The sequence below is a fragment of the Psychrobacillus sp. NPDC093180 genome, from assembly GCF_044754065.1.
Lineage (GTDB): Bacteria > Bacillota > Bacilli > Bacillales_A > Planococcaceae > Psychrobacillus.
This window is the reverse complement of sequence record NZ_JBIVOJ010000006.1, coordinates 230,686-277,055: the sequence shown is the minus strand read 5'-3', so window position 1 is coordinate 277,055 and position 46,370 is coordinate 230,686. Positions and strand designations below refer to the sequence as shown.

Here is a 46,370-nt window from a genome sequence, read left to right as displayed (position 1 = left end):
TAGATGGAACGCGGAATGCTTGGAAACTGGCACGTTCCGTGCGGAGTAGGGGAAAAGCTGGAGATAACTTCAAATGCTTACCTATTACTAACGGTCAGTCTAATGAGATAACTAAAGGAGTGTTTTTTTCGTGGAAAATCAATATACAATTATTTACGATATAGATCATCACAGGGATGCTAGAATTAAAACAAATGGAGACGGTCAAGAACTCGAATTCACATTTATGGTTCCAGCCGTTTCAGTTCCTCATTTCTTTGAGTTGCTATTACAACTATGGACTGGAAAAGTGAACAAAGCTGAAATAAACGGTTACGGTTTTGCAGTGACATATTATTTAACGGTGGAAGAGAAAAACCTATGTGTTGAAACTCTCATTCCTAGCGATGATGGTTGTAAACCTATTTTTAGCAATTACAAATTTGACTTTGAGAGATTTGCTAAAGCATTAGCTAAAGCATTTTCTGAATATCTCCACGAACAAAAGAACAAAGGATTATATCCTCTTAATCCTCTTGAAGTTGATGAATACTGTCATCACTTATCGAATGAAGTAATTGAAAACTATGAAAAATTCTCGACCATCATCAACGAGAGTGAATTGAATATGATTAGACCAGTAGAGGAGAGAAAAGGTAATACTTTGTTAGATGATGTACTTGCGATTTACCTTTTAAAATCCGAAAAGGAAGGTATAGAATTTCTCCTAAAAAACGATTACAAAAAAGTAAATGGTTTAGGTTATCACGTTGTATCATTCCACGGAGAAGGTCTAGAAGAAACAGTGTTACAAACTGTATTTGACGATTCAGACGATGCCGTAAATTGTATGGAGTTACTGGTGCAAAGCTTAGATAATGGTCACGGTAGAGATATATTAGGTATTTAAAAGAATGGTAATTTTCACTTAAACTAACAGGTACTTTAGCAAAGAGGAAATCAAATTAAAATGAGCTTGAAGAAGATCTTCCAGCTCATTTTTTTATCTTAAATCAACCTCTAACTTTAACATAGCCTTATTAAATAATGCTTTGAATTGGAATGGGGTTTCAGAAACATCTCACATGATATTGACAATTAATTAAAATAGGCCTTGTTAAAGAAAAGAGTAGCATTGGGCTACTCTTTTATGTATAAACTATTATTTTTGGCTTAAGGCAATTTTTAAACCTATAAGTGTAAACAAAGACCCTTGAATAATGTTGATCTTTTTAGATAATGACCTATTCTTGCGTAAGAAGACACCAACTTTTCCAGCAAACATACTAATTAAAGTAAAGATTATTAAAGTTTGAATCAGAAATAGAATACCATAGACAAGCATTTGTATCGAAACGTTTCCATTTTCATAATTAATAAATTGTGGGAAGAATGCCAGGAAAAATAAAGAAACTTTTGGATTTAAAAGATTCATTATTATTCCTTTCTGGTATAAAGATTTGTAGTCTAAAGAGTCCTCGATGTTGAGATTTAAACCTGAATCTTTTTCTGTAAATGACTTATATGCTAAGAATAACAAATATGCTGCACCTGCATATTTTACTATTGAAAATGCTAATGCTGATTGATATATGATTGCTGAAATTCCGAGCGTTGCAGTAATAATATGGACCAATAATCCTGTGCAGAGCCCAAGCGTAGTAAAAATTCCTGCTTTTTTACCTTTTGCTATACTCTGTGCCAAAGTGAACAAATTATCTGGTCCTGGCATAACGGTAAGAACTATAGCTGCCCCCAAAAAAGAGATTACAGATAAAAATTCCACATCTATCCCTCCAATCATTATTTGTGGTTAATTTTAACACAAAGTATAAAAATACAAGCATCTACCTCAATTTAAATGCGACATATATTCAAATGCGGTTGTTCCATAGATGCTTTTAAAGTGTTTGTTTAAATGAGTTAAATCAACAAAACCACAGGCAGCAACCGCTGAATAAATATCTCTATTTTGCTCTATCAACTTCTTAGCACGTTCTATCTTGCAGTTAAGAAAATATTGGTATGGCGTAATTCCAGTATGGGCCTTGAAAGACCTAATAAACTGGAACTTCGATACATGAAGCTCTTTACATATTTCATCGAGTTTCAGTACTTTATCCAAGTTGGTATGAAGCATGTCCTTCGCATTTTTAATGAAAGAATCTTCTCTCTTATAGTCGGTAGAAAAATCAGTTTGAATTAGGTTATCGGTTAGTGATAAGAATAATTCATTACACATAGCCTCATCTTTTCCCCTTAATATGGCCTGGGAAAGATTTAATATATTTTGTTTAATTTGATTGTCATACACAATGGGTGTTGAAAAACGTGTGATGTCCTTTTTTTGGGTGGCTTCTAAAATCATTTCGGGTTCAATATATAGCATCACATAATCAATACCTGACTCATCATATGCCATTCCATCATGTGTTTGCTCTGGATTAAAAAGCATAACCCCGTTTGGAGAGGATGATTGCAAACTACCATTCAAGTGATACTGTTGAATACCCCGTAATGTTACCCCTATTGCATACTCTTTGTGAGCGTGTTTTTTGTATGTAAAATCAGTCATACTAGCAGATAACGCGGTAATACCAGCCGATTTTTTATAGATAAATTTGTCCATTTTATTCACCCCTTAAAACGTTCCCCTATATCCAGATCATGATGGTAGCATAAACCAAACTTAATGCCATTATCACATTCACTATCTTTTTATGTTTTTGTAAAAACTGCCTGAAGAGTGCACCGAAAAGAACCCAAGTCGTAAATGCTAAAAATCCAATAATCATTATAACTATAACATTTATTGTCACTGCTTGCGTGTCGCTATAGTAAGGTAAAACAAAACTAGGAATGACAGTCAGTGTAAATAGAACAACCTTCGGATTTAAAAATTGCATAAGAAAGCCTGAGATAAAAGTGCCTGTTTTTTTATCACTGGGATCTGAAGAATCCATTTTGTAAATTTGGTAAGCGAGATATAACATATAAATGGTTCCTATCATCTGCATACCTATTAAAATTTTAGGTATAAACGTTACAAGCACTGTATTCAACATAGCAGAAATACCAAGTAATAGACCAAAAGCAATCGTTGCTCCATATGTATATTCCATTGCCTTTTTGAACCCGTAATTATGCACGGTGGATAATATGACGATATTAGTAGGACCAGGTGTAAAGGTAACGATAAAACAGTATAGTAAAAAAGATGTAATGTTCATGAGGACACTCCTTTCAAGTCTTCTTATGAATGTTACATCTTTCTATTTAAAGGTATATAGTACGTTATTGCAGAATCATTAGAAGAATCCATTTGCATCCTGGTATTGGCAAGCATTCGATACTTATACAGTTTGGTTTTCAATAAAGGCACAGGTGGGATGATCTCATTTGTGTTTTTTTGTCGTTGACTCTAGGTTAAATCAACTCAAATAAAGACTTCGAATTGCGGATGCAATGTTTTAAATTACGAATTATTTTATCCATAGTTACAAGCAGAATAGTCCGTTGAATTTACAAAGATATTAAACAATCTATGAAAAGGTTAAAATTTTTCTTGTTAAATCGTAATTGTTACGATATAATTCAAAACGTAATAATTACGATTTATAAAATACGATAAGAAAAGAGACGGTTATTATGAACTATATTAAAAGAAATAAGAGGCACAGCTCAGCTGTTAATAAGAGCTCATCTGCATTTAAAGGAAATCAAATACTTAAAATAGCTATCTTCTTGATATGTGTCTACTTGTTGAGTGCCTGTACAGAATCCTCTAATGGGACAAAAGAAGAAAATGTAACAGACAAGCATATCCATTTTCTTTATAATTTTTCGACTAATTCTTTAGATCCTCATGTTGATTCGAGTTATATTCCGTTAAGAGCTGGCATCACCGAAACACTGGTGCGTTTGGATGAAGAAAATCTAACTGTCGCACCATGGCTTGCTGAAAGCTGGGAAGGAGAAGATGGTCAGCATTGGACGATTAAGCTCCGTGAAGATGTTACATTTCATAACGGTAAAAAAATGGATGCTGTAGCGGTAAAAGCTTCTCTTGACCGAGCGTTGAAAGAAAGTGTAGCCATACAAAACGCTTTAAAAATAGACAAAGTGGAAGCAGATGGATACATATTACATATTTCAACAAAGGAACCTTTTCCAGAGTTTATTTCTGAACTAGTGAATCCAAATGTTTCAATTATTGACGTGACAGAAGAGGACATTGTCAATAAACCAGTCGGTACAGGTCCTTTTGTATTGAAGTCATTCTCCCCAGGAAGCAAATTAGAGCTTGGACGTTTTGATGATTATTGGGATGGAGCTACAAACCTCGATTCAGTGACATTTTCCTTTAATGAGGATGCCAATGCAAGGTCGCTTGCACTAAAGTCTGGACAGGTTGATATTGTATATCGTCCAGAGGTAGAGAGTCTGGAATCTTTAAAAGCACTTGATGGAATAGAAGTCGAATCCACTGCGACATTCCGTGTACATCAAATGACTATGAATATGGAACGTGAAAGTTTACAGGATATTCACGTTCGACATGCAGTTGATGCATTGATTGATCGCCAAAAAATTGTGGATAATATTCTGTTAGGTTACGCTGAGCCGGCTGTTAGTCCATTTTTACCATCATTGCCTTTTGCCCCAACTTATGAGAAGAGTGAAACTGGAGCGGATATAGCGATTAAGTACCTAGAGGAAGCAGGGTATTCCCTCAAAGATGGGAAAATGCAGAAAGATGGAGAACAGCTTAAATTTACCCTTTTAACTTACAGTGCTCGAGCAGATTTGCCTTTAATAGCTCAAGTCTTTCAATCGGATGCTAAGCAAATCGGAGTTGATGTAGAAATTCGTCAAATCGATATTCCAGAAGAATACATGGCATCTAACCGGGATTGGGATTTGGCGACGTATAGCAATCTAACAGCTCCACGAGGGGATGCAGGCTATTATTTAAATGCAACATACCATCCTACAGGTGCGCTTAACTTTAGTGGTTCTCATGAGCCTGAACTAACTGCAATTATTGATAAGCTCAATCAAACTGTCCATCAAGAAGAGCGAGCTGTACTTGCAGAGCAGGCGGCTACTTACGTTCATGACAACGTGATCAATTCATTTGTCTTGCATCCATCTACTATTGTTGCTTATAACGAAAACAAAGTTGAAAATTGGGTCACAACAAGAAGCGAATATTACATGATTACTAATCAGTTGGATGTGAAGTAGATGCTGCGGATTCTCGCGCGAAAATTTTTAGAAATATTTATTTTTATGTTGTTTATTACATTTATCAGTTTTTTAGTTGTTCGTCTTGCACCTGGAGATCCTGTGTTAACCATCTTAAATGTTGACGAACTTTCTGTTAGTCAGGAGCAAGTGGATGCATTAAGAGAAGAGATGGGATTTAATAAGCCATTGCTCGTCCAGTATGGGCTTTGGCTCTTAAAATTTATCAAGCTAGATTTCGGTGTATCCTATGTCACTGGTCAACCTGTAATCGATATGATTTTAACGGGCTTGCCTGCGACTATGGAATTAACTGTTGGTGCATTGCTCGTCATGCTGGTTATATCGATTCCTCTAGGATCTTTATCTGCCCTTTACCGAAATAGCTGGATTGATCAATTAGGGAGGACCGTTTCAGTTCTTGGTGCAGCTATCCCAAGTTTTTGGCTGGGTCTTATTCTTATCGAACTATTCGGTGTCCGTGTTAACTGGCTTCCGACGATGGGGAGAAATGGGGTCGCTTCATTAATTTTACCTTCATTGACAATTGGGCTAGCTATTTCAAGTGTCTATGTTCGTTTACTTCGATCTAGCCTTCTAGATTCGCTTAGTCAGGAGTTTATCCGAGCAGCAAGAGCCCGTGGATTGTCAGAAAAGCGTATTTTTTTAGTGCATGCATTTCGACATAGCCTCCCACCTGTTATTACAGTTTTTGGAGTCAGTTTAGGAAGTCTGATTGGCGGGGTTATAGTAATTGAAGTATTGTTTGCATATCCAGGAATAGGAAAACTTGTCGTTGATGCCATACGTCAACGCGATTATCCACTCATACAGGGGTACATTTTAATCATGGCGATTATTGTTTTTGTTGTAAATACATGTGTGGATTTGTCCTACAGATATTTAAATCCTGAATTGAAACTGAAAGAAAGGGGGAACGATCGATGAATGGATTATTTTTGCGTATGCCTAAAACGAAAAAGAATAGTTGGACAGGTCTAGCGGGTTTAATATGCTTGATTTTAATCTTACTAGTTGCCATATATACTTTTTTCTATTTGGGACATGATCCAAACTTAACAAACCTAGATGAGCGTCTTCTAGGGATGAGCCTCCAACACCCATTTGGTACCGATCAACTTGGCAGGGATGTTCTGACTAGGTTACTGATAGGTGCTCAGCAGACAATAGGCTATAGTTTGCTTGCGCTTATTGCAGCGCTAATTATTGGTGTCCCTTTTGGTCTTATTTCTGGATATAAACGTGGATTAGTTGATCGCGTATTTATGCGTACTGCCGATGGGTTTTTAGCCTTTCCAGATACTATTGTGGCAATTGTTCTAAGTGGTTTACTTGGACCAGGGATTGGTAATTTGGTATTTGCGATTATCATGGTGAAGTGGGTGAGTTATGCTCGTCTTGTACGCAGTACGGTTTTAACGGAATCACAAAAAGAATATGTACTGGTTGCCCGTACTAATGGACTTGCTCCTACAAAAATTATACGTAAACATTTATTACCTCATATCTTAGGACATGTTCTAGTACTTGCAAGCCTCGACCTTGGCAAAATTATTTTGCTTATTTCAGCTTTTTCCTACATTGGGCTTGGTGTGCAGCCCCCGACTCCTGAATGGGGAGCAATGCTAAATGAATCACGCCCATATTTTCAGTCGAGACCTGAACTAATGATATATCCAGGCTTAGCAATAGTGATGGTTGTGTTATTAACTAACATGGCAGGCGATTATTTACGTGATCATTTTGATGTGAAGAAAGAGGTGGAACAGTGAGTTTATCGATTGAGCAAGTTTCCATTAGTAGTAGAGGAAAGAAAGTTGTTGATAATGTGTCACTATCCATTGAAAAAGGTGAATGGTTTGCACTGGTTGGACAAAGTGGAAGTGGAAAAAGCTTACTTTCACAAGCAATAGGACAAATGCTTCCTACAAATTTGCAGGTGGAAGGGAATATTTATTTTAAAGGAGAAGATTTGCTATCCCTATTACCAAAGCAAATTCAAACAATTCGTGGGCGAAGTTTGTCCTATGTTTTCCAAGACTATCAAGGCTCTTTTACACCTTTTAGAACTATTGGCCAACATCTTGATGAATATCAAAAAGCCCACGGGATTGAGAATGCCAAAGATAGAAAAAAAGAGTCAATTAATTCTCTTGAATCAGTTGGACTAGATGAAAATTTGTACAATAGATATCCTTTTCAGTTAAGTGGGGGACAACTTCAGCGGGTATCAATTGCCATAGCTCTTTTACTATCCCCTGATTTATTGATTGCAGATGAAATAACAACCGCACTTGACAGCGTATCAGGACATCGTATTTTAGAGTTGCTTGCAAAAAAACAACAGGAAACAGGTTGTGCAATCCTATTCATCACACATGATTGGAGACATGTGAGACGCTATGCTACCCGTTTAGCTGTAATGAAGGAAGGGCGTATTGTTGAATCAGGAGGGAAACACCGTATACTCGATCATCCAAAGCATGAGTATACTAAACAGTTAATTGAAGCTGCCCCTATACTGGGTCAAGGTTTACCATCGGGCTTACAGGAGGTGGGGAAAGGATGAGTCTTCTAACAATTAAAGACCTAACCAAATATTATCAGGGCGGGAAAGTAGCGGTTGATCAGGTTTCATTTAAACTGAACAAGGGTGAGTGTCTTGGTCTCGTCGGTGAGAGTGGTTGTGGTAAAAGTACGTTAGCTCGTTGCTTGCTACGGATTGAACCGATTGACAGTGGTTCCATATATTTTGGAAAAGAAGCAATTGAACATCTGGATGAACGTCATCTCCGTTCTTACCGGAAAAAGATGCAAATAGTGTTTCAAAATCCTTCAGCTGCTTTAAATCCAAAGTTAAAAGTAAAGGATTCGCTAATTGACCCTTATGCCCAGTATAACAAGGAACTTAACCTTAGCCATTTTACCTTCACATCAAAGGATGCCTTTGTAAAACAACTTCTTGAAGCTGTTGAGCTGCCGTCTCATTTATCAAATAAATACCCGCATGAGTTAAGTGGAGGACAGAGACAGCGTGTAACGATTGCTCGTGCGATAAGCATTGAACCGGAGCTTATTGTTTTAGATGAACCAACCGCAAGCCTGGATGTAATCTCTCAGAGGGCGGTGCTTAACTTATTAACGGAGCTTCACCAAACTTTAAATCTCTCTTATTTATTTATTTCACATGACCTTGCTGCAGTTAGTCAAATGTGCCAGCGCATTCTAGTAATGAAAGAAGGTCGTCTTGTTGATCAATTTAAGAGCGAACAATTATTTAGTAACGAACGTCACCCATATACAAAAGAACTGATTTCAATTTTTTAGATAATGGTTGAAATTGATGAATTTAATTAGAAAAGATTAAGTGGTGATCACCACTTATAAAATAGTTATGGAGTTGTATTGATGAATCACCGAACCTATCTTGCTCTAGCAATTCCTCTTACTATTTCTACTATAACAACACCTTTACTTGGGGTGGTAGATATGGCTGTTGTGGGCCAGTTACCAAATCCAGCTTATATCGGAGGCGTGGCAATTGGTACAATTATTTTTAATACACTGTATTGGTTATTTGGCTTTTTAAGAGTTAGTACATCAGGTTTTGCAGCTCAAGCAGAAGGGGCAAATGACGAGCGGCAACAATTATTTGCACTTATTAGGCCGTTGTTTATAGCTTTAGTGGTAGGAATAAGCTTTCTTCAATTCTAAATTTGGCCCTTACCTTTATTAGCCCTAAATCTGCTGTTTTTGAGTACGCATCTGACTATTTCTCCGTAAGGATTTGGGGAGCACCATTTGCGCTAATGAATTATGTCTTCATGGGTTGGTTAGTTGGACGAGCCCGTGTAAAGTTATCATTAACACTTCAGATACTTATGAATCTTATTAACATTATACTTGCTGTCTTGTTTGTTAAAGTTTTTTTATGGGGTGTATCTGGTGTAGCATGGGCTACACTTATTGCTGAAATAGCAACAGTTATTTTGAGTGTAATCATTATATTAAAATTACTGCCACAACCATTTAAATTCCCTTCAATAAGAGAAATTATGAATCCAGAACCTTTAAAAAAGATGGTGAACATGAATCGAGATTTAATGATTAGGACCTTCTGTTTGCTTGTCGTTTTCAATTTATTTACAGCAAAGGGAGCCACTTATGGAACAGAAATATTAGCTGCTAATGCTGTACTAATTCAAATCCACTACATGATGGCTTATACCTTTGATGGCTTAGCGAATGCTTCTAGTATTTACGTTGGGAAAGCGATAGGTTCAAATGATAGGGATCTATACAAGAAAACATTATCATTATCTTGGCAATGGGCCATTATTACATCCCTTCTTATTACTGTGGTATTTTATTTATGTAAGGGTCTAGTCATTCCACTCTTTACTCAATCACAGAGCATCATTGAGTTAACTTCTACTTATGAACAATGGATTTTGCTGTTTCCCATAAGTGCGAGCTTTGGTCTTGTTCTTTATGGAGTGTTTACTGGTGCGACGGAGGCTAAACCAATTAGGAATTCAATGCTTTATGCCTTAGGTATCTTTCTCTTAGTGTTATATATATCCGTACCTACTCTTCAAAATCATGGGTTGTGGTTGGCCTTCATTTTGTTTAGTTTAGGTCGATCTATTTTTTTAGCTTTGTATATCCCTTCATTAAATCGTAGGCTTTTTCCCTCTAAAATAAATTAATATAGAAATTAAAAAGCTAACGTAGAGAATACTCGCCCTTTTTAGGATGTAAAATACATAAAAAAAGTAATAATCATATGTTGAATTGCTTAAATTTTCTGTAATACATATACTTAAAAGTGATTAGCTTAATTTAAACAATATATTATGATGAAGATTGAAAATATATTTGTATAAGGAGAAAAGCAATGTTACAATCACTGATTTTTGATATGGATGGAACTCTATTTCAAACAGATAAAATTCTAGAATTATCGTTAGATGATACTTTTAACCATTTGCGTTCATTAAATAAGTGGGATTCAATAACTCCTATTGAGAAATATCGAGAGATTATGGGTGTACCTTTACCAAAAGTATGGGAAGCGTTGTTACCTAATCATTCTATTGAAGTAAGAGAGCAAGTGGATGCTTATTTTCTAGAAAGATTAACGGCAAACATAAAAAGCGGAAAAGGAGCTTTATATCCTAACGTAAAGGAAGTTTTCCGTTATCTAAAAGAAAATAATTATTCCATCTACATAGCAAGTAATGGTTTAACAGAATACTTAAAAGCAATTGTACATTATTATAATTTGGATAATTGGGTTACGGAGACATTTAGTATTCAACAAATACAGACGCTTGATAAAGGTGATTTAGTTAAAACAATTATCGAAAAATATGATATAAAAAAAGCTGCGGTAGTTGGAGATCGTTTATCTGATATCAATGCGGCGAAAAATAATGAGTTAATTGCAATTGGCTGTAATTTTGATTTTGCACAAGAAGATGAACTAGCACAGGCTGATTTTGTCATAGATGATTTGATAGAATTAAAAACAATTGTACATAAATTATAAAAAGTTTTAAGAACTAATGTGGGGAGCCGTAGTATTTATGGCTCCCCATCATTTTTTACGAATCGAAAAAAGCTGTAAATTGTTTCTTCGTGAACCTATAAATGCCGACATTTTCACTAAAATAATTCCAACATTTTATTCTTCATTCATTAATAGAAATTTTAAGGGGATAATACTGAAGATTTGACTAATTTAAACTTTTTCAACCGCAAAAAAACTTGTTGAATAATTATGCGCAAGGGTCTATATTGTATACATGCTAAAAAAACAGTCAAAGACGGACGAGATATTTCTACTACTAGTACGAGTAGATATCGTTCAGCTCTTTGTTAACTAATAGAATAACTTATGGAAAAGTGAAGGTGAACAGTTTGAGTAACTGGTTAGAATTATATGATCAAATGGGAGATTATCTAGCACCAAGTATGGCAAAGGATCATCCAAATATACCGATCGTGAAAGAAGAAGGCTGTTATTACTATGGTGCAGACGGTAAAACGTATTTAGATTTTACCTCTGGGATTGCGGTAGCTAATACCGGGCATCGTCATCCAAAAGTGGTACAAAGTATTAAGGATGCGGCGGATCAGCTTGTACATGGTCCATCTGGAGTTATTATGTACGAATCTATTTTACAGCTTTCCAAAAATCTAGGCGATGTTCTGCCAGGTAACTTAGATTGCTTTTTCTTTGCAAATAGTGGAACCGAAGCAATTGAAGGAGCATTAAAACTTGCGAAATTCGTAACAGAACGTCCGTATGTTGTATCCTTTACTGGTTGTTTTCACGGTCGTTCTCTAGGGGCTTTAGGTGTGACCACATCTAAAAGTAAATATCGTAAATTTTTACAGCCATCGCATCTGTCTTATCAAATTCCGTATGCAGACGTAAAAGGTTGTCCAACAGGAGTGGATCCTGAAATTTACTGTGTAGAACAGCTAGAAAAAGATTTTTCACGTCTATTCAAACACCAAGTGACACCAGAAGAAGTTGCTTGTGTCATTTTAGAGCCAGTGCTTGGAGAAGGTGGGTATATCATCCCTCCGAAGGCATGGGTAAAGAAAATTCGAGAAATATGTGATGAGCATGGTATCTTATTAATTTTTGATGAGGTGCAAACAGGTTTCGGTCGTACAGGTGAATGGTTTGCAGCACAATACTTTGGCGTAACACCAGACATCATGGCAATCGCAAAAGGTATCGCATCTGGTCTACCATTAAGTGCGACAGTCGCTTCAAAAGAATTAATGAAAAAATGGCCACTCGGCATGCATGGTACTACATTTGGTGGTAATCCAATTGCATGTTCAGTAGCTTTAACGACTTTAGAAATACTTCACGAGGAAAATCTTGTGGAAAACTCAAAAGTAGTTGGAGCATATGCAGCAGAACAGTTAAAGAAAATGCAAGCAAAATATCCTATTATAAGCGATATCCGTTCTGTCGGTTTAATGATCGGAATTGAAATTTCCAATCCGGAAACTGGCAAGGTTGATGGACAAGCTGTTATGGAAATTCTAGATTATGCATTAGAAGAAGGCGTGTTGTTCTACTTATGCGGGAATGAAGGGGAAGTTATTCGAATGATTCCTCCTTTAACCATTACAAAAGAACAAATAGATGACGGTTTAGGAATGCTTGAAAAGGCTATTAACCGTTATATGGAGGAGAAATAATAATGAAAAACAAATTATTTATGCTTATGCTAGTATTAGTAATCGCTGTATTAGCAGCTTGTGGCACAAAGTCACAAAACGATAAATCATCCGGTAGTGAAGGAACAACAGAGGGTAAAGAAGTATTAGTAATGGGTACATCGGCAGACTATCCGCCATTCGAATTTGTTGACACAGCAAAAGGGGAAGAAATTATTGGATTTGATATCGACCTTGCAAATTTAATAGGGGAAAAATTAGGGTTTGAAGTGAAAATTGAAAACATTGATTTCAATGGTTTAATCCCAGCAATACAAGCAGGAAAAGTAGACTTCGTTTTAGCAGGTATGAGTCCAAACCCAGAGCGTGACAAAGTAGTAGACTTCTCAGAACCTTACAATGAAACACAACAAATGGTTGTTACGAAAAAAGATAGTGGCATTAAAACGGTAGAGGATTTAGCTGGTAAAACAGTTGGTGCCCAAGTTTCTTCTATTCAAGAAGATCTTGCAAAAGAAGTGGCAAAAACGGTTGATTTAAAAGTGGAAAGCCGTAATTTAATCCCAGAAGTAGTACAAGAATTAATGACAAAACGTTTTGATGCAGCAATTATTGAAGATATCGTAGCTGAAAACTATGTAAAGCGAAATCCAGATTTAACTTATTTCCCAGTTGCAGTGGATGATATTGACTATAAAGCAGCCGTATTCCCAGAAGGAAGCGAATTAAAAGCGCAATTTGACCAAGCAATTAAAGAATTAATCGATAGCGGGAAAATTGAAGAATTAAGACAGAAATGGTTTGTGGTTGAAGCTGAATAAGTTCAACTCATTTAAATAGTTCGAATAGAAAGGAGGGCAACGATATGTTAGATTTTAATGCAGTCGTTCCCTCTATTCCTTATATATTAAAGGGAATAGGTGTCACGCTTCAGATTGTGTTGGGAGCAACTATAATGGGTATGGTGCTAGGTATTTTACTGGCACTTTGCAAAATCGGAAAAGTTACAGTACTACGAATCATTGCAGATTTTTATACATCCATTTTCCGTGGAACTCCGCTCGTTTTACAATTAATGATTATTTACTATGCTATTCCTCAGCTTTTTGATATTAATATTGATCCGATGCCAGCAGCTATTCTTGCATTTGGTTTAAACTCTGGAGCGTATATTTCAGAAATCATTCGTGGCGGTATTAATGCGGTCGATAAAGGTCAGCAAGAAGCATCACTTGCATTAGGTATTCCCTATGCCAAAATGATGAAGGATATTATCTTACCGCAGGCGATGAAAAATATTATGCCAGCATTAATGAATGAATTTATCACATTAAATAAGGAATCAGCTATTGTAACGGTAATCGGTGCTTTAGATATTATGCGCCGAGCTTATGTAGTAGGTGGTTCGAATTATCATTATTTAGAGGCCTTAATGATTGCTGGTGTGATTTATTACATTATGACGCTCATTTTAACATTCCTTGGTAAAAAGCTAGAAAAGAGGATGAGTAGAAGTGATTAAAGTAGAGAACTTGCACAAATCATTTGGTAAAAATGAAGTGCTAAAAGGCATTTCAACAGAAATCAAAGAAAAAGAAGTAATTGCAATCATTGGTCCCTCTGGCTCCGGTAAGTCTACATTTTTACGCTGTATAAACTTATTAGAAGAGCCAACGAATGGTGTCATTACAATCGGCAAAGATATTGTAACGGACAAGCGCACAAACATTATGAAAGTACGTGAAAATGTAGGAATGGTATTTCAGCATTTCTACTTATTCCCGCATAAGACAGTGCTTGAGAATATTACGTATGCTCCAAGAAATGTACAAGGTATTTCGAAAACAGAAGCGAATGCAAAAGCAGATGAGTTACTACGTCAGGTTGGTCTTTATGAGAAACGTGATGCTTATCCGAATCGTTTATCAGGTGGACAAAAGCAACGTGTAGCGATTGCCCGTGCACTAGCGATGAATCCTTCTGTCATGTTATTTGACGAGCCAACGTCAGCACTTGATCCAGAGATGGTAAAAGAAGTTCTTGCGGTAATGAAGTCGCTTGCTGATTCGGGAATGACAATGATCATTGTCACGCATGAAATGAACTTTGCACGTGAAGTAGCAGATCGTATATTATTCTTAGATGGCGGCCAGCTTGTAGAAGATACGCCACCGGCACAGTTTTTCACAGAGCCAAAGTCGGCTCGTGCGAAAGAGTTTTTAGAGAAAATTTTATAGTAGATATTGAGCAATCCCTTTTGATGAAGGGGTTGCTTTTTGTTGTTTAGAAAACTAAATGGGAGCTACCGCTTGGATTTCCGCTATAATCTAATTGCGCGCATCCAGTAAATGGTTTAGAGCAACCAAACTATCATTGAAAGCAACCAATTCTTAGAATAACAAGTTTACTTGGTGTGAGACGAATATGACATTGACTGGTTTTTGTGAACGTTGCGCAAATGCTATATAATGTTGCGCGTTTAAAAAGAAACGTTGCGCATTTGCCTTTCAATGTTGCGAGTATCGCTTGATATGTTGCGCATTTATAAATGGACCTTTAACGGTATGAAAAGCAGATGCTTGTTTTGATTTAGACATTCCATGCCTAATAAAATATTTTACACAAATTTCTAAAATTTGAAACTGATTGATGTATTTACACGTAGAATAGAAAGTAAGAGCCTGGTGAAGGAGGAAATAAAAACTGGCTACTTTAAAAATGACTACAGTTCTCTCTTTTAAAATTTTGGTTTATTTAATTTTTGGTTTTATTCTAACGAATAATTTATTGCGAGTAATTTATGAGAGCTTTGACATTCCTTACACTGGGGATGTTTGGGTTAATTGGTTTGGGGTTTCATTCTTATTGTATTTTTTTTATATAATGATACGTGTATTAATCATTAAAAATAATCAGGAGCGATATATCGAACGCTTAAGCTCTATTATTTTTTGGTTACTTTTCTTTATTTCAATTTATGTCGTATACATTCCTTTCATCAAAGGAGAAAACCCGTTTTAGTTGGAAAGGCGTGTGGAATATGCAGTGGGTAGCAATTATTTTAATTTATATTCTTTTAATTATAAGTAGTCTAATGCTAGAACGATTTATTAAAAAGAAATTTCATCTTCCAAAAAAGTATAAAGCTAATAAAAGTTATACTAACAATCAAACTTATTTAGAGGTTATTCTGGTCATTATCGCTGTAATTGGTTGTGTATTGGCAAGTATTTCGAGATACGAGAATGGAGATTATCATCCTCTTAATCCAATTCCGATGTATTTATGGCTTTCGTTATATCTGCTTGTTTTGTTTGGGTTCAGAGGTTTATTGGCAAGACGTTATGCGAAAGAATCGAATGAACACTATTATCATTTCACTTTTGCCGTTTGGATGCCGATTCTGCTCGTACTTGCTTTTCTTACGACAAATCATTTACTTGTATAACTTAATGAGAGGAAGGATGAAGGAATGAAAGAAAAACCAAAAAAGAAAGACGGATTTTTTAAAGATAACATGGTAGAAATTTTTGACTCGGTCATAATAGAAGTGATTTGGAACTTAATTACTTTCATCCCGAGGATGTTAATTCGAGTGTGGCGGTTCTTTGATTAGCTAAAGTGATGTGACTGGATAATGAATAATTGGCTGTATACTTTCTATTTCGTAGTGCTTGGAGTGATTTCCTTTGTAACGGGGGAAATTGTCACTTTTGTGATGCTAGGACTTATTTTGATTAGCCTAACGAATATACATTCTACGTTGAAGGAAATGTTAAAAATGAATAAAGAAAAAGGAGATTATTAATGGCTCGTAGTAAAAGAGTTAAAGCCATTTTACTTCTACTAATCATGATTTTTATGATAATAGGCTGCGCTAAAAAAGAGGATGAAGCTTTTTTAGAAAAGGTGAAAGGGACTGGTTTTGCGTATAGTGAATATTTTAAGTCAGTAGATGAACTAGATAAAAGAAAAAAGATCACATATTATACACCTTTACCAATCGACGAACTGGTGAGTATTGCACCTAATTCCATTAAAAATGCTGTTCATCCTATTGACCCTCGAAAATTGCCTTTCGAAGTAAATGAGCAAACAGCATATGTAGTAACAGCAGAAGATGAAAGTGGAAATACACAAAATCAAGTCCAGCTTACGTATATCCATAAAGATGACTACAATCAATCTGAAGAATTTTATATCATCACGGTTACAGAGCTCAATGAAAATCCACTGGATAAATATGATTTTTCTAAACAACAAACCGACACAGTAGGTAACGAGTTAAGAAAAGAAATATTAAAAGATGATATCCCGATTTTTCACCAAGTAATTACAACGGATGGTGCCCTAGCTTATAGATATTATTCGTATGATGAGAAGCAAAATCAAGTATCAACCGTAGTTACCTCAGCAAATGAATTATATACATATTATAAGGGCCATCTTTATCATGTAGGGTATTTAACTGAGAACAAAAATTCAAAGGAAATTCAAGAGGAAATACTTCAACTAACTAGAGAGTTTATTTTAGGAATATAGTTAACGGTAGTGCTAATATTTAATGGAACGTATGTATGGTATAATAAAAAGATAATAGATAGGTAGCTCAAGGGTGGTCGGCACACTCCTATGAAAGGGGTGATGTCTGTGTCAGTATTCGAAGCATTAATGTTCGCAGTAGCTTTTGCAACATTGATTGTAGTAATTCTGTCATTTAACCAGAAAAAATAACCCATCCTTGAGTTGAGAGCTCGATGGGTTATTCCCTGTCAATGGCCAATCCCCCTTGAAGGGAACCTACTATTATATTCGGTTGTTTGATGTTAGCGCATCAAACAACCTTTTTTATTTTACTCTGATGTTACCTTTAGTATACGTTTGAATTTTTTATTTTTCAAGTAATCAAATTGCATGAGATAAAATGGATTTTATTTTTAACAAAATGAAATTATTATGCAAGTAGACTCGTTAGTATAGATGAGTGATCAAAACGAGACATGCGCATGGTCGTTTTAGCAAGGAGGCCAATATGGAAGAAGAGCTGCAGTGGATCCAGGAAGTGCTATCTGGAAATAAACAAGCATATGCACACATTATTAATAAATATAAAAATAGGTTATATGCAACGATATTACGAATGACAAGAAATCCACAAAATGCCCAAGATTTAGTACAGGAAGCATTTATCAAAGTGTATCACCAATTAAATAAATATGATCAAAAAGGTTCGTTTTCTAGTTGGATCTATAGAGTGGCGATCAATCATTGTATGGATGAATTTCGTAAAAAAAGCTACAAGATAAAGCAAGTGGAAATAAATGAAGAGAAGATTGTGAACACCAACCATCCAGAAGTTGTATTTTTGAAAAAAGAGAAAAGCAGACAGCTAGAAAGACTTATTGCAACTCTACCAGAAGATGAGCGGATGATTATTCTTCTCCGATATGTAAATGAACTAAGCTATAACGAAATAAGTGAACTAATTGAAATTCCTCTCTCCGATGTACGTAATAAACTGCATCGAGCGAAGAAAAAAATGAGAGACACAGTAAAACGCGAAGGAGGCTATTTTTATGAATTGTCCGAAGGAAGATAACCTTTCGCAGTACGTTGATAACTTACTAACAGAACAAGAACATTTCCAAATAGACCAACATTTAAAAACTTGTGATTCGTGTACAAGTATTGTTCATCTATTTAAAGAGGAAGACCAATTTTTAAAAGATAGCTTACAATCACCAACATTATCGGATGATTTTGCATCTATTGTCTTGGATCAACTGGAGCCATACAAGGAGAAAGAAATACGAAGAAACAGCCATACGGTCAAACGCATTTTAATTTTAGCAGCGGGGATTTTATTGGCACTTAGTTTAACTGCTGCTGTTAACCCTACCTTTGCTCAATTTATAGGCGGTTTGTTTAGTACCAAACAGGTAGATGAAGGATTGCAGATGGCATCAGAAGATGGGCTAGGTAACAGGCTTGATTTGGAAGTAACGGATCAGAATCTTACTTTCAAAGTTGAAGATATAATCGTAGATTCTTCACGAGTAGCATTGTCTCTTCAAGTAATTAATGAAAATGGCATAGCGGAGCGACCAAATATATCTAATAATGGCAATACCATTTCTGTTACTGGTTATAATGGAAATTACAATTATAGTATGGGTTATAGAATCGATAGCGGATTGGATTATAATTCTTTTCAAGTGTTTATTAGTGATGAACCAGGATTAGAAAAGGTAACGATTCATTTTCATCTAGTTGAGTTAAATGGCAAGCAGGGGAATTGGGAGTTAGAAATACCAGTAGTAGTAGCAGATAAAGAGAAAGGGACAGAAAAGGTTCATTTAAATAATGCTACCCAAAATATTGATGGAGTGGAGGTTTATTTAAAAGAAATACAATATGCTCCTACTTCTAATACGTTATTGTATGAGACAGCTTATCAAACTTCTGAACTGGTGGAAGTGGAAGAAAAGCTAAAGTATTTAAAAGAAGAATTTGGATATGACGTAAGTGAGCTACTCAATTTTGGAACGTCTATTAAATATTATATAGAAAATGAAGAGAAGAAAGTTATTCTGAAGTTTTCACCTTTTACCGATAAAGAACCAATGGACGATAAGTTGATTATGAGTTCTGCTAAAGGCAGAGGAAAATTAGGTCATGCAGCATGGAAAGAATCATTTGTCCCAGAAAAAGTAGAAAGCAAACTAACCTTTGTCTTGGATGGTGTGTATAAAGTTGTTCCCACTAATTTCTCGGTTAAGTTCAATCCCGCCAAAATAGAGGACAATCCCGTGTCATTTGAATATATGGGTAATGCAGTAACAATTAAGAAAGCGAAACTACAGAATGCTGTAAGTGCAGATGACTCAGCTTTTTTTGAAATTGAAATGGAGGTGAGTCAAGAAAGCAATGCAGCAGTATTAGGTAATTGGGTGTTGAAGGGCGATACTGAAAGGGCTTATAGAATAGATAATGAAACTACTGAAAATGGAAGTGAAAATTTAAAGCGAACCATCTATTTCAAAACTAATGGATTAGCTGAAGTACCGGATGAAATGTCCTTACATCTGCTTACTGCAACTAGTTTTTATGAGCTAGAGGACAAGTGGAGAATTCCATTATATGAATAGAACAATAATTAAAGGTAGTCAGAAATAAAAATTCCTCATCTATTAATTTTGTAGACAGAAGACATCGTTTCAACACAAAATAAGAGGCATCATAAGTAACGTGCGATTTTCGAGTGCTATTTGCGATTCTTAAAAGGTATCTTGCGATTTCCGAAACCTACTCCAAATAATCTTTAAAAATTCTATTCCTAAACATTTTTTATCTTAAAATACTTTAATTTTATACCTACTACTAATACTAGATTCTATAATATAGGCAATAAACACGGAAGGAAGATTTCATGTTGATTGATACACAAGAACTGCAAACTATTATTAAACATCGTTATCCATTTCTTTTAGTAGATAGAATTTTAGAACTAGAAGAGGGGAAAAGGGCAGTTGGTATAAAAAATGTAACGATAAATGAAGATTTCTTTAAAGGGCACTTTCCTAATTACCCAGTAATGCCTGGTGTATTAATTGTGGAATCAATTGTGGAATCGTTAGCGCAAGTAAGTGCAGTTGCGATGCTAACGAAAGAAGGGAACAAAGGTCGGTTAGGGTTGCTCGCAGGAATAGACAAATGTCGATTTAAAAGGCAAGTAAAGCCCGGTGACCAACTTCGTTTAGAGGTGGAAATTACTCGTATAAAAGGTCCTATTGGAAAGGGGAGAGGAATTGCTACCGTTGATGGAGAATTGGTTTGTGAGGCAGAACTAATATTTGCATTTGGTGATTAATATTAATTACATTACTATTATTCAATGCCACAAAAAAGCATCTCGTCTACAAATAGTCCGTAGAAGTAGATGCTTTTTTTGTACCAGAATTATTTTTTTAAAAATTAAATTAACTTTATTTATATTTTTATTTATTTTAATCAATTTATTTAATTTACATATTGAATATGTGATATTAATAATATATGATGAATACAAATGAAAGGAGGGAGTAAACAGCTATTATGGCCTATCAAGTTATTAGTCAATGTCCTGTCTGTAGTGAAACATTAAAAATTACGAAGCTGCACTGCTCGCATTGTCACACAACAATTGAAAATGAATTTGAGTTATCGAAATTGGCTTCCTTATCGAGTGAACAACTTCGATTTGTGGAAGTATTTCTTACATGTAGAGGAAATATTAAGGAAGTGGAAAAAGAGCTTGGTATTTCCTATCCAACAGTCCGTGGGAAACTAAATGAGGTTGTTAGCTCTCTTGGATACGAAACGAAGAAGAAAAATGAAGTAAATGAAAAAAACGTAATTGCAATGCTGGAAAACGGAGAAATAACTTCAGAGGAAGCGTTAAAGCTTTTAAAAGATGAATAGGGGGAATGGAAAATGAAAGCAGAAATTGAAAAGGTTTTAACAATGGTACAAGAAGGGAAAGTAGATGCAGCAAAAGCATCAGAGCTTATTCAGGTTTTAAATAAAAGAGAGTCGGGCAGCAGCACCTCGCCCAAATCTTATACAGACAAAACATTGAAAGTACGAGTGGTTTCTGCTGAAAATGATAATGTTACGGTCAATTTGCCAATTAAGCTAGTGAAAGTTGTATTAATGGCTGGACATAGTATAGCTTCCAGTATTCCGCAATCAGAGAAGTATGTAAAGGACATTGATATTAGCTTGATCTTAGAAGCGATTGAAAATGAACTAGACGGACAAATCGTGGATGTTAAATCAGCAAATGGCGATACAGTTTCCGTTACGATTGAATAGAGCGATAATAATATGATCAGCGTAAAAGTGAAAACAAAAGGGGTACGATTTTCTCTTCCTGTTCCGTATTTACTCATAAATCTAGGCATTCTCATACTTTCTTCAGAGTTTTTGCATAAACAAATGAATAAATGGATAAAGGAATCTATGAAGGAAAAAGAAATGATATTTACGATTCCGCAGTTAGACAAAAAGGAACTAGGGAAAATTGTGAAAGAATTAAAAAGTCATAGAGGACTTGAGATTGTTGACGTTCATGCAAAAGATGGTACAGAGGTTTTTATTAGACTATAAGACACAAAAAGAAGGTAACAAATGAGCGAGGTCTACCAGCTTATTTATTACCTTTTTGTTATGCGTTTTTTGAACTATTTAGTATATGAAGACAAAAATCTAAATCCTCTTTCAAATGGTCTTCCATTAGTTTCTTGGCAGTTTCACCATCTCTTTGCGTAATCGCTTCATAAATTTCTTCATGTTCATCTATTAATCTCGGGCGATTATATAATACGACGGTCTTGCGAAAAAGATAGATGATAGACTTCATGCGATCTATGGTGTCTATCATGAGTGCATTACCACTCGCTTGGACAATAATTTCATGAAAACGCTCATTTGCCGTCATGATTTCTTCTACTGTGCCTTCTCTACCTATTGTAATGCAATTAGCCAGCTCACTTAAATCTTCTTTTGGCAAATAGGTTGCCGCTGCTTTTGCTGAAAAACCTTCTAACAGGCTTCTTACTTGAAATAAGTTGCGCAAATCTTTTTCTGTAGGCTGTACTACTTTTTTATTGACAATAAGCCCCTCATAATTTAATTGCCTTAAGGCTTCTCTAATAGGCGTACGGCTAAATCCTAAATCAGCCGCCAGTTTTTCTTCTACAATTTTTGTGCCGCCTGGCATATCTCCGTTCAAAATTCGATCTCGAATTATTTCATACGCTTGCTTGGAAGCAAAGCGAGAATTTTTATCGTTCTGGACCATTCCTGTCACTCCTAGTTACTTCAACCTCATTAGTATTAACTTATCAAATATAGAAAGAGAAAGAAAGTATAACTCTAAATTGTGATTTATTTGTGTACGAAAAACATAAAAATGTGTACAAAAATTTATAAAAGGTATACAATTATTTCGTAAAGATTATTGCAAACGGTTTCAATTTATACTTAATGATTAGAATTTTATATAGCCGCACAGGGAAGATTATTTATACTAGGAGGAATTTCTTATGTCAAAAAAAATTGGTTTTATCGGTTTAGGAATTATGGGGAAACCTATGGCATTGAACTTATTGGCTAAAGGGTACGAAGTTATCGTGAACGATCTAAACAAAGAGGCAGTTCAAACTTTAATAGATGCTGGAGCAACAGCTGGAGATTCTGCCAAAATAATCGGGGAAAACAGTGATGTAATTATTACCATGCTTCCTGCTTCTCATCATGTACAACAAGTTGTGCTAGGAGACACTGGTGTACTTAGTGGGGCGAAAAAAGGTTCGGTCATTATCGACATGAGTTCTATTACTCCGGTTGTTTCAAAAGAACTTGCAGCAATTGCTGAAAAACAAGGAGTGGAAATGCTAGATGCTCCTGTAAGTGGAGGAGAACCGAAAGCAAAAGATGGTACGCTTGCAATTATGGTCGGTGGTAAAGAAGAAGTATTTGAGCAAGTAAAAGATGTTCTTTATGCGATGGGAGCAGAAGTAACATTAGTTGGTGGCAATGGAAGCGGAACTACTGCCAAGTTAGCCAATCAAGTAATCGTTAACTTAAATATCGCAGCGATGTCAGAAGCATTGGTATTAGCCGCAAAAGCAGGTATTGATGTAGAGAAAATGTATCAAGCGATTCGTGGTGGACTTGCAGGAAGTGCAGTACTAGATGCCAAAGTACCGTTAATCTTAGATCGTAATTTTGTAGCCGGTGGAAGAATTGATATTAATATGAAAGACATCACAAACGTAATGGATACAGCACATAGCATTGGCGTGCCAATGCCATTATCTAGTCAGCTATTGGAAATTTTCCACGCATTAAAAATAGATGGGAAAGCAGCAGACGATCACGGTGGTATTGTTCAATACTTTGAAAAACTTGCAAATGTTGAAGTTGGGAGAGTTTGATTCATGACAACAATTGATAGTACAGAAAAGAGATTAGCCGAGGAAGTCTTAGGAAATATCCAAGCAGTAGATACACAAACCGTAAAAGATATGCTTGCGAATGAATTAGCCGATTTAAATAAAAAAATCATCGTACTAGATGACGACCCAACAGGCGTACAAACGGTTCATGGAATCTCTGTTTACACAGATTGGTCAGTAGAAAGTATTGAAAAAGGTTTCCAAGAAGAGAATTCTATGTTTTTTATATTAACTAATTCTCGCGGGTTTACTGCTGCAGAAACAAAAAAAGCGCATACGGATATTGCTAAGAATATTGCAGAAGTAGCCAAAAAACAAAATAAAGATTTTATCGTTATTAGTCGAGGAGATTCTACTTTAAGAGGTCATTATCCACTGGAAACAGAAGTGTTAAGAGAGACAATCGAAGCAACTTCAGACATTCAATATGACGGTGAAGTAATTATCCCGTTTTTCAAAGAAGGCGGCCGATTCACAGTAGATAATATCCACTACGTACAATATGAGGAGTTTTTAGTGCCTGCTGGAGAGACTGAATTTGCGAAAGACAGAACATTCGGCTATACAAAATCACATTTAGGTGAATATGTAGAAGAAAAATCAGCTGGCAAATTCACAGCGGAAAATGCTACATATATTTCACTTGAAAGCTTACGTTCACTTGATATTGAAGGAATTACAAACCAATTAATGCAAGTAAAGGATTTCAATAAAGTTGTAGTCAATGCAGTAGACTACGTTGATGTAGAAATCTTTGTAATAGCACTAGTTAAAGCGATCAAATTAGGGAAACAATTTATGTTCCGAAGTGCAGCTGCGCTGACAAAAGTAATTGGCGGAGTAAGCGATAAAGCACTATTAACAAGGGAAGAATTAATCAAAGAAGAAACGAATCATGGTGGATTAATCCTAGTTGGATCCCATGTGAAAAAAACGACGGAACAGCTAGAAGTATTGAAAACAAGTGATTTCATTGAATTCATTGAATTTAATACGCATCTTGTATTGCAGCCAGAAAAATTCAAAGAAGAAATAGATAGAGTGATTTCAACTACTGAAAACTTCATCCGTGAAGGGAAAACAGTTACTGTTTACACGAATCGTGAAAGACTTGATCTAGGTGAAGGTAAAAAAGAAGAAGAGTTAAAACTTTCCGTTAAAATTTCGGATGCAGTGACAAGTATCGTTCAAAGACTAACTGTTCGTCCAAATTATATTGTCGCAAAAGGCGGTATTACATCTAGCGACATCGGTACAAAAGGTTTAGAAGTAAAACGTGCAACGGTAGCTGGTCAAATTCAACCAGGTATCCCTGTATGGTTTACTGGAGAAGAAAGTAAGTTTCCTGGCATTGCATACATTATTTTCCCAGGTAATGTTGGTGCAGTTACAACTTTAAAAGATACAGTAGAAATCTTAAATAAGTAATGATCAGGGGGAGACTTCCATGCTAGTTAATACAAAGGAAATGTTAAAAAATGCACAATCTGGAAAATATGCAGTCGCTGCATTTAATGTATACAGTCTAGAAACAGTTCAGGCAGCTGTACGTGTTGCCGAACGTGAAAACCAACCAGTAATTATTGCATTAGGTGAGCGCTATTTTCCAAGCGTTGATGTAGAAGGTTTTGCGGGACTCGTAAAAGCAATCGCAGAAAAGTCTCCAGTTCCTATCGCACTGCACCTAGACCATGCGTATGAAAAAGAGTCGATTATTCGTGCCATCCGTGCAGGATTTACATCTGTTATGTTTGACGGGTCAGCTTATGAAATAGAAGAAAATATTCGTCGCACAAAAGAAATTGTGGAAATAGCACATATGGCTGGCGTATCGGTAGAAGCAGAAATTGGTTCTTTAGCAAAAGGTGATTTCTCTGATGAGGAAGAAGGAGATGGGACATTAACGGATCCACAGTCTGCAAAAGACTTTGTTGCTGAAACAGGAGTAGACTTTTTAGCTGCTGCTATCGGAACCGTTCATGGTATGTATAAAGGGGAGCCGAAAATTGATTTACCGCTATTAGAAAGAATAGCACAGGCTGTTGATGTACCACTTGTGCTTCATGGTGGATCAGGGACTCCTGAATCAATCGTAAAACAAGCTGTTCAACTTGGAATATGCAAAGTAAATGTAAATACAGAAGTTTCTATAGCTGCTGTTACTTATCTACAAAATGCTTTTGAGCAAAAACAAATGCCACATCTTTCTACAGTTATGGAAGAAATGCAACAAACAATGGAATCTGTCATGACCAAATTTGTACGCTTATTTGCAAATAAATAAGAAATGTCCCTATGTTTTACATGGGGACAAGCTTCTAAATCGAAATGGGGAATTCGAATGCCAATAGTATCTGTTTGTATAGGGGTTGCACTTCTACTTCTATTAATGATTGTATTTAAGTTAAACGCTTTCATCTCGCTTATTTTAGTTTCGCTTGTTGTAGGTATATTAGAAGGTATGACACCACTGGAAGCAATGACATCTGTTCAGGGCGGTTTAGGTGGAACACTTGGAAGCCTGACGATGATTATTATCTTTGGGGCAATACTTGGTAAGTTAATGACTGACTCAGGTGGAGCACAGCGTATTGCTACGACACTTATTCATGCGTTTGGGAAAAAGAGAGTTCAATTAGCAGCTGTTTTGACCGCATCTGTCGTAGGGATTGCATTGTTTTTTGAAACAGGAGTTGTTGTATTAATTCCTTTAGTATTTACTATTGCTACAGCAGCTGGAGTGCCAGTTTTATATATTGGTATGCCGGTAATCGCAGCACTTATTACGATGCATGGTTTTGTTCCTCCGCATCCAGGACCAACTGCTATTGCTAGTGTGTTTGATGCAGACATTGGAAGAACATTAGTATATGGAGTCATTATTGCGATTCCAGCGATTATTATTGGTGGACCATTATTTACGAAGTTTTTCAAGAAGGAATCTTTAGAAGTCGAAATTCCAAAAGGACTTTTTAATCCGAAAGAATTTACGGAAGATGAAATGCCTGGATTTGCTACAAGTCTTATTACAGCATTGATGCCTGTTATTTTAATTGCATCTCATGTAATTGTTGTCATCGCAGCACCAGATTCAGCTGTTATGCCGTTCTTTGATTTTATTGGTAATGCAAATGTTGCTCTATTGCTATCGGTGATTTTTGCATTCTTTACATTTGGCTTGAATCGCGGGAAAAAAATGAAAGAAGTTATGCAATCGGTTACAGATGCGGTTAGTGGAATTGCAATGATTCTATTAATCATTGCTGCCGGCGGTGCATTTAAACAAGTATTAATCGACAGTCACATTGATCAATATATTGCAGACATAATGGCTAGTTCAACTCTGTCACCATTACTTTTAACTTGGTTAATCGCAGCTATTTTACGCGTAGCTGTTGGATCCGCTACGGTAGCTGGTATGACGGCTGCGGGTATCGCAGCTCCTTTAGTAGGAATTACTGGCATAAGCCCAGAACTAATGGTGTTAGCTGCTGGGGCTGGAAGTATTACATTCTCCCATGTGAATGATGCAGGATTCTGGATTTACAAAGAGTACTTCAATCTTTCTATCGGGAAAACGATTAAAACGTGGTCTGTTATGGTAACGATTCTTTCGTTAGTAGGACTAGCTGGCGTGTTAATCCTTAATATGATTATTTCTTAACTAGAAAGCGTGTTTTTCTACAATTTGATTGTAGAAAAATGCGCTTTTTTGCGTTGAAAAGCATCCTGTTTGTCGAGTTGGACAATCTTATCTAGTTGTTGGACGATAATGCACGAAAACTGGACTATCTTTAAATATAGTTGGACAATCTCTCCCAAGAGTTGGACAATAAAACTGAAAACCTGGACAATCTCTCAATTTTTAATTGCAACAGCTTTGTTTTACGTAGAAAGCTGCCCGTGTAAGAAGCTCACCGGAACTATTGATATTTTATAACTCGTAAATGGTATTGATGAAAGATTAAGTGCGATTGAGAAAATGCTTAAAGATGTTGAGTAACTAAATATGCTCTTTGTATTTTCATAAGTTAGTTTAAAAAAGCGTTATCTTTTACAGATGAAATTTTGTAAAAGATAACGCTTTGTTGTGACTGTATTTAGTTTTCTCCCCAAAATTGGCTAGAAACTTTTAAGGCGTTTAGCACGACTTTAAACCCGTGTTCTTTTTGTGCATGGACTAATTTAGCTGCATTTTCCTCATCCTTGTTTTTTAATGCATTAACTATAGCTTGATGTTCCTCATTGGAAGCTAATAATCGGTCAGGATCATGTTGGAAGATTGACTTTGAGTTCTCACTTCTTAAGTATAGGTTTTCGATGATTTCGATTAGTACTGGCGCGTGTGATGAACGGTATAATTCTTTATGAAATGCCCGATTGGCTTTTGTATATTCCTCAATGTCATTATCTTTTAGATGTTGTTCCATCTCTAAAACCAGATTCTCTAGTAGCGTTATTTCTTCGTCTGTTGCAGACTTTGCGGCTAAACGAGTCGCTAATGGTTCTAGCTCTAATCGAATAAGAAACATTTCTTCTAAATTTTTTAAGTTCAATGGTGCAATTCGAGCTCCACTATGTGATTTAATCTCCAGTAAGCCATCTGCAGTCAGTTTTTTTATCGCTTCTCGCACTGGAATATCACTCACTTCCAGCTGTCTAGCTATCTCCCGAATAACGATACGGTCTCCCGGTTTGTATTCTGCTGCAAGTATTTTTGCTCGGAGGAACTCGTATACTTTTTCCGACTTTGTCTTCCCTTCCAGTGTATCAACTTTTTTTACCATGAAATCTCTCCTTAGTTTAAATTTATATATAATTTTGTTCTAATTAAATATCATTTTAGTTTAAATGTGATACTTATACAACTAAAGGAATGAATTCCTTCCATTTTATTTACTCTCTAAATATTTTTTAAAAAAGCTTGAAAAAGTAGAACTGTTAGAATAATATATAAATTAATATAAATCATATATAATTTTAATTTAATTATATCTCTTTTATATGTGATTAGAAGGAGCTGATTTTATGAATATCGATTTATTAGAAGGTGCGTATGATCTTCATGTCCACACGGGTCCTGATGTAAGTGAAAGAAAGCTGGATGACTTGGAGATGGCAGAACGTGTTCAAAAAATTGGAATGAAAGGGTTTGGGATTAAATCACACTATTTTTGTACCGCTGAGAGAGCGAGATTAGTGAAAAAACTATATCCAGAAGTCGATCCAATCGGTGCTATTTGTTTAAATTATCCTTCTGGTGGTATTAATCCGATTGCCGTAGAGATGGCTGCAAGAGACGGGGCCAAAATAGTTTGGATGCCAACATTTGATGCAACAAATGAGTTGGAATACACATTTAGTCAAAGCAGTTATGACGAATTACCACCTTGGGCAAAAGTTCAACATGAATTAAAGGAGCAAGGTAAAACGCAGGCAGGTATTTCCATTCTTGAAGATGGAGAGTTAACTAAAAAGACGTTGGAAGTATTAGAAATCATTAAGCAAAACGATTTAATACTAGCTACTGGACATTTAGGTAAACAGGAAATATATGCTTTAGTTACTGCAGCAAACGATATGCAGCTTAAAAAAGTGGTAGTAACGCATCCTACATTTTCGTCTGTCAATCTTTCTAAAGAGGAGCAAAAAGAACTGACTGAACTTGGCGCGTTTATGGAGCAGTGTTTTGGTGTTATTACCCCTGTATATGGGATTGATTGGCCAGGATTGTATGAGGCAATAAAATATGTAGGGCCTGAGCATTGTTTCTTATCAAGTGATTTAGGACAGACAAATAATCCGTATCCAGATGAAGGGATGCTTACATTTGTAAATAATTTACTTGCCAATGGATTTTCCAGAGAAGAAATCAAAACAATGACCATAAGCAATACAAACTTTTTAGTGGAAGGTTAATTATATACAAACACGAAAAATGAAAGCGATATCAATAAATCAATATTGGGAGGAAGACATGAAAAAATTACAATTGAAATCTAATAACTGGGATCTGATGGAAGAAGTATTAGTACGTGAAGGTGTTACGCGAAAGGCATTTAGCGGAGAGGGAGCAACTTTAGCACTGCATGTTTTGCAACCGGATCATGAGCCAAAACCCCATAGTCATTCATATGAACAAATTGTTTATATACTAGGCGGAAAAGTAAATTTTCATGTGGGGGAGGAAGTAGTTGTATTAGAAAAAGGCGGGCTTTTAGTTGTCCCACCAAATGTAGAGCATTATGCAGAGGTTGTAGGGGATGAACCTGTTTATAATTTAGATATTTTTACTCCGAAGCGAGCAGAATATGATGCTTAATGCAAGTGTAAAACGATCATTTAAAAAGCACTTAGCAGAAGGACAACCTCAATTGGGGACCTTTGTGAAAATAAATTCTCCAGAAATGATTGAACTATTAGGGATGGCTGGATTTGATTTTATCATCATCGATATGGAGCATACGACACTAGCTTTCCATCAGGTGGAGCAAATGGTAAGAGTGGCAGACTTGCACAGGATGAGTACAATAATACGCCTTCCTGATTCAAGTCGAAGTAGTATTCTTCGAGCATTGGACCTAGGAGCATCAGGTATTCAAGTTCCTCAAATCGATAATGTGAATGAAGTAAAGGAAATTGTGGACAAATCAAAATATCATCCGCAAGGTTCAAGGGGACTAACATTTGCTCATCGAGCTGCTAAATTTGGAAATACACCAAAGGATTATCTAGAGGAAGAAAATTTAGCGACTACGGTAGCTGTCCATATCGAAACAGTAGGTGCTTTTGAAGATGTAGAAGCGATATGTACTGTGGATGGATTAGATGTTGTATTTATAGGTCCGTTAGATTTAAGTGTTTCCTTAGAATTAGAAGCGAATTATATAGATGGAAGCCTTGCAGACCCAGTGAAGAGAATAGTAGATGCTTGTAGAGAGAATCATAAGATTCCTGGGATTGCAGTATCAAATGTTGAACAGTATCAGTTCGCTCTTAATAAAGGCATTCCGTATATTGTATGGTCGTCAGATGTTGCATTGTTCAAACAAGCGATTGATTCCGTTATTCAATTAACAAGAGAAAACTAAATTCAAAGGGGAAAAAGGGGTGTACGAATGGTAGAAATTATGAGTAATCAAGTTTCAGCTAGAAAAACGAATGATGAAAAGTTAAGTAAAGACGGTAAAAAGACGGTTACAACTGCGTTTTTAGGATTCACAGTAGACATGATTGATGTATATTTACCCATTATTGCGTTGGCACCAGCAATGATTTATTTCCAACCGGCAAATCTTTCACCAACCATTGCTACTACGTTATACTTTACAATTTTTGTTTTATCGCTGATCGGACGCCCGATAGGCTCTTTCATATTTGGGTTTGCTGGAGATAAGATTGGTAGAAGAAAAACTACGTTAATCGCAATTTTAGGTCTAGCAGTTACCACTTTTATAATTGCACTTTTACCAGGATATAGTGTGTGGGGACTTGGAGGAATTATATCTATTGCAGCTCTAAGATTCTTGTCAGGAATTTTTATGGGGGGAGAATATACGTCCGCTAATCCTTTAGCTATGGAAACAAGCCCAAAAAGCAAAAGGGGAGTATTTGGAGGACTTATAAATGCAGGATTTCCATTAGGCACGATTATTGTATCTGTATCCACTTTAATCACTTTGAGTTTTTTACCCGCTGGAGATGCTAGCGCACCCTATTCTGTTTGGGGATGGAGAATACCCTTCCTTTTAGGTGCTTTACTTTCATTCGTATTGTTTATTTATTCATATTTTGAATTACCAGAATCAGAAGTTTGGAAAACATCCAAGAAAACGACGAATCCATTAAAAGCATTATTTAGCAAAGACCATTTTGGACAGCTTGGGCAAGTATTTTTACTAATGAGCGGTGTTTGGTTTGTAACAAATGCGATTATTTCTTCCTTACCTGGAATGCTTAAAATGTTAAATGTAAGTAGTACTATTTCAACTTATTCACAGCTCTTTGCTAATATTGTTCTATTTGCTCTCTTTATATTGGCTGGTGCTGTTAGTCAAAAGGCAGGTAGAAAGACAGTTCTTACTATATTTGGCGTATTGAGTTTTACGATAGCACCAATCGTCTACTTCTTTCTATTGCAAAGTGGGTATCAAAACACAGTACAATTAATAATTCTTGTTATTGCTGTACATGCCCTAGTTGTACCTGTGTTTGGCGTATTAACTTCCTATATTACAGAACGATTTGACACAAGTGTTAGAGCTTCTGGATATGGAGTTGGATACAGTCTTGCATTAGTAATTCCGGCCATGACGCCATTTATCATGTTAGGGTTACAGAATTTCATGCCTTATGTATACACGCCTATTGTTATTTTAATAATCGGGGGAATTTGTATAACAATTGGTGCTCTTCTTGGTCCTGAAACAAAAGATGTAGATTTTTAATTTTAAAACCAACCTTTCTGTAGGAGAGGTTGGTTTTTGACGTTTAATTGCTCGCCATTAATTTAGTTAACAATGAAAGATAATGGCTCTGTCGTCTCATGCTTCGTATGTTCGATTGTTTCGATAAACTTTTCAATTGTGGATGTTAGATAGGCATTGGAACGTCTGATGAAGATTGTTTTAATCTTACTATATTTTTCAGGAAGGATATGACATTGGATAAGTCCTCGTTTTTCTAAATGAGCCACAACGGATCTAGGGACGTACGTGATACCAAGGCCTACTGCAACACTACTTAAAATGGTTTCTAATGTCCCAAATTCCATTACCTTTTGAGGGGTAATATTTTGGTCTTTGTACCATGCTTCTAGTCTTGCACGATATCCACACCCTTTACTAAAACATAGGAAAGGCTCCTCGATTAATTGTTCTAACGAAGTTGCTTTCATATCTGAAATTAACACAAGCTCTTCTTGAAAAACATCATGAGATACAAGATCTGGGTGCACATCTGTTTCTGTTACAAAGGCTCCGTCCAAACGATGATTCAACACATCCTGTTGCAATTGTTCGGTTACACCTGTTAGAAGGGAAAGGTCAACGTTTTTATACTTCCTCGTGTAAGCAGATAATATAGTTGGTAAGTTAATAACTGTTTCTACTGATCCAATTTCTAACTTACCAGAAGGATCTTCTCCGCTTTGTACTACTTTTCTCATTTCATTCGTTAGGGTTAATATTTTCTCGCAATATACTAATAGTTTTTTACCTTCTGGGGTTAAACTCATTCCTCTGTTATGACGATTGAAAAGTGGCGTATTTAGTTCTGTTTCCAGCTTATGTATTCTGGATGTAATATTCGATTGCACATAGCTTAATGCTTTTGCTGCTTCCGTTATTGTTCCTTTTTGTGCAACCATTTGAAAAATTTCTAAGTCTTTAAACTCCATTTAGCTTCCTTCCTTTCTCACTTTTATGCTACTTATCATGATATCACTAAAAGTGATATCAAACATCATTAATATTCGTTTTACATGATGTCTAATATTGTTGTTTAATAGATTAGGCAAGCAAATAAAGGAGAGTGATGTGTTGTGAAAGGGAATGTCCTTTTAGGTGCGATATTATGTCTTGTTGCAAGCGTGTCGTGGGGAGCAATGTTTCCAGTTGCACATGCTGCTTTTCAATATATAGATCCATTTTATTTTACTATTATCCGTTATGGCTCAGTAACGGTCATTTTAGTGCTATTACTATTTTGGAAAGAGGGTAAACAGGCGTTTCAATTAGAGGGAAAGGGACTATCTCTATGGTTTTTTGGAACGATGGCTTTCACCGTTTATAACTTACTTATTTTCTGGGGAGAGGATATATTAGGAGAGCCAGGAGTTATGGTTGCATCGATTATGGAATCATTAATGCCTATGATATCTATAGTTATTTTCTGGATGCTTTATAGACGCAGACCTTATACATTCACATTAGTATGTGTATTAATTGCATTTATCGGTGCCTCTCTAGTTATTACAAAAGGTAACTTTGGAGCTTTTTTAACCGCTACAGACAATTTTATTCCTTCCATCCTTATACTAATCGCGGTTATTGGATGGGTAGTTTATACAATGGGTGGTAGTGAGTTCCGGGGATGGTCTGCGTTACGATATTCAACTTTAAGCTGTTTGCTAGGAACAATTACAGCAGGCGTTATAGTGCTAATCCTTACCTTCACAGGTTATGTAAGTGTACCTAATATGGAAACAATTACGATTGTGAGTCCGCATTTATTATTTATGATTATTTTTCCGGGTCTCATTGCATTGCTTGGCTGGAATGTCGGTGTTAGTATTCTTACTCCATTAAATGGGCTGTTATTTATCAATTTTGTTCCCGTTACAACGCTTGTGATTTCACTTATTCAAGGAAATCAAGTAAATTATGTGGAATTGATTGGCATTACGTTTATTATATTCTCTTTAATCGCGAATAATATGTTTCTTCGAAAGAAACAGCAGAACAATACACCAACTTCAACTGCTAAAGTTAAAGCGTCTGCTTCTATGAAAGAAATTTTATAGAAGCTAGGCGCTTTTATGCGCTATACTAGGACTATTGATAAAAGGTTGGTGGTTTATGTGCAAAGGTATATCGGTGAAATATTACTAGTAGCAACAGCCGTAATATGGGGAAGTGGGTTCGTAGCTAGTGCCGTTTCGCTTGAATATTATTCACCCTATCAGATATTGGCTGGAAGATTTTTAATCGGTGCTATTATTTTAAGCATTGTCTTTTATAAAAAGTTGGCGAAAATGAAGAAAAGTACGCTTATTAGTGGAACTATTTTAGGCATTTTCTTATACTTAGCTTTCGCTCTTCAAACTGTCGGCTTACAATATACAACGCCTTCTAAAAATGCATTTTTAACGGCAGTAAATGTGGTCATCGTCCCTTTTATAGGATTTTTCCTCTATAAAAGAAAAATGGATATGTATGAATTGGGGGGAGCAGTAATAGCGGTAATTGGAGTGGCAGTACTATCGCTCAAACTTTCTTCAGAGATTAATGTTGGAGATTTGCTTACCCTTGGCTGTGCAGTAGGTTTTGCCTTCCATATATTTTATACAGCAAAGTTTGTGAAAAAAGAGGATCCTGTTGTTATAACGATTATTCAAATGGTGGTGGCGGCTGCTATTGGTTGGATTGTTGTTGCTTTTAGAGGAGAAAGTACATTTTCTATGGAGACGGAAGGATTGTTGAACCTTCTTTATCTTGGTGTTTTTTCCACAACGATCGCTTATTTAATGCAAACCGTTGCGCAAAAGTACATAACCGAAACAAAGGCGGCTATTATACTTTCGACAGAATCTTTTTGGGGAATGGCATTTTCGGTTATCATTTTAAGTGAAGTAATGACATTTAAAATGATTGTCGGAGCTATTCTAATTCTTTTTGCGATTATTTTATCTGAAACTAAGTTTGGTTTTTTGAAAAAGGATAAAATGAAATCACTTGTATAGGTTTTGGATAAAAAAGCGTTTCTACAAATTGTGGAAACGCTTATTATAGTTCAATTCATTCAAAGCAATTAATCATTAGATTGAAATGCTAATGACTCTTACTTCACCTTTTAAAGCATACTCTTGTTCTAAAAGGATAAATTAATGAATAGATGAGTGAAGCTTATTTGATTGCTACCCATATTTCATTGTAGGCATTTAAATTTTTCGGATCCGTTTCTATGTATACTTCAAACGGTTTTACTTCGTTTGGCACATATCCTGTGGAAGGAGACCATTCCGAATAGATTCGTTCCCATGTACTTGCTAATGCGGAAGGAAAAGGACCTTGTACTTCAAAAACAACCCATTTAGAAGCAGGAAAGTCTATACTTTTTAATCCTACTGGCACGCCACCGCTATATTCCACTGCAACATAATAATCCATTTTATTTTCATCTTTATTTACTTCTGCCCAAATACCTAAAAGCCCTTTTGTTTCCCCACTTCTCAACTGCTCTAGTTGATTGAAGGTCCCATTTTCATGAATGGTATTCCAAAAGTTCTGAAATGCCGTTATGCCACCGTCTTCTACTTCGTATGGAAATTCTCGATTTACTCCTATTACTTGAAAAGCTTGTCGTTCGACAATACGATGTTTCATTTATTTTACTCCTTTCCTATAGCATGTTTCTCTAATGAAATTATATGCGAATATGAAGACATACTCCAGTTATTATAGTCGGAATGCTTGGATGTATGAAAGTTTGTTTTTAGCGAAAGATAAGAAAGTGTTTCAATGATGTTGAAGGAGGTGTTAATCACAATGAGAGCGATACATCGAATTGCTTTAGTACTCGTTATAATTGGTGCAATTAACTGGGGATTAATCGGGTTTTTTAGGTATGACTTAGTAGCGTCTATATTTGGTGGACAAACGTCAGGTATCTCGAGATTTATTTATGCGCTTGTCGGATTAAGTGGACTTATCTGCTTACCACTTTTATTTGAACCATCTAGAGATGTAGAAGTGGAAAGAGATACTCGCGGCTTAAGAAATGTAAATTACGGAACGGAATTTGGAGAGGAAACAGACTTAACGGATATTAGAGATTATTCGGAGAGAAAAAAGTCTGAGGAAAAGAAATAATTCCGTATTCATGAACGAAGAACTGGCGACCTATTATAGGGTCGTCAGTTTTTTGTTCAATTGGATAACCTGAATAGAAAATAAAAGGAGATATCCTTATGCATCACGAAGATTACATAGATGGGATGCTGAAAGGGGATTGCTAATGTTCTTTATAAATGTGGAGGCTGCTGTATTTAAAGAGGATAAGTGGCTTTTAATAAGAAGGGGTACAAAGGAAGCACATGCTGGAGGGGAATTGTCATTAGTAGGCGGAACGGTAGAACAAGAAGGCGATTCTACGTCTATTTTAGAAAGAACTTTACGTCGGGAATTGTTGGAAGAAGTAGGAGTCGAAGTAAAAGAACCCATTCAGTATGTACGAAATACTTCCTTTGTATTAGCAAGTGGAGAAGAGGTAGTAGATATTGTGTTTTTATGTGAATTTGATAAAGGGGAGCCATACGCAAAAAGCCTAGATGAAGTGGAATCGGTTCATTGGATGACGACGAATGAAATTATAAACAATGTAGAGATCCAGCATTATTTGAAAGACAGTATTTTAGCGGCAGATGCTATTAAGGCTAGAGGAGAGTTTTAATGGAAATTAGGTTTAATGAATTTTTCAAAGATGAATTAACCATTCAAGACATACAAAAAGGTATGGAAAGCGGAGAAATTACATCAAAAGAATTAGTTATGTACTATTTATTTAGGATTGCAAAATATGACCAAGACGGATTAAAAATTAATTCCATTTTAGAAATTAATCCAGATGCAATATTTATTGCAGAAGGATTAGATAATGAAAGAAAGATAAAAGGAGCAAGAGGACCTTTACATGGTATTCCGGTTTTACTGAAAGATAATATTGAAACAAACGATTCTATGCATACAAGTGCCGGAACCTTAGCTTTAGAGAATAATATTAGCGATAAAGATGCATTCCTTGTGGAAAAGCTACGAAAAGCAGGAGCTGTTATTTTAGGAAAGGCGAATATGACAGAGCTAGCCAATGCGATGTCATCAGAAATGTGGGCAGGCTATAGTGCAAGAGGAGGCCAAGTAAGAAACCCTTATGGAGATGAAAATCTTTTTGTTGGAGGGTCAAGTTCAGGCTCTGCGGTAGCAGTTGCAGCCAATTTTACTGTTTTATCTGTAGGCACGGAGACAGATGCATCTATTCTTAGTCCTGCTATTCAAAATTCAGTAGTTGGTATTAAACCTACTGTTGGTTTAGTAAGCCGTACTGGTATTATCCCTTTTACATATTCTCAAGATACAGCAGGTCCGTTTGCAAGAACTGTCACAGATGCAGCTATATTATTAGGTGCGTTAACTGGTGTAGATGAACACGATCCTGCTACTTTTAAAAGCGAAGGAAGGGATGAGCAGGATTATTCCATTTATTTAGATCCTAATGGTTTAAATGGTGCGAGAATTGGTGTGTTCCATGCTATTTCAGGAGAATCTGATGAGTATGATGAAGCGTTATTTAAAAATGCTGTTCAAATACTCAGCGACAATGGAGCAACGGTTATTAAGGATATAGATATCCCTTCTTTCCATAGAGACTGGAGTTGGGGAGTCTCGTTATATGAATTGAAACATAGCTTAGATAATTATCTTTCTAAATTACCTTCCCAACTACCTGTTCATTCTATTAGTGAATTAATTCAGTTTAATAAAACAATAGGAAAAAAGGCGTTAAAGTATGGACAAGATAAGTTGGAAAATAGAGAACGGTTTTCCAATACTTTAAGAAATCCGAAGTATTTGAAAGCAAAATTAGAGGATTTGTATTTTTCTCAAGAACAAGGTATCGACTATGCTTTAAAAAAATATGATTTAGATGTGATTCTTTTTCCAGCTTACATCGGCTCAACTATTTCTGCAAAAGCTGGATACCCTTCCATCGCGATACCGGCAGGATATATGAAAGATGGAAGACCATTTGGTGTTACGTTTGCAGGTACAGCTTTTAGTGAAGGAGTATTAATCAAACTTGCTTATGCTTTTGAGCAAGCCACTAAGCATCGTAAAAGTCCCATTCTAGTTTAAAGGAGAATAATAAATTGAAAATCATTGATACAGTTCCACATTTTCTTCGTAATTATGAACCATCTATCGACTTTCTAAGAGCTTACTATGCGAAATTCCCGACTATTTTTGTGCATTATTTTCCATTGCATTGCAAAGACACAGAAGAAAGACATACTGAATCGATAAAGAAATACCCACAGCATTTTGCTGCGATTAAACAAGTGCATGAAAATATAGTGCCGTTGATTGAGGAGATAGCAGCGGAATATAAAAAGTTGTACCAAATTACTTTTCCAGTCGATATCAATTTAATCGTTGGCGGATTTGGATCAAACGCTTATACCAATCACCAGATTATTCCGAACATTACGTTTGCTTTAGAAAAGTTATCGCCGGAGCCTGATCATTTACGCGTAATCGTTGCACACGAATTTGGTCATGCAGCGCAAAATATTATCTCTGATCAGGCGGGGATGAATTGGCCAACCGTCCATTGGACAAGTTTACTTATTGGGCTTTACCGAGAAGGAGTAGCGACACATTTCTCACGACAAACAGTTCCAAATGTACATCCTTCGATTTACTTTTCTTATAACGGTGATGGGGATGAATGGTTAAATTTTGCAAAAGAAAATGCAGAAACCATAAAAAAAGCATTTGCTAAGGACTACGAAGTCTTAACTCGTGAAGCATTATTTTATGAATGGTTTTCCATCAATGGTGGGAAAAAATTTGGATACAGTAGATTGGCCTATTTTTTAGGGGAACTGTTTTTTCAATCTCAAGTGAAGGAAATTGGAGAAAAGGAAGCTATTGTGGCATGGAAAGATGAAGGATTTGAAGAACAAGTAAAACAATGGCTGTTTCAATTATAAAGAATAAAGCATTTTAGACGAGGAGAATATAATGTTTATAGACAATCTAGAAGAATACGATGATCCAGTTTCATATGACATCGAAAATAATGCATACCTAGGGGAATTGCCATTCTTAATGGAGTGGGCCTCAAAGAAAGCTGGACCTATTATTGACTTAGCTTGTGGGACAGGAAGAATTACTATTCCTTTAGCTAGTAAGGGCTTCGATTTGATAGGTGTCGATTTACATGCAGGTATGCTTGAACTAGCAAAGAAAAAGGCAAAAGAACAAAATGTTCATATTAAATGGGTAGAACAAGACTGTACGCAATTAAATTTAAATTGTCAAAGCCCTTTAATCTATATGGTCGGAAACTCTTTTCAGCATTTTCATACAAATGAATTGCAGGATAAGCTTTTGTCCTCTATCCATCAACATGTAGAAGAAGATGGAGTGTTTATTTTCGGAACGAGATTTCCAAGTGCAGAAGAATTGCTGCAGCCAAGTACGGAAGAGTATTGGAAAACGTATAACGATCCAAGTTGTCATAAAGAAGTCGACGTTTATACCATTAGCAATTATGATGCATTAAATCAAATGCAACACTATACGACGATTAGAAAATATAAAAACGACGATGGAAAAATGGTGGATGAAAAAAGAACGAATATAAGCTTGCGATATACATATCCACTGGAAATGGAAAGGCTATTAGCTGAAAATGGATTTGCTATTATACAGGTACTAAAAGATTGGAATGGGAATCCTATTAGTAACGACAGCTATGAAATGATCTATGTATGTAAAAAAGTTGGAGAAAAGAGGACCGATTAGTCTAATGACTATTCGGTCCAAATTCGTCTATACATTATGATTTTGTTTCAATTTCCTCCACTTTTATGAACCTCAATACGATGAATAAAAGAATAACTCCTAGCACACCAGCAGTAATATAACTTACATTAAGATAGTTATTCATCACAAGTGACATCACAGGAGGACCGGCGGCAACCCCGATAAACCTAGCAGAACTGTAAAAAGAGGAAACTGTGCCTCTTTGTTCTTTTTCTATATTTTCGGTTATTATTGCATCTAGCGCAGGTAGTAGTGCACCAATCGAAATTCCTAGTATGCTTGTTACAACCAACATAAGGATTAGTTTTTTACTTGTATAACCGACAAATAGGACACTTGCCGATGTACCAATTAAACAAGCAATCATCATTTTTTTGATGGTCTTTAATTTTCCTTTAAGATTTCGGCCCGTGAGATATGACGCTATGCACAGCAATAAAAGAGGAATGGCTAAAACAAAACCCTTTTTTATTCCTTTAATATCATGCGTTTTCTCTAGATTTTCAGACAGAAAAAATAGCACGCCAAATAATATTAGCATAGCAAACAGCCCATTCAGAAATACGGTGAACAACCATTTACCTTCCTGTTTGAACGTTTTCTTTAAGTTAGATAAAAAATCATTTAATTTAACTGGATCATCTTTTTCTTTTGGTACCTTTACAAAGAAGAATATTAATATGATGGAGATTAGGCTAAAGAAGGATATAGAAAAGAACGGTAAAAACCATAGAAAAGCGGCAAATAAAGATCCGAGAATTGGACTCAACACTTTACCAAACGTATTGGAGGTTTCAATAATTCCTAAACAAGAACTTGTTTTTTCCTCATCATCCTTATATAGATCCCCAACAAGCGGCAGTACAATAGGCATAGCACCGGATGCCCCTATTCCTTGCAAAATCCGACCAATAATTATCCAAGTAAAAGGACTATCCAGCTTCCATGAAGCGAAACCGGCAATGAGACCTCCGATTAATGCAAGGACCAAACTTGGTAAAATAACCATTTTTCTACCAAATCGATCGGAAAGATAGCCCGCTACTGGTATAAGAAATATGGCAGCTACAGAATAGCTGGTAATAATCATACTGGACTGAAAAGAAGTAATACCAACTTTATTTTCCAATATCGGCAGTACGGGAATAAGCATGGAATTTCCAAGTGTCATAACGAGAGGAATAGAAGCCATACTTACTATACACCAAATACTGACTTTATTGTCTTGATTGTTTCCTGTTTCCATTTGCACACCTCTAATGATCTTTTGATTGTGTTCAATCATTAAAGGTATGGTATCCTGGCGTCTTGTTATTATACTTATAGTGAAGTTGGTTAAAACAGGGAGTGATAAGCTTGGATGCCGAAGTATATGCCGAAACCAATCATAGAGAGAGAAGAAATCAATGAAACTGTTTTTAAAAAGGAAGTGGACAATACCTTTCGTGAACCACTCGATATAGTAGACATGATTAAATCTACGAGCGTAATTCCGAGCAATATGGTGACACTAAAAAAAATAATTTCGATTCCTGTTAATTTTCCACCGCCACTTACTAATATGGATCCATATATGCCTAGCCAAAAAAGGATAGTTAATGGATTCAAGAATGCCATTAAAAGCCCAGATAGAAAAGATTGTCTAAGACGCACAGTTTTACGGTATTTAGCATCCATTGAGATAGTGTGTAAAGTGAGTAAGTTTTCAATTCCTGTATACATTAGAACGAAAAAACCAAATGACCAAAGAAAAGTTTTCATAAAAGGAGAATCAATAAACTGAGCTACTCCGAAATATACCATGAGCATGTACAAAATATCGGTTGCTATTGCTCCAAGACCAAAAAACCATGCATGAAAAAAACCATCCTTAATCCCTTTGTTTAATAAGGTTGCTTTCACAGGGCCAATCGGTGCTGCTAACGAAACACCTAAAAAGAAGTATGTAAATAATGAACTCATAAAAATAGCCCTCCGTTAAAATGATGTCTTTGCATCATATTCACAGCGGACTAATTGTACAACTTCCTGGAAAATAAAATTTTCCTACACTAATCTTCTTGGTAGCTTCTATAGCCTTACTTTAAGTAAATAGTATAATTGATTGTTAAAAAACGTAAGGAAAATATCCGCATTTGATGCTTGGCAAGTAGCTGACCTTCCTTAATTTCTTCTATTAGAAACTGCTCCTGCAGTGGTAATTTAAATATAGATTTACCAAATGCCAAATAAATCCCGGCGTCCGATTCATTTCTTCTTCTACTTGTTAAAAGGAGCTTTTCCCCGTAACGTTGAAGTTCTAGAATGCCGATCATTGATGACCACGGTAGTGGCAACGCAATATTCATATACGATTTATCGTTAGTTTGATGTGATGAGTAGAGGGCGACAAAAATCACGTCTTTTTCTATTTTACGTACCCATGCTCTTGTTTTTACACGGCCGTCTTCTATTGCAATTATATCTCCTATCATTTCCATTTGTTTATTGGAAAATGGCAGATTAAGTTGTTGTATTTTTTTACTAACCATTCGATAGACCGCGGCAAATGGCTTAAACCAACTATGCCAGTGGACTTCCGAAAACAGTTTGTAATCGGATGTATTTTCATAAAAGTCTATAATGGTAGAGGGTAGATTATCTTTTTCTACATAAATATTCATATCGTCAACAAGACCTTTGTATTGCTGTTTTCCCTTATGTTTGGTTAAAATTTGTTCCCCGATTTTGTATGCTCCTTTTATGTTACTTATAGGAAAGCGCCAGCCTTGTTCCCTAGAAGGAGGTGTTAACACAGCCCAACTGATAATCCCGCATAGCGCAAATAAAACACAGTTCACTAAACCATGGAAACATAGCATAAAATCGATGTTTACAGTATTAACTCTCGCCGCGTACAACAAAGAAAAAATAATCGTAACTGCTAATGATCCAAATGATACGAGCACACCTGTTTTTTGCAGAGAACTTGGAAAAGTCGCTTTTGAAGTTAATATAATCAAACCGTAAATCCCGATAATATAAAGAAGTACCGAAACAACTTCCAGCCAGGGTGCAATTGTAATACCAAGTGCTACAATAATTGGAGAGACTAATATAATAGTACAAACTATTTTGTAACCAGTTGTCTTATATAAACGACCGAGAAAACCAATAAAAACGGGCAATAAAAAGGAAGAATAATGAAAATGAATTCCCGTTAACCAAGTGAGTAAAGGGGAAAATCCAGTATCGATTTCTGCTATATAGGCAAAGAACCACATGCCACCGATGAATAAATACATCATCCCAGCGTCTATTGCAAATTCTTCTAAATATATAAAACCTCTTCGAAGAAAACGTCCCAACCCATATAAAGCAACTACAAATGTAAAAAGTAAATAGATAGCTGCAAATATAACATCCAGTTTAGCTTGTGGTGTGACTTGTAAAATAAATATCGACAGAAAAGCAGGTATGGCAAAATAATAATAGAATCGCTTTTCTTTTTTTAAGATCAATTGTAAAGTGACAGGCACAAATACAAGCTGGGCGACGGTTAACATTAAAAAATACCATGGTCCCACTGAAAAAAGCACCGCTATTACAAATAAAATTATATGTAAAAATGTAATTCGCTTAAAATTCATCGGCTTGAAATTCTCCTTCATATTCAAATAAGGCACCGATTAATGGGTTTGTTATGAAGACATGTATAGAAAAAATATCTCTTTCTTCTATATAGTATTCCGTTACCTGGACGTTACCTTGAAACACTTTAGGTAAAGGAATCTCAATAGGTCCCACAACGAATCGTTGCTTTCGTGACTCAATTCGCATATGTCCTTTTTCGGAAACAAAGAAAACTAACTCGGAATAAAATAAACTTGGCTCGCCTAAATAATCCTTTACGACGCTTTTATCCAAATCTAGACTCATCAGCGCATTAAAATATCTTTTCTTTTTAGGGAACTGAAAAGTTCTTTCCCAGTGGACTTGTTGCTCTCCGTTTGGACCGGTTCTTGTTGTATTAACAATCTTAAAAGGAATGTTCTCTCCTTGCTCTGGAAATAGAAACTTCCAGCAAGTAGCTAGTAAAAAGAAGGGGAGCAACCATATAGGCCCTCCGCTTATTTTTTTCATCATGCCTGTTGCTTTAAAAGGTTTTCCTTCGGGAAGCGCGTATCTTTTTTTGAGCATTGGATGAAGTTTTTCAAACTGTTCTCCTAATATTTCTTGATAGATAGTCATTCATTTAACTCCTTTTCTCGTTCGTTTGCAGCTTTTAGCAGTCGGAATATCATGGCTGGTAAAAAATCCAATAATAGAAAGAACGAATAAAGTAATGTTAAAAGTTATAGGATTAAATGGATGACTCATACTAGTTGGTTCTGCCATAATTGCTGATAAAGTAAGCAACGGAAAAAGGTATAACTGTATTTTTAGTAATCTTTTTTTATGATGATAAAGTAACCAAATAAATCCAAAGATTATTTCTGCCATACCAATTGTTGCTACAAGGCTATATGCCTCGCTTCCACTTGTGGACAACAAACTGCTCGTCATGCTAACCTCTTCGGGATGCATCATTATTAGTTTTGGGACTAACCCTTGATATATCCATACAAAGGCGAACAGGAAAGTAATCATCCAATAACTAAAAAATCGCCGATACTGTGAAATTGGGGATTCCCCTTCCTCAAGCCATCTCTTTAATACATCAAAGCTTAATGCAGTCGCCCAACCGATGAGAGGACGGAAAATAAGATGGTCTAAAAATCTACCTATTGCACCAAAATTCGTTTCATAATCATATTGTGTAAGAAATTTAATTTCATTTTGTTCAGGCTTATACTTCCAGTAGCCTTTGCCTTCACGAATAATGGAAATTGCTTGATCTGTCCCAAAGTGCAAGGAAGATGTTCGGGAATCGTCTTTTGCATGAAAAGTACCAACACTTTTTCCCCATCCCGCAATATTTAATCCAAACCCAATATTCGTTTTATATTCAAAATACTGCGGCTCATTCTCTTGTTTTGGTAAATAGGTAATAGAAGAAAAGCGGAGATCCCATTGTTCATGTTGCTCTGGTGTCTGTGTTGCTTCCCATAATTTATCCATTTCTGCCTCAATAGCTATTTCTACATAGATTGGTTTTCGTTTCATACGATTCACCTCAAACTAAGCTTATCATAAGATGAAGGAGTTTTGATTAGGAGTGGAGAATTGAAATAGTGATAAAAAGATAAAGTGTTTTTAAGAAGGGGGCTCCCTATGTCGGAACATCGTTTTCAACAGACCATCAAAGAATTAGATGAGATGAAATTAGTAGGACTTCGAGTGCAGTGCCCAGGAGATCAATATATTAATGAAATTTCTAAAGCATCCATGGAATTACAACAACGAATTAATGAAATTAAACAAGTAATTAATCCGTCTTTTCAAATAGGGGCGTTCGTTGTTGATAATACTACTGATGAAGAGGACGGTTACTGGGTTTGTGTGGAAGTAAAAGAATATGAAAATATCCCAGAAGGTATGGTCGTTTTAACTGTTCCTTCCCAAAAATATGGAGCTATTAGGCATACAGGATTCAACAATATGATTAGAAATTCATATGAAACTTTACATAAGTGGATAGAAGAAAAGGGGTTAAAAAGGCTGAAGGATAAATGGCATTTAGAAATATATTATAGTTGGCAAGATCCCATAAATGTAGATGCATTGCTATTAGATACGGTTATCTAAAAAAAATTTTGAAAGAGGTTTCAGTATGGTTATTAGTAAGAAATTGAACGATACGTTTCAAGCTGTTAAAACCCATGTAAATAATACATACAACTCAGTGGACGCTTCTGGAGCTGCTATGGTTATTATACAAAACAATGAGATAGTTGCAGAAAATTATTGGGGTAATCATTCGAAGGAAAAAGACGCGAGACCTGTTCGGGAAGACACACAATTTCATGTAGCTTCTGTACGAAAAAGTTATATTGGATTTGCCGTTGCTTTTGCGGTGCATAATGGATACATTGCTTCGATTGATGACAAGGTGACTACATATTTACCAACACTTGACGCTGATCTTTTAAATGGGACGACTATTAGACATTTACTCACACATACTCATGGTCTAAGGGAAGTGGATGGAGAGATTGATCGGGAATTTGCTGCTGGACAGAGTTGGGCTTATCGCGGAATTAATATTTCATTGCTTACCCAAATTGTTAAAGAAACAACTGTTAAAACAGTAAGTGAAATTTTAAATGAACATGTATTTCAGCCTCTCGGGTTCACAGAAACAGGTTGGTACGCACAACAAACCGATAAGCTTGCGGAAGTTATAAAAGATACGAATGATCCTATTTGGAAAACTCATGCAAGTACAGATGGTGATGAAATGAATATGTATATATCGGCAAGAGAATTAGCGAAATGGGGTTATCTCCATCTTAAACAAGGTTTTATAAATGGAGAACAAATTATAAATAGTGAAATAATAGAGTTAGCAACATCTCTTCAAAGTCCTAATACAATAGACGTAGACCTCCCACAAAACGGTTTTTTATGGTTTGTAAAAGATTTGCCCGCTAAAAAAACAGAGATTGGAGAA

The 46,370-nt window shown here is 35.9% G+C and carries 49 protein-coding genes and 1 pseudogene (1 of these 50 running past the window's edge); 38 read left to right on the top strand and 12 right to left on the bottom strand.

Features of this window, described 5'->3' with window-relative positions; all coding sequences use genetic code 11:
• The first annotated feature begins 130 nt into the window (after window positions 1-130).
• On the top strand, window positions 131-889 hold the full coding sequence (locus ACIP9W_RS11425; protein WP_400789340.1) for a hypothetical protein: 759 nt from the start codon (window positions 131-133) through the stop codon (window positions 887-889).
• Between the two features lie 252 nt (window positions 890-1,141).
• Here ACIP9W_RS11425 and ACIP9W_RS11420 read toward each other — a convergent pair whose 3' ends face one another.
• From ACIP9W_RS11420 to ACIP9W_RS11410, 3 genes are read right to left on the bottom strand one after another with little or no spacing between them, the layout of a single operon-like run.
• Window positions 1,142-1,783 (bottom strand): LysE family translocator, encoded by a 642-nt coding sequence (locus ACIP9W_RS11420; RefSeq protein ID WP_400789337.1) that lies wholly within the window; start codon window positions 1,781-1,783, stop codon window positions 1,142-1,144.
• A 48-nt stretch (window positions 1,784-1,831) separates the two neighbouring features.
• Window positions 1,832-2,608 carry an AraC family transcriptional regulator gene (locus tag ACIP9W_RS11415; RefSeq protein ID WP_400789335.1) on the bottom strand — a complete coding sequence of 259 codons (777 nt, stop codon included), beginning with the start codon at window positions 2,606-2,608 and terminating at the stop codon, window positions 1,832-1,834.
• A gap of 25 nt (window positions 2,609-2,633) precedes the next feature.
• Complete coding sequence (locus ACIP9W_RS11410) at window positions 2,634-3,209, bottom strand: LysE family translocator (protein ID WP_400789332.1); 576 nt, start codon at window positions 3,207-3,209, stop codon at window positions 2,634-2,636.
• 418 nt (window positions 3,210-3,627) lie between these two features.
• Here ACIP9W_RS11410 and nikA point away from each other — a divergent pair, with 418 nt between their 5' ends.
• The 20 genes and pseudogenes from nikA to ACIP9W_RS11310 all read left to right on the top strand — a co-directional run bounded on the left by nikA (window position 3,628) and on the right by ACIP9W_RS11310 (window position 21,600).
• Complete coding sequence (nikA, locus tag ACIP9W_RS11405) at window positions 3,628-5,226, top strand: nickel ABC transporter substrate-binding protein (protein ID WP_400789327.1); 1,599 nt, start codon at window positions 3,628-3,630, stop codon at window positions 5,224-5,226.
• Entirely contained in the window at window positions 5,227-6,174 is a 948-nt protein-coding gene (gene nikB / locus ACIP9W_RS11400; protein WP_400789324.1) for a nickel ABC transporter permease, read from the top strand. It abuts the gene before it with no gap.
• A complete protein-coding gene (gene nikC / locus ACIP9W_RS11395) occupies window positions 6,171-7,019 on the top strand; it encodes a nickel transporter permease (protein WP_400789322.1) in 849 nt (282 codons plus the stop codon). The genes nikB and nikC overlap by 4 nt, the downstream gene beginning before the upstream one ends.
• Window positions 7,016-7,816, top strand: a complete 801-nt coding sequence (locus tag ACIP9W_RS11390) for an ABC transporter ATP-binding protein (protein WP_400789319.1) — start codon at window positions 7,016-7,018, stop codon at window positions 7,814-7,816. Before nikC ends, ACIP9W_RS11390 begins: the two co-directional genes overlap by 4 nt.
• Window positions 7,813-8,574: an ABC transporter ATP-binding protein gene (locus ACIP9W_RS11385; protein WP_400789317.1), complete on the top strand. Its 762-nt coding sequence runs from the start codon at window positions 7,813-7,815 to the stop codon at window positions 8,572-8,574. The genes ACIP9W_RS11390 and ACIP9W_RS11385 overlap by 4 nt, the downstream gene beginning before the upstream one ends.
• A gap of 81 nt (window positions 8,575-8,655) precedes the next feature.
• A pseudogene (locus ACIP9W_RS11380) lies at window positions 8,656-9,956 on the top strand (MATE family efflux transporter).
• Window positions 9,957-10,144: 188 nt separating this feature from the next.
• Complete coding sequence (locus ACIP9W_RS11375; RefSeq protein WP_400789315.1) at window positions 10,145-10,798, top strand: HAD family hydrolase; 654 nt, start codon at window positions 10,145-10,147, stop codon at window positions 10,796-10,798.
• Between the two features lie 371 nt (window positions 10,799-11,169).
• Window positions 11,170-12,474 (top strand): aspartate aminotransferase family protein, encoded by a 1,305-nt coding sequence (locus ACIP9W_RS11370; RefSeq protein WP_400789312.1) that lies wholly within the window; start codon window positions 11,170-11,172, stop codon window positions 12,472-12,474.
• A 2-nt stretch (window positions 12,475-12,476) separates the two neighbouring features.
• A complete protein-coding gene (locus ACIP9W_RS11365) occupies window positions 12,477-13,274 on the top strand; it encodes a transporter substrate-binding domain-containing protein (RefSeq protein ID WP_400789310.1) in 798 nt (265 codons plus the stop codon).
• 44 nt (window positions 13,275-13,318) lie between these two features.
• A complete protein-coding gene (locus ACIP9W_RS11360; protein WP_142540714.1) occupies window positions 13,319-13,975 on the top strand; it encodes an amino acid ABC transporter permease in 657 nt (218 codons plus the stop codon).
• Window positions 13,968-14,690 carry an amino acid ABC transporter ATP-binding protein gene (locus ACIP9W_RS11355; RefSeq protein WP_400789308.1) on the top strand — a complete coding sequence of 241 codons (723 nt, stop codon included), beginning with the start codon at window positions 13,968-13,970 and terminating at the stop codon, window positions 14,688-14,690. The genes ACIP9W_RS11360 and ACIP9W_RS11355 overlap by 8 nt, the downstream gene beginning before the upstream one ends.
• Before the next feature lie 803 nt (window positions 14,691-15,493).
• On the top strand, window positions 15,494-15,901 hold the full coding sequence (locus ACIP9W_RS11350; RefSeq protein WP_400789305.1) for a DUF4181 domain-containing protein: 408 nt from the start codon (window positions 15,494-15,496) through the stop codon (window positions 15,899-15,901).
• A 189-nt stretch (window positions 15,902-16,090) separates the two neighbouring features.
• Complete coding sequence (locus ACIP9W_RS11345) at window positions 16,091-16,261, top strand: hypothetical protein (RefSeq protein ID WP_400789303.1); 171 nt, start codon at window positions 16,091-16,093, stop codon at window positions 16,259-16,261.
• Window positions 16,261-16,995 carry a hypothetical protein gene (locus tag ACIP9W_RS11340; RefSeq protein WP_400789301.1) on the top strand — a complete coding sequence of 245 codons (735 nt, stop codon included), beginning with the start codon at window positions 16,261-16,263 and terminating at the stop codon, window positions 16,993-16,995. Before ACIP9W_RS11345 ends, ACIP9W_RS11340 begins: the two co-directional genes overlap by 1 nt.
• 490 nt (window positions 16,996-17,485) lie before the next feature.
• Entirely contained in the window at window positions 17,486-18,052 is a 567-nt protein-coding gene (locus ACIP9W_RS11335; protein ID WP_400789299.1) for an RNA polymerase sigma factor, read from the top strand.
• Entirely contained in the window at window positions 18,030-19,601 is a 1,572-nt protein-coding gene (locus ACIP9W_RS11330; protein ID WP_400789297.1) for a DUF4179 domain-containing protein, read from the top strand. Before ACIP9W_RS11335 ends, ACIP9W_RS11330 begins: the two co-directional genes overlap by 23 nt.
• Before the next feature lie 281 nt (window positions 19,602-19,882).
• Window positions 19,883-20,323: a 3-hydroxyacyl-ACP dehydratase FabZ gene (fabZ, locus tag ACIP9W_RS11325; RefSeq protein ID WP_400789295.1), complete on the top strand. Its 441-nt coding sequence runs from the start codon at window positions 19,883-19,885 to the stop codon at window positions 20,321-20,323.
• Between the two features lie 224 nt (window positions 20,324-20,547).
• On the top strand, window positions 20,548-20,913 hold the full coding sequence (locus ACIP9W_RS11320) for a DUF2089 domain-containing protein (protein ID WP_400789293.1): 366 nt from the start codon (window positions 20,548-20,550) through the stop codon (window positions 20,911-20,913).
• A gap of 12 nt (window positions 20,914-20,925) precedes the next feature.
• Window positions 20,926-21,306: an SHOCT-like domain-containing protein gene (locus tag ACIP9W_RS11315; RefSeq protein ID WP_400789291.1), complete on the top strand. Its 381-nt coding sequence runs from the start codon at window positions 20,926-20,928 to the stop codon at window positions 21,304-21,306.
• Between the two features lie 12 nt (window positions 21,307-21,318).
• Window positions 21,319-21,600 (top strand): hypothetical protein, encoded by a 282-nt coding sequence (locus ACIP9W_RS11310; RefSeq protein WP_400789288.1) that lies wholly within the window; start codon window positions 21,319-21,321, stop codon window positions 21,598-21,600.
• 58 nt (window positions 21,601-21,658) lie between these two features.
• Here ACIP9W_RS11310 and ACIP9W_RS11305 read toward each other — a convergent pair whose 3' ends face one another.
• Complete coding sequence (locus tag ACIP9W_RS11305; RefSeq protein ID WP_400789285.1) at window positions 21,659-22,294, bottom strand: GntR family transcriptional regulator; 636 nt, start codon at window positions 22,292-22,294, stop codon at window positions 21,659-21,661.
• Between the two features lie 244 nt (window positions 22,295-22,538).
• Here ACIP9W_RS11305 and garR point away from each other — a divergent pair, with 244 nt between their 5' ends.
• From garR to ACIP9W_RS11285, 4 genes are read left to right on the top strand one after another with little or no spacing between them, the layout of a single operon-like run.
• The gene (gene garR / locus ACIP9W_RS11300; protein ID WP_400789282.1) at window positions 22,539-23,432 is read left to right on the top strand and encodes a 2-hydroxy-3-oxopropionate reductase; all 894 of its coding nucleotides are present in this window, start codon (window positions 22,539-22,541) and stop codon (window positions 23,430-23,432) included.
• A 3-nt stretch (window positions 23,433-23,435) separates the two neighbouring features.
• A complete protein-coding gene (locus ACIP9W_RS11295; protein ID WP_400789279.1) occupies window positions 23,436-24,881 on the top strand; it encodes a four-carbon acid sugar kinase family protein in 1,446 nt (481 codons plus the stop codon).
• 19 nt (window positions 24,882-24,900) lie between these two features.
• Entirely contained in the window at window positions 24,901-25,737 is an 837-nt protein-coding gene (locus ACIP9W_RS11290; protein WP_400789277.1) for a class II fructose-bisphosphate aldolase, read from the top strand.
• A gap of 57 nt (window positions 25,738-25,794) precedes the next feature.
• Window positions 25,795-27,117 carry a gluconate:H+ symporter gene (locus tag ACIP9W_RS11285; protein WP_142540725.1) on the top strand — a complete coding sequence of 441 codons (1,323 nt, stop codon included), beginning with the start codon at window positions 25,795-25,797 and terminating at the stop codon, window positions 27,115-27,117.
• 436 nt (window positions 27,118-27,553) lie between these two features.
• Here ACIP9W_RS11285 and ACIP9W_RS11280 read toward each other — a convergent pair whose 3' ends face one another.
• Window positions 27,554-28,240, bottom strand: a complete 687-nt coding sequence (locus ACIP9W_RS11280; RefSeq protein WP_400789275.1) for a GntR family transcriptional regulator — start codon at window positions 28,238-28,240, stop codon at window positions 27,554-27,556.
• Window positions 28,241-28,481: 241 nt separating this feature from the next.
• Here ACIP9W_RS11280 and ACIP9W_RS11275 point away from each other — a divergent pair, with 241 nt between their 5' ends.
• From ACIP9W_RS11275 to ACIP9W_RS11260, 4 genes are read left to right on the top strand one after another with little or no spacing between them, the layout of a single operon-like run.
• Window positions 28,482-29,372 (top strand): DUF6282 family protein, encoded by an 891-nt coding sequence (locus ACIP9W_RS11275; protein ID WP_400789272.1) that lies wholly within the window; start codon window positions 28,482-28,484, stop codon window positions 29,370-29,372.
• A gap of 58 nt (window positions 29,373-29,430) precedes the next feature.
• On the top strand, window positions 29,431-29,775 hold the full coding sequence (locus tag ACIP9W_RS11270) for a cupin domain-containing protein (RefSeq protein ID WP_400789270.1): 345 nt from the start codon (window positions 29,431-29,433) through the stop codon (window positions 29,773-29,775).
• Window positions 29,765-30,544 (top strand): HpcH/HpaI aldolase family protein, encoded by a 780-nt coding sequence (locus ACIP9W_RS11265; RefSeq protein WP_400789268.1) that lies wholly within the window; start codon window positions 29,765-29,767, stop codon window positions 30,542-30,544. Before ACIP9W_RS11270 ends, ACIP9W_RS11265 begins: the two co-directional genes overlap by 11 nt.
• A 27-nt stretch (window positions 30,545-30,571) precedes the next feature.
• A complete protein-coding gene (locus ACIP9W_RS11260; RefSeq protein ID WP_400789266.1) occupies window positions 30,572-31,900 on the top strand; it encodes an MFS transporter in 1,329 nt (442 codons plus the stop codon).
• 62 nt (window positions 31,901-31,962) lie between these two features.
• On the opposite strand, the gene ACIP9W_RS11255 is transcribed toward ACIP9W_RS11260, so the two are convergent.
• Window positions 31,963-32,850: a LysR family transcriptional regulator gene (locus tag ACIP9W_RS11255; protein WP_400789264.1), complete on the bottom strand. Its 888-nt coding sequence runs from the start codon at window positions 32,848-32,850 to the stop codon at window positions 31,963-31,965.
• Between the two features lie 144 nt (window positions 32,851-32,994).
• On the opposite strand from ACIP9W_RS11255, the gene ACIP9W_RS11250 reads away from it, so the two are divergent.
• Both ACIP9W_RS11250 and ACIP9W_RS11245 read left to right on the top strand, forming a co-directional pair.
• Entirely contained in the window at window positions 32,995-33,975 is a 981-nt protein-coding gene (locus ACIP9W_RS11250) for a DMT family transporter (protein WP_400789261.1), read from the top strand.
• 57 nt (window positions 33,976-34,032) lie between these two features.
• The gene (locus ACIP9W_RS11245; RefSeq protein ID WP_400789258.1) at window positions 34,033-34,914 is read left to right on the top strand and encodes a DMT family transporter; all 882 of its coding nucleotides are present in this window, start codon (window positions 34,033-34,035) and stop codon (window positions 34,912-34,914) included.
• Window positions 34,915-35,077: 163 nt separating this feature from the next.
• Here ACIP9W_RS11245 and ACIP9W_RS11240 read toward each other — a convergent pair whose 3' ends face one another.
• Window positions 35,078-35,557, bottom strand: coding sequence for a GyrI-like domain-containing protein (locus tag ACIP9W_RS11240; protein WP_400789256.1), 480 nt, complete (start codon window positions 35,555-35,557; stop codon window positions 35,078-35,080).
• A 162-nt stretch (window positions 35,558-35,719) separates the two neighbouring features.
• On the opposite strand from ACIP9W_RS11240, the gene ACIP9W_RS11235 reads away from it, so the two are divergent.
• From ACIP9W_RS11235 to ACIP9W_RS11215, 5 genes are all read left to right on the top strand, one after another.
• The gene (locus tag ACIP9W_RS11235; protein ID WP_400789254.1) at window positions 35,720-36,043 is read left to right on the top strand and encodes a DUF378 domain-containing protein; all 324 of its coding nucleotides are present in this window, start codon (window positions 35,720-35,722) and stop codon (window positions 36,041-36,043) included.
• 145 nt (window positions 36,044-36,188) lie between these two features.
• Window positions 36,189-36,623, top strand: a complete 435-nt coding sequence (locus ACIP9W_RS11230) for an NUDIX hydrolase (RefSeq protein WP_400789251.1) — start codon at window positions 36,189-36,191, stop codon at window positions 36,621-36,623.
• Window positions 36,623-38,083 carry an amidase family protein gene (locus ACIP9W_RS11225; RefSeq protein WP_400789248.1) on the top strand — a complete coding sequence of 487 codons (1,461 nt, stop codon included), beginning with the start codon at window positions 36,623-36,625 and terminating at the stop codon, window positions 38,081-38,083. Before ACIP9W_RS11230 ends, ACIP9W_RS11225 begins: the two co-directional genes overlap by 1 nt.
• Window positions 38,084-38,097: 14 nt before the next feature.
• Entirely contained in the window at window positions 38,098-38,940 is an 843-nt protein-coding gene (locus ACIP9W_RS11220; protein ID WP_400789245.1) for a hypothetical protein, read from the top strand.
• Window positions 38,941-38,971: 31 nt separating this feature from the next.
• Window positions 38,972-39,757, top strand: coding sequence for a class I SAM-dependent DNA methyltransferase (locus ACIP9W_RS11215; protein WP_400789243.1), 786 nt, complete (start codon window positions 38,972-38,974; stop codon window positions 39,755-39,757).
• 34 nt (window positions 39,758-39,791) lie between these two features.
• Here ACIP9W_RS11215 and ACIP9W_RS11210 read toward each other — a convergent pair whose 3' ends face one another.
• From ACIP9W_RS11210 to ACIP9W_RS11190, 5 genes are all read right to left on the bottom strand, one after another.
• Window positions 39,792-41,024 carry an MFS transporter gene (locus tag ACIP9W_RS11210; RefSeq protein WP_400789240.1) on the bottom strand — a complete coding sequence of 411 codons (1,233 nt, stop codon included), beginning with the start codon at window positions 41,022-41,024 and terminating at the stop codon, window positions 39,792-39,794.
• 89 nt (window positions 41,025-41,113) lie between these two features.
• Window positions 41,114-41,740, bottom strand: coding sequence for a LysE family transporter (locus ACIP9W_RS11205; protein ID WP_400789237.1), 627 nt, complete (start codon window positions 41,738-41,740; stop codon window positions 41,114-41,116).
• 116 nt (window positions 41,741-41,856) lie between these two features.
• Window positions 41,857-43,407, bottom strand: a complete 1,551-nt coding sequence (locus ACIP9W_RS11200; protein ID WP_400789234.1) for a YndJ family protein — start codon at window positions 43,405-43,407, stop codon at window positions 41,857-41,859.
• A complete protein-coding gene (locus ACIP9W_RS11195) occupies window positions 43,397-44,008 on the bottom strand; it encodes a DUF4166 domain-containing protein (RefSeq protein WP_400789232.1) in 612 nt (203 codons plus the stop codon). The genes ACIP9W_RS11200 and ACIP9W_RS11195 overlap by 11 nt, the downstream gene beginning before the upstream one ends.
• Window positions 44,009-44,923 carry a DoxX-like family protein gene (locus ACIP9W_RS11190; protein WP_400789230.1) on the bottom strand — a complete coding sequence of 305 codons (915 nt, stop codon included), beginning with the start codon at window positions 44,921-44,923 and terminating at the stop codon, window positions 44,009-44,011. It lies immediately after the preceding gene.
• Window positions 44,924-45,031: 108 nt separating this feature from the next.
• On the opposite strand from ACIP9W_RS11190, the gene ACIP9W_RS11185 reads away from it, so the two are divergent.
• Together ACIP9W_RS11185 and ACIP9W_RS11180 are read left to right on the top strand one after the other, a co-directional pair.
• Window positions 45,032-45,505: a GyrI-like domain-containing protein gene (locus ACIP9W_RS11185; protein WP_400789227.1), complete on the top strand. Its 474-nt coding sequence runs from the start codon at window positions 45,032-45,034 to the stop codon at window positions 45,503-45,505.
• Window positions 45,506-45,530: 25 nt separating this feature from the next.
• Window positions 45,531-46,370 carry the 5' portion of a serine hydrolase domain-containing protein gene (locus tag ACIP9W_RS11180; RefSeq protein WP_400789225.1) on the top strand. 177 nt of this gene lie beyond the right edge of the window, so the window shows 840 of its 1,017 coding nt (coding positions 1-840); the start codon lies at window positions 45,531-45,533; the stop codon falls past the right edge of the window.

Excerpts from the sequence above, each read along its gene's own strand:
- ACIP9W_RS11310 (WP_400789288.1), top strand. The coding sequence starts at position 21,319 with ATGATCAGCGTAAAAGTGAAAACAAAAGGGGTACGATTTTCTCTTCCT.
- ACIP9W_RS11200 (WP_400789234.1), bottom strand. The coding sequence starts at position 43,407 with ATGAATTTTAAGCGAATTACATTTTTACATATAATTTTATTTGTAATA.
- ACIP9W_RS11305 (WP_400789285.1), bottom strand. The coding sequence starts at position 22,294 with ATGGTCCAGAACGATAAAAATTCTCGCTTTGCTTCCAAGCAAGCGTAT.
- ACIP9W_RS11340 (WP_400789301.1), top strand. The coding sequence starts at position 16,261 with ATGGCTCGTAGTAAAAGAGTTAAAGCCATTTTACTTCTACTAATCATG.
- garR (WP_400789282.1), top strand. The coding sequence starts at position 22,539 with ATGTCAAAAAAAATTGGTTTTATCGGTTTAGGAATTATGGGGAAACCT.
- nikA (WP_400789327.1), top strand. The coding sequence starts at position 3,628 with ATGAACTATATTAAAAGAAATAAGAGGCACAGCTCAGCTGTTAATAAG.
- ACIP9W_RS11385 (WP_400789317.1), top strand. The coding sequence starts at position 7,813 with ATGAGTCTTCTAACAATTAAAGACCTAACCAAATATTATCAGGGCGGG.
- ACIP9W_RS11280 (WP_400789275.1), bottom strand. The coding sequence starts at position 28,240 with ATGGTAAAAAAAGTTGATACACTGGAAGGGAAGACAAAGTCGGAAAAA.
- ACIP9W_RS11215 (WP_400789243.1), top strand. The coding sequence starts at position 38,972 with ATGTTTATAGACAATCTAGAAGAATACGATGATCCAGTTTCATATGAC.
- ACIP9W_RS11320 (WP_400789293.1), top strand. The coding sequence starts at position 20,548 with ATGGCCTATCAAGTTATTAGTCAATGTCCTGTCTGTAGTGAAACATTA.
- ACIP9W_RS11190 (WP_400789230.1), bottom strand. The coding sequence starts at position 44,923 with ATGAAACGAAAACCAATCTATGTAGAAATAGCTATTGAGGCAGAAATG.
- ACIP9W_RS11285 (WP_142540725.1), top strand. The coding sequence starts at position 25,795 with ATGCCAATAGTATCTGTTTGTATAGGGGTTGCACTTCTACTTCTATTA.
- ACIP9W_RS11260 (WP_400789266.1), top strand. The coding sequence starts at position 30,572 with ATGGTAGAAATTATGAGTAATCAAGTTTCAGCTAGAAAAACGAATGAT.
- ACIP9W_RS11315 (WP_400789291.1), top strand. The coding sequence starts at position 20,926 with ATGAAAGCAGAAATTGAAAAGGTTTTAACAATGGTACAAGAAGGGAAA.
- ACIP9W_RS11265 (WP_400789268.1), top strand. The coding sequence starts at position 29,765 with ATGATGCTTAATGCAAGTGTAAAACGATCATTTAAAAAGCACTTAGCA.
- ACIP9W_RS11210 (WP_400789240.1), bottom strand. The coding sequence starts at position 41,024 with ATGGAAACAGGAAACAATCAAGACAATAAAGTCAGTATTTGGTGTATA.
- ACIP9W_RS11420 (WP_400789337.1), bottom strand. The coding sequence starts at position 1,783 with ATGATTGGAGGGATAGATGTGGAATTTTTATCTGTAATCTCTTTTTTG.
- ACIP9W_RS11230 (WP_400789251.1), top strand. The coding sequence starts at position 36,189 with ATGTTCTTTATAAATGTGGAGGCTGCTGTATTTAAAGAGGATAAGTGG.
- ACIP9W_RS11415 (WP_400789335.1), bottom strand. The coding sequence starts at position 2,608 with ATGGACAAATTTATCTATAAAAAATCGGCTGGTATTACCGCGTTATCT.
- ACIP9W_RS11365 (WP_400789310.1), top strand. The coding sequence starts at position 12,477 with ATGAAAAACAAATTATTTATGCTTATGCTAGTATTAGTAATCGCTGTA.
- ACIP9W_RS11270 (WP_400789270.1), top strand. The coding sequence starts at position 29,431 with ATGAAAAAATTACAATTGAAATCTAATAACTGGGATCTGATGGAAGAA.
- ACIP9W_RS11360 (WP_142540714.1), top strand. The coding sequence starts at position 13,319 with ATGTTAGATTTTAATGCAGTCGTTCCCTCTATTCCTTATATATTAAAG.
- ACIP9W_RS11225 (WP_400789248.1), top strand. The coding sequence starts at position 36,623 with ATGGAAATTAGGTTTAATGAATTTTTCAAAGATGAATTAACCATTCAA.
- fabZ (WP_400789295.1), top strand. The coding sequence starts at position 19,883 with ATGTTGATTGATACACAAGAACTGCAAACTATTATTAAACATCGTTAT.
- ACIP9W_RS11335 (WP_400789299.1), top strand. The coding sequence starts at position 17,486 with ATGGAAGAAGAGCTGCAGTGGATCCAGGAAGTGCTATCTGGAAATAAA.
- ACIP9W_RS11290 (WP_400789277.1), top strand. The coding sequence starts at position 24,901 with ATGCTAGTTAATACAAAGGAAATGTTAAAAAATGCACAATCTGGAAAA.
- nikB (WP_400789324.1), top strand. The coding sequence starts at position 5,227 with ATGCTGCGGATTCTCGCGCGAAAATTTTTAGAAATATTTATTTTTATG.
- nikC (WP_400789322.1), top strand. The coding sequence starts at position 6,171 with ATGAATGGATTATTTTTGCGTATGCCTAAAACGAAAAAGAATAGTTGG.
- ACIP9W_RS11345 (WP_400789303.1), top strand. The coding sequence starts at position 16,091 with ATGAATAATTGGCTGTATACTTTCTATTTCGTAGTGCTTGGAGTGATT.
- ACIP9W_RS11275 (WP_400789272.1), top strand. The coding sequence starts at position 28,482 with ATGAATATCGATTTATTAGAAGGTGCGTATGATCTTCATGTCCACACG.
- ACIP9W_RS11235 (WP_400789254.1), top strand. The coding sequence starts at position 35,720 with ATGAGAGCGATACATCGAATTGCTTTAGTACTCGTTATAATTGGTGCA.
- ACIP9W_RS11185 (WP_400789227.1), top strand. The coding sequence starts at position 45,032 with ATGTCGGAACATCGTTTTCAACAGACCATCAAAGAATTAGATGAGATG.
- ACIP9W_RS11205 (WP_400789237.1), bottom strand. The coding sequence starts at position 41,740 with ATGAGTTCATTATTTACATACTTCTTTTTAGGTGTTTCGTTAGCAGCA.
- ACIP9W_RS11410 (WP_400789332.1), bottom strand. The coding sequence starts at position 3,209 with ATGAACATTACATCTTTTTTACTATACTGTTTTATCGTTACCTTTACA.
- ACIP9W_RS11255 (WP_400789264.1), bottom strand. The coding sequence starts at position 32,850 with ATGGAGTTTAAAGACTTAGAAATTTTTCAAATGGTTGCACAAAAAGGA.
- ACIP9W_RS11375 (WP_400789315.1), top strand. The coding sequence starts at position 10,145 with ATGTTACAATCACTGATTTTTGATATGGATGGAACTCTATTTCAAACA.
- ACIP9W_RS11240 (WP_400789256.1), bottom strand. The coding sequence starts at position 35,557 with ATGAAACATCGTATTGTCGAACGACAAGCTTTTCAAGTAATAGGAGTA.
- ACIP9W_RS11350 (WP_400789305.1), top strand. The coding sequence starts at position 15,494 with ATGCAGTGGGTAGCAATTATTTTAATTTATATTCTTTTAATTATAAGT.
- ACIP9W_RS11295 (WP_400789279.1), top strand. The coding sequence starts at position 23,436 with ATGACAACAATTGATAGTACAGAAAAGAGATTAGCCGAGGAAGTCTTA.
- ACIP9W_RS11330 (WP_400789297.1), top strand. The coding sequence starts at position 18,030 with ATGAATTGTCCGAAGGAAGATAACCTTTCGCAGTACGTTGATAACTTA.
- ACIP9W_RS11195 (WP_400789232.1), bottom strand. The coding sequence starts at position 44,008 with ATGACTATCTATCAAGAAATATTAGGAGAACAGTTTGAAAAACTTCAT.